The organism is Mesorhizobium sp. A623, assembly GCF_054489405.1.
Window position 1 is genome coordinate 169925 of the sequence record NZ_JBTMXB010000006.1, and the last position, 52204, is coordinate 222128.

Genomic DNA, 52204 nt, shown 5'->3' on the forward strand with positions numbered 1-52204 from the left:
ATCCAGCGCAATGGAGAGCCCGGCGAAGTCGCCGCGCTCGTGGCTTTCCTCTTGAGCGACGAAGCCAGCTACAACACAGGCGGCGTTTATACGGTCGACGGAGGGATCATCACGTGAGCGCGGAACAGTCCAAGGGACCGGCGGCACCGGCGACGACAACAGATTTCGCCGGCAAGCTCGCCGTCGTCACCGGCGCGGCGAATGGTATCGGCCGCGCCTCGGCGATCCATTTCGCCCGCAACGGCGCCGATGTCGTGGTCATCGACCTGCAGGAAGAGGCGCTCGGCGTCACGACTGAGGAGATCCGCCGGCTCGGCAAGCAGGCCCATCCGATAGTGGTGGACTGCTCCAAGCATGAGGCAATAGTCGATGTCTTCTCGCAGATAGAGAGGGATGTCGGCACGGTCGAGATCCTGCTCAACAACGTCGGCCAGAGCGCGCGCGAGCGGGCTTCCGAGTTCTGGTGCTCAGAGCCGGAGGTCTGGAACTTCATCATTAATCTCAACCTGATGTCGATGATGAGCTGTTGCCGCCAGGTGGTGCCCGGAATGCGCGAGCGCGGCCGCGGCAAGATCATCTCCATCGCCTCCGAAGCTGCTTATATGGGCTCCCAGGGCGTTGCCGACTATGCAGCCGCCAAGGCTGGTGTAATCGGCCTGACCCGTTCGCTGGCGCGCGAGCTCGCGCCGTTCCATGTGAATGTCAACGCGGTCTGCCCCGGCCCGATCCGCACCGCCGCGGCCGACAAACTCCCGATCTGGGAAACCTATCTCAAGGAAACGCCGATGGCCTTTGCGGGCGATCCGCAGGACATCGCGAATGCCGTGATCTTCTTTGCCAGCGATCAAAGCCGCTACGTCACCGGCCAATCGCTCATCGTCAATGGCGGGCGCTGGTGGAATTGAACCCTCAACAATTGTCGGAGGAGACAAAAAAGATGCGATCCATCACAAGACGTAGACTGCTCGGAGGCATTTCGGCGGGCGCCGCGCTCGCCGGCACTGGACTGAATTTCGGACCGGTCTTTGCGCAGGAAGGACCGATCCGGCTGGGCTTCCTTGGGCCGCTCTCTGGCGCTCAGGAAATTCTCGGCGCTCCGACGCTGCTTGGCGCGCAGATCGCGGCCGAGCAGATCAATGCGGTCGGCGGCATCAATGGCCGCATGATCGAGATCGTCGCGCGCGACGACAAGGCGACGGGCCAGGAGGCGGTGGCACAGGCGCAGTCGCTTTTCGGCGAGGGCATCAAGCTGATCTTCGGCTCGATCCAGACCGCCGTGGTTCTCGCGGTGGGGCCGCTGCTGCAGCAGAATGATGCGGTTCTGATCTCCTGCGCGGCCATCGCCGACAGCCTCACGCATGAGAGCTTCGTGCCAAATTATTTCCGCATCAGCGACAATTCCTACATGCGCTACCGGGGCTTGGCGCGGGTGATGGCGGAAAAGCATCCCGACATCACGAGCTGGACCGGCATCTTCCCAGACGCGGCTTATGGCCATCAGTCCTGGGATGGCTTCACCGATGGCCTGCGCGAGTTCTACCCGGCCATCGCGAAGAAGGACGTCGAAATCTCCGATCCGGTGCTCACCAAGTTCGGTGCGACCGACTTCAAGTCGCAGCTCTCGCCCTTGATGCGCTCCCCGGCCACCGGCCTCTTTAACAACACCAACGGCGCCGATGCCGTAACCCTGCTCGCCCAGGGCGCCAATCTCGGCATGAGCCGCAAGTTCAAGGCCATTGCCGACGGGGCCAACGAGTTCAACGTGCCGAAGGCGCTCGGCGCGCGCATGATACCGAACTTCTGGACCGCCATGCACTGGTATTTCGGCGGCTATCAGGACAACCCGATCGGCAAGCAGCTTTACGAGACCTATGTTGAGAAGACCGGCGACAAGTTCCCGCTCGGCTATCTGGAGCAGGGTCATGCCGCGGTGCTCGCCTATGCCAAGGCGATCGGGGCATCCGGTGGGACCGACGGTGCCGCGATCGTCAAGGCCATGGAAGGGATGGAGGTCGACACCGCCAAGGGCAAGCGCATCTTCCGCAAGGAAGATCACCAGGCCATTCTCGACGTCAACTACATCACCTTTGCGACCGGCGAGGGCGAGCAGAGCTGGAGCGTTTCCGACTTTGTCCGCTATCCGGGAGCGGAGATGATCGAGCCGCCGACCCCGGGTCAGGCGGTGGTGTTCAAGTTCAAGTAAGATCGGAGCTCGGCCGTGATGCGGCAGGACATTAGCGGATGGATGGTTCGCTGGGACGGGGAACGGGCGCAGCAGCTGAAGGCTGAAGGCGCCTGGGCCGACAAGACGATCGTGGACTATGCTCGCGAGATCCAGGCCAGCACCCCTGACAGGGTGCTGGTGGTCGACCGGGACCGCGCCTTCACCGTCACCGAGCTGCTCGGTGAGGCGGAGAAGCTTGCGGCCGCGCTGGTGAAGCGCGGCTACAAGCCGGGCGAGACCGTCTCCTTTCAGCTGCCGAACTGGTATGAAAGCGTGGTGGTAAGCCTTGCCGCGGTGATGGCCGGGCTCATCGTCAATCCGCTGGTGCCCATCTATCGCGACATGGAAATCGGTTTCATGCTGCGCGACTGCCGCAGCCGGCTGATCTTCATTCCGTCCAGCTTCCGCAAATTCGACTATGTCGAGATGATGCGGCGGGTGGTTTCCACGCTGGAGCGGCCGGTCGATGTCATCGTACTGCGCGGCGACGCCGGCGACTTCATCTCCTATGAAAGTCTGCTCTTGGAAGGGGAGGGTGGCGCGGCGTTGCCGCATGCCGATCCCGACGCGCTCAAGATGATCATGTACACGTCCGGCACGACGGGCCGCGCCAAGGGCGTCCTGCACAGCCATAACTCGATCCAGGCCGAGAACCGGATGCGGCTCACGCATCTCGACCTGAAACCTGGCGAGGTCATGTTCAATCCCTCGCCGGTAACCCATGTCACCGGCGCGCTCTATTCGCTGATGCTGCCTTTCACCTGCGGCATCACCACCGTGATGCTCGATGTGTGGGAGGCCGAGCTCGGCCTCGAAATGATGCGCAAGCGCAAGGTGAACGGCATCGTTGCCGCCACGATCTTTCTGCAGGGCCTCGTGGAGGAGGCGAAGAAGCGGGGGGTGTCCCTGCCTGACCTGCGCTTTTTCCTGTGCGGCGGCGCGCAGGTGCCGCCGGATCTGGTCCGCGAGGCCGCGCGCGTCTTTTCGAACTGCGTCCCCTCCCGCATCTACGGCTCGACGGAGGTACCCTGCATCACGGCCGGCGTAAACAGCCGCGCAGATCTCGAACTGGGTGCCTCGACAGACGGCCAGGTCTGGAAGGCGGATGCGAAGATCGTTGACGTGGCAACCGGCGCCGGTCTGTCGAAGGGCGAGGAAGGGGAGATCGTGGCCAAGGCGCCCCAGATGTTCCTGGGCTACGCCCATCCGGAGGACAATGACGATGCTTTCAATCCCGACGGATATTTCCGTATGGGCGATCTCGGCCGCATTGTAGACGACGACTTCATCTTGGTCACCGGCCGCAAGAAGGATCTGATCATCCGGGGCGGTGAGAATATCAGCCCGAAGGAGATCGAGGACATCCTGTTCAACCATCCTTTCATCGCCGACATCGCTATCGTCGCGATGCCCAATGCACGTACCGGCGAAGCGGCCTGCGCCTTCGTGATTCCGCGCGAGGGCCAGTCAATCGATCTAGCCGAGATCAAGCGCTACCTGATCGAGGTAGGCACGGCGATGCAGAAGATCCCTGAGCGGCTGGAAGTCGTCAGCGATCTGCCGCGCACTAGCGTTGGCAAGGTGCGCAAGGATATCCTGCGCCAGAAGGCCAAGGACCTCGTCGCTGCGGAGGTCGCGGCATGAGCGGCGGCAGGCTTCAGGGGCGCAGGATCGTCATCACGGGCGCTGCGGCCGGCATCGGACGTGCCACGGCGGAAATCTTCGCAGCGGAGGGCGCGCAACTCGCGCTGCTCGACCAGGATGCGCAGGCGCTGGCTGGCCTTGCCGGACAGGCGATTGCAGTCGATGTCAGCAGCGAGCCTTCGGTGGCAGAGGCCATCGAGCACGCGGCTTCGGCCATGGGCGGCATAGACGGGCTGGTCAATGTGGCCGGCGTCTTTCCGGTCGCCTCTCTCGAAGAGACGACGTTGGCCCTCTGGCAAAAGACGCTTGCCGTCAACCTGACCGGGCCCTTCCTTGTGGCCAAGGCTGCGCTGCCGCATCTCAAGGCGGCGGAAAAGGCGACGATCGTCAATCTCGCTTCCGCTTCGGCGATCGTGCCGTTCAAAGAGCTATCCGCCTATGGCGCCAGCAAGGGCGGCATCATCACTCTGTCCAAGGTCTGGGCGTCGGAGTTGGGACCGAAGATCAGGGTCAATGTCGTTTGTCCGGGCATGACGCGCACGCGCATGGTCTCGGACTGGCACCCCGACGAGGACCGGCTGACCGAGACCGCGACAGCGACCTATGCGCTGCAGCGGATTGCCGAGCCCGTCGAAGTGGCGAAGGCGATCCTGTTTCTCACTTCAGATGAGGCAAGCTTCACCACCGGCAGCACGATGATGGTCGACGGCGGCCGAACTTTCTACTAAGAATTCGAAAAAGAATCCGAATTCGAAAAATTGGCGGAAAACGAGATGGACCTGAAGTTCACGCAAGCGAATGAAGCCTTTCGCGAAGAGGTACGTGCTTTCCTGCGCGATGCCGTTCCTGCGGACATGGCGCGCCGGACCCGGCATGGTTCGCACACCCCTCGGGAAGACCTCCAGCGCTGGAACCGGATGCTCTACGAGAAGGGCTGGTCGGCGCCGCACTGGCCGAAGGAATATGGCGGCACCGGCTGGCCGCCGCTTCACATCTATCTTTTCGAGGAGGAATGCGCCGCAGCCGACGCGCCCTTTCTCAGCTATTTTGGCCTGCGCCTGATCGGGCCGCTCCTCTATACCTTCGGTACGGACGAGCAGAAGAAGCGCTATATCGACGATATCCTCAGCGGCGAGACCTTCTGGTGCCAGGGCTTCTCCGAGCCTTCGGCCGGGTCGGACCTCGCAGCCGTCAAGACGACCGCCGCCAAGGATGGCGAGGGCTATGTCATCAACGGCCAGAAGCTCTGGACCACCGATGCGCATTTCGCGGACAAGATGTTCTGCCTGGCCAAGACGGACCCGTCGGTGAAGCCGCAAAAGGGCGGGCTCACGATCTTCCTCTTTGACATGAACCAGCCGGGCGTCACCGTGCGCCCGATCTACACGCTGGACGAGGGGCACAGCGTCAACGAGGTCTTCATCGACAATGTGCGCGTCACTGAGGCGGACATCCTCGGCGGTGAGACCGGGCGCGGCTGGGACCAGGCGAAATTCCTGCTCGGCCATGAGCGCGTGACCAATGCGCAGGTGCCGCGCTCCAAGCGCGACCTCGCGCTGCTCAAACAGATTGCGCTGTCGGAGCAGGAAAACGGCGCACCTGTCTTCGATCAGCCCGACATCCGCCAGCGCATCGCGCAGCTGGAGATCGACGTACAAGGCCTTGAATGGTCCGTGCTGCGCGAACTCTCGCAAGGCCATGGCGCGAAATCCGCTCCGATCGCCTCCGGCCTCAAGATCATCGGCAGCGAGATCCAGCAGCGGATTTCCACGCTCGCGGTGGATCTTGTCGGCGCCAAGGGCCTCGCCTTCCACGCGGATGGTGAGCAGACCAACGACTTTCCGGCCGATGCGCCGAACTATGTGCCCGGCCTTTCCGCCCGCCAGCTCTTCATGCGCGCCGCCACGATCTACGCCGGCGCCAACGAAATCCAGCGCACGATCATCGCGAAGCAAGTCTTCGGGATGTGAACGCAAAGACCGATTGATCACGAGGTTTCGACTTGGACTTTTCCCTGACTGACGAGCAGCGCCTGCTCCGCGACAGCGTCGCGCGCTTCGTTGCTGATGACTGCGATTTTCAGACGATGCGCGCCCAGCCGGCCGAGAACGGGCTGCGCCCGGAGCATTGGCAGACCTTCGCCGAGCTTGGCTGGCTGGCGCTGATGGTGCCGGAGGAAGCGGGAGGTCTTGGCGGCAGCCTGGAAGATGCGGCGCTCGTGTTCGAGGAACTCGGTAGGGGGCTGGTGGACGCGCCGCTGCTCTCGACCGCCGTCCTCGCCGCCTATGTCGTTTCGCAAGGGACGGACTTCGCCGATCGGGGCGCGGTGCTGGAAGGCATCGCGGGCGGCGAGCGGCGCATCGCCCTTGCGCTGGAGGAATCCAGCTCGCGCTATGACCCGTCGGTGGTGGGCAGCGTCGTCGAACCCAACGGAGCCGGCGGCTATGGCCTGCGTGGCCGCAAGATCATGGCGCTCGACGGGGCGAGCGCGGACAGCTTCCTCGTATCGGCCCAGATGCCGTTGGCCGATGGCAGCACCGGCATTGCCATCCTGCTCGTTCCGGCCGATGCGGAAGGGCTGGATGTGCGGCGCTACCGGCTGATCGACCGTCGCCACGCCGCCGATCTCGGCCTCGACGGGGTGCATCTTGCGGCGGACTGCGTGGTGGTGCCGCCGGAACAGGGCCTGGCTGTCCTTCGCGAGACCGTCAACCGCGCCTCCGTCCTGCTCGCGGCAGAAGCGCTCGGCGCGATGGAGGCCGCGATGAACATGACGGCAGACTATATCCGCATGCGCCGGCAGTTCCGCCGCCCGCTTTCGGACTTCCAGGTGCTGACGCACCGCGTGGCGGACATGTTCGTCAAGGTCGAGAATGTCCGCTCGATGATCCTGCGCGGGCTTTCAGCCATGAATGGTCCCGTGGAAGAGCGCGACGCCGCCGTCTCCGCCACCATGATCACCGCTATCCAAGCGGGCGAATTCGTTACCGCCAATGCGGTTCAGCTGCATGGCGGTGCCGGAATGGCCGAGGAAAACGTCGTCGGACACTACTACAAGCGCCTGCGCGCCATCGCGAAAAGCCATGGCGACCTGCACTTCCACATGAAGCGCTATATGCGCGCGCTAAAGAACTGAAGTCGAGGAGTGAAAGATGAAGCTTAATGAATTCAATGCCTTGCAGGTTAGCGTGAAGGATCGCGTCGCGACGATCACGTTGAACCGGCCCGATACGCTCAACGCCGTGAATGGCGATCTGCACCGGGAGTTGAAGCATGTGTTCCGCGCCGTCGCCGATGATCCGGATTCGGACGTCGTCGTGCTGACCGGCGCTGGCCGCGCCTTCTGCTCGGGTGGCGATCTCGACTGGCTGCAATCCCTGATCGACAATGGCGGCAGCTTTAACGCGATCATCGAGGAGGCGAAATCGATCGTCTTCTCCATGTTGGAGATGCCGAAGCCGATGATCTGCCGCATGAATGGCGATGCGATCGGCCTCGGTGCTACGCTCGCGGTCTGTTCGGATATCGTGATCGCCGACGAGAATGCACGCTTCGGCGATCCGCATGTGCGCGCCGGACTTGTTGCGGGCGACGGCGCTGCCGTGATCCTGCCCTTCATCGTCGGCTATCTGCGCGCCAAGGAGATGCTCCTCACCGGCACGATCATGAGCGCGCGCGACGCGCATGCGATCGGCCTCATCAACCATGTCGTGCCGACAGAGGAACTCGATGAGCGTGTCGATCTCATCGCCGGGCGCATGCTGAATGGCGCCACGCAGGCGATCCGCTTCACCAAGATCGCGATCAACCGGACGCTTCGCAGCTTCGCGCAGGAGCAGATGGACACGCTGATGGCCTATGAAGCCCTATCTGCCCGCACGCGCGACCATGCCGAGGCGGTTGCCGCCTTCCGCGAAAAGCGCAAGCCGCAATTCACGGGGCAATAGGATGGGTGATCCGATCCGCCTGCGGCAGATCTGCCTGCTCGTGCCGGCGCTGGAACCGGTGATCGACCAGCTTATCGCGGTGATGGGGCTGCAGGTCTGCTATGGCAAGGCAGACCTCAGCAGATATGGCGTGCCCTATACGCCGCCTCCGACCCATCAGGCCGCCTTCTTCCAGAAGCACGGACTGGCAAGCGCGCTTCTTCCCATAGGCGACACGTTCCTGGAACTCGTCGCTCCGTTGCGAAACGACACGCCGGCGGCCCGTTTCCTCGATCGGCGTGGTCAGGGTGGCTACATGGTCATCACCGAAGTCGGCACGATAGAGCCGTTCCGCGCGCGGATCGACGCGCAGGGCGCGCGGCTCGCCGGCACCGTCGATTATCCGACATATAATGAGTTGCAGGTCGACCCGCGCGACGTGGGCGCCTCCATGTTCTCCTTCTCGCTGCAGAAGGAGGGAGAACCCTTTGACGGCGGATGGTTTCCCGCAGGCGCGAACTGGCAGGAAAAGGCAGCGCCCGGCTTCACCGCTATCCGGCGCGCGGAAATCTCGGCGCGCGATCCCGCGGCTGTTGCGGCCCGCTGGGCGACGCTGATCGGCCGGCCGGCGGAAGCTCAGGCCAACACATATGTCATCACGCTCGACGGGCGGTCCGAGATCCGCTTCGTGCCCTCCACCAATGGCCAAGACCGGCTGACGGCAATCGACGTGCAGATGGACGGCTTCGCAGAGGCTCTGTCGAAGGCACGCAGCGCGGAATTGTCGGCGGACGAGACCATGATCACTATTGGCGGCATCAATATCCGGGAGGAACGATCATGAACCTGGGCTTGATCGATGTTGCATTCGCGCTGATCAATGGCATGGCGACGGGCATGGCGATCTTCCTCGTCGCGGCCGGCCTGACGCTGATCTTCGGCATCCTGAAGATCCTGAACTTCGCGCATGGCGCCTTCTTCATGGTTGGTGCCTACCTGTCCTACACGATCATCGGCAGCAACCCGTCCTCCATCTGGGTTTTCATCCTGGCGGCGCTGGTCGGCGGCGTGATCGTTTCCGCACTTGGCTATGTCACCGACCTCGTGGTGCTGCGCCGGCTGCGCAATGTGGACGAGGCATTCATGCTGATCGCGACCTTCGCGGTCCTGATGGTCTGTACCGGCGTCGTTAAGCTGATTTGGGGCGTGAACTACGCTTCCATCAATCCGCCGCCCGGCCTTGATGGTGCGCTCATCATCGGGGATCTTTTCATCCCTTCCTACTCGATCTTCGTCATCGTGGCGGGCGGGCTGATCTATGTGCTGCTCGACTTCGCGATCCGTCGCACCTGGATCGGCAAGATGCTGCAGTCGATCGCCGTGGACAATTGGATGGCGGGGCTGCTCGGCATCAACGTCCCGCTCGCGCTGAGCGCGACGGTTATCGCCAGCTTTTTTCTTGCAGGGCTTGCGGGTGGACTGTTGCTGGCCAACCAGACCCTGTCTCCGATCCTGGGCGACAGCTATCTCCTGCTTGCCTTCATGGCGGTGATCATCGGCGGTCTGGGCGACGTGCGTGGCGCCTTCATCGCGGCGATCATGCTCGGTATCATCGAAAGCGGCAGTTCGCTGATAATGCCCGAGATGCCGGGCATGGCGACCTATCTCTTCGTGATCTTCTTTCTTCTCGCAAAGCCCCAAGGGCTATTTGGAGGGCAGAGCATATGACCGGCCTCAAGATACTCGCCGGCCTCGTCTGTGCGCTGGCCTTCGTCACGCTTCCCTATTGGGCGAACCAGGGCATCATGTTCCTTGCTGGCCTTGCGCTGATCGAGATCGTCTTCGCCCTGGCCTGGAACCTACTCTTCGGCTTCACCGGCCTTGCGAGCTTCGGTCATGCGGCCTTCTTCGCCATCGGGGCGTATCTGACCGGCTACATGCTGAAGGCGGCGCTCGGCGTGCCTTTCCTGCTGCTTCTGGTGGGTTCGGGTGTGCTCGGTGCTGTGGCGGCGGGGCTGATCGGCCTCGTCCTGTTACGCCGCACGACCGGCCTCCATCTCGCGATTTTTACGCTGGCTCTGGCCGAAGTGCTGCGCGTCTACATCGGCTACAGCACCACGCTTGGCCGCGAGGACGGTTTGGCATCGATCCCCCGACCAAAGCTCGCCCTCGGTTTCACGATAATCGATCTCACCTCGGGCAATGCCTATTACTGGTTCCTCTGCGTGGCGACGCTGATCCTCGGCGGCGTCATGTGGGTGATCTGCCGCGGGCCCTTCGGGCGCGCGCTGGTCAGTATCCGGCAGGATCCTGAACGCGCCGCCTTCATGGGCATCAATGTGCGCGGCTACCGGCTCGTCGCCTTCGTCATCTCCGGCGGCATGTCGGCCATCGCAGGCGGCCTTTATGCGCCCTGGGCCCAGATCGTCACGCCGGAAACCGGGCACTGGATTCACTCCACTCAGCCGATGCTCGCATCCTTGCTTGGCGGCGCGCACTCCTTCTGGGGACCGGTCATCGGAACGGTGATCTTCTCCGTGGTGAACTATTCCACCCGCAACCTTATCGGCCTCTCGGAAGTGGTGATCGGCGCCGTGCTCCTGTTCATAGTGCTGGCGGCACCGAACGGGGTGGTCGGCTTGCTCGGCCTAATCCGGCGCAAGTTCTTCCGGAGCAAGGCCTCGGCTGGCGCCGTCGAAGCGCGGAGCGCATCATGACCAATATCCTCGAAGTGAAGGACGTCCAGAAGAGCTATGGCGCACTCAAGGTGATCAAGGGCGTGACGCTGGATGTGGTGCAGGGCGAGACCTTCGCCATCATCGGACCGAACGGGGCCGGCAAGACCACGATGTTCAAGGTCATGACGGGCGAGGCCAAGTTCGAGGCGGGCAGCGTCCACTACAAGGGGGAGGACATCTCTACCAAGTCCGACTATGAACGGGTGCGCCTCGGCATCGGTCGTACCTTCCAGGTGGCGCGGATCTACCCGGACCTCACGGTACTGGACAATATCGTCGTCTCGATCGAGGCTCGCCGGCGCACGCGCGGCGAGCAGCCGCCGCGCTGGTTCCAGGTCCCTGCGCGCCGCGACATCGTCGCCGAGGCGATCGAGTACCTGTGTGAGCTCGGTCTTGCCGAAAAGCGCGAGATGGAGGCTCGCTTCCTTTCACATGGTGATAAGAAGCGTCTGGAGCTAGGCATCGCGCTCGCCGGCATGCCCGAAGTGCTGATGCTGGACGAACCGACAGCCGGCATGTCGCCGCAGGACCGCGTAGCCACCACTGAACTCATCATGCGCCTGCGTGACGAGAAGAAGATGACGGTTGTCATTACCGAACACGACATGGACGTGATCTTCGAACTGGCGACGCGGATCCTCGTGCTCAATCACGGCGAGGCGATCGCGGTCGGCACGATTGACGAGATTCGCGCAAATCCGATGGTGCAGGACGTTTACCTCGGCAAGGAGATGTATCGTGCTGAAGGTTGACAAGATTGACGCCTTTTACGGCGACAGCCAGATTCTGCATGCGGTTTCGCTTGCGGTCGAGGATGGCGGGCGCGTCGCGGTCGTCGGGCGAAACGGCGCGGGCAAGTCCACGCTTTTGAAGAGCATCATGAATGCCGGACCGGCCGTGAAGGGCAGGATTTCCTGGCAGGACGCGGAATTCGGCTCGATGCCGACCTTCAAGCGCGTGCGCCAGGGGTTAGCGCTCGTTCCAGAGGACCGCCGTATCTACAAGCATGTCACCGTACTGGAAAACATGGCGATGTCCTCCTACGGCGTGCGCCGAGGCGAGAAGCCGGTCGATCCGGATGTGCTGATCGAGCGCTTCCCCATGCTGCAGCCGATCCGCGACCGGCCGGGCGGCCAGCTATCCGGCGGCCAGCAGCAAATGGTGGCGATTGCGCGGGCGATTGCGGCACGGCCGCAACTCCTCATGCTGGACGAGCCGACGGAGGGCCTTGCGCCGGTGATCATCGAGCAGCTCGCCAAGGACATTGTCGGCATCTGCGCCGAGACCAAGGCCGGCCTCCTCCTTTGCGAGCAGAACCTTTGGTTCGCGCGCCAGTGCACCGACCGGCTCTATGTTATCGACACCGGCCAGATCGTCTTCGAAGGCGACTGGAAGGCGCTCGACGCAAAGCCTGAGCTCAAGAGCCGCTATCTCGCGGTCTGAACGGACGATCATGAAAAAAGACCTCAAGGATGCCGGTCGCTATGACTATGTCGTGATCGGCGCAGGCTCATCCGGCTGCGTCGTGGCCAACCGGCTTTCCACCGACCCCGCGCGGCGCGTGCTGGTGCTGGAAGCGGGCGGGTTGGACAACTGGATCTGGTTCCACATTCCTGTCGGCTATCTCTTTGCGATCGGCAATCCGCGCGCGGATTGGATGTTCGAAACGGAGGCCGAGGCGGGATTGAACGGCCGGACGCTGCCTTATCCGCGGGGCAAGGTGATCGGTGGTTCCTCCGCCATCAACGCCATGATCTATATGCGCGGGCAGGCTGCGGATTACGACAACTGGCGCCAGCTTGGTCTCGAAGGCTGGGGTTGGGACGACGTCCTGCCCTTCTTCCTCAAGCACGAGGATCACCTCGCGCCGCCCAACATGCTGCATCGAAGCGGGGGCGAACTGCGCGTCGAGCCGCCACGGGTGCGCTGGGAAATCCTGGACGCCGTACGCGAAGCAGCTGAGGCAGCAGGCATCCGCAAGATCCCCGACTTCAATGCCGGCGATAATGAGGGCTCCTCTTATTTCGACGTGAACCAGAAGCGCGGCCGGCGCTGGAGCGCGGCCAGTGCCTTCCTGAAGCCGGCTCTCAAGCGGCCGAACCTGCGTCTGGAAACGGCCGCCCATGTCGAGCGCGTCGTGATCCATGACGGCCGCGCAGTCGCGGTTATCTTCATCCAGAATGGTCAGGGGCACCTCGCGCATGTCGACGGCGAGGTGATCCTGTCCGCCGGGGCCGTCGCTTCCCCCACCATTCTTGAGCGCAGCGGTCTTGGTGCGGCCGCGCATCTGAGCGATCTCGGCATCGAGGTTCAGGTCGACCTCCCCGGTGTTGGCGAGAACCTGCAGGATCACCTGCAGATACGGCCGGTCTTCAAAGTCGACGGGGTGCGCACGCTCAACACCGACTATGCCAATCTCTTTACCCGCGCGATGATGGGTGTCGACTATGCCTTCCGCCGGCGAGGGGCGCTGACCATGGCCCCGTCCCAACTTGGGATATTCGCCCGCTCGTCGAAACGCTATGCGACGGCCAACCTCGAATTCCACATCCAGCCGCTGTCGCTCGACAAATGGGGCGACGGCCTGCACCGCTTCGGTGCTTTCACCGCGAGCGTCGCCAATCTGCGCCCGACCAGCCGAGGCAGCGTCCATATCCGGGGCGGCGGCGCCGACGACAAGCCGTCGATCCGGCCGAACTATCTGTCGACGCAGGAGGATCGCGACGTGGCGGTCGAAAGCATCAGGCTGACGCGCCGTATCGTCTCGCAGGCACCGCTTGCCCGCTTCCATCCGGAGGAGTTCAAGCCTGGCCGTGAATTGCAGAGCGACGCCAAGCTCGTGAAGGCGGTGGGTGATGTGGCGACCACGATCTTCCATCCGGTCGGAACGGCCAGAATGGGAACGGCGGACGATCGCCACGCCGTCGTCGATGCGCGGCTGCGCGTTCGCGGCGTGAGCGGGCTGCGGGTGATCGATGCCTCGATCATGCCGCAGATCACCTCCGGCAACACCAACGCGCCTTCGATGATGATCGGCGAAAAGGGCGCCTCGATGGTGCTGGAAGAAGCACGCTAGGCGTGCGGAGAGCAGGGGAGGATCGGCATGAGCGACTATCAGTATGTCCTTTACGAGCGGATCGGATCGGCGGCTCGCATCTCGCATAATCGGCCGGAGCGTCGGAACGCCGAAGGCCGGCAGATGCTGGAGGAGATGGGCGACGCCGTAGATCGCGCAGTGCGCGACGAAGCAGTGCGCGTCATCATCATCGCCGGTACCGGCGATCACTTCAGCGCGGGGCACGATCTCAAGGAAGGAGAGGTCGAGCGGCGCGACTTCACGGTGGAAGAACGCTACGCTTTCGAGGAGCGCTTTTATTTCGACTTCTGCATGAAGATCTGGGATGCACCCAAGCCCACGATCGCGCAGGTGCAGGGTGCCTGCATCGCGGCCGCCTTCATGCTCGCCAATGTCTGCGACCTCATCGTCGCTTCCGAAGATGCATATTTCGCCGACCCCGTGGTCAACTCGTTGGGCGCTGCGGCGGTCGAGGTGCTGGTCCATCCAACAGTGCTGGGGCTGCGGCTCGCCAAGGACCTGCTTTATACCGGGCGGCGCATGGAGGCACAGGAAGCCCTTTCATGCGGTATGGTCTCGCGCCTCGTTCCGAGGGATGAAATGGAGGATGCGACGCTCGCGCTGGCGGAACAGATTGCCAGGACGCCGCCTTTCGCACTGAAGCTCGTCAAGCGCTCGCTGCATCGGACGATGGACATAGGCGGCTTCCGCGCGGCGCTTGATGCGCATTTCGACACGCATCAGCTTTCCCATGCGTCGAGCGAGTTCGGCCGCTCCTGGCGGTCGGGCCTCAGCAGCGCGATCGATCGCGGCAAGGGCGCGACCTCGCGATAGCGCTCCCTCGCGAAGTCAGTCGCGACGAAGCCTGTTGCTGAGATGGTTGTGTTGCAAACGTTGCGGTAATTCGGATCTGGTATGACGAGGTCTCCCCTTGAGGAGACCGTTTGATGTTCAAAGGCCGTCATGTCGACCGATCAATGATCCTGCTGTGCGTTCGCTGGTACCTCGCCTATGGTCTGAGCTTATGCTCGCGACGATGGGTCCTGAGGGGACGCTGATCCGCTTGCGGTCGGTTATGCCTTCAGCGCAGCTTCGACAAACGCAGTTACCGTCCCGATGTATTGTTCAATCTTCACGCCACGCTTCCTGTATTTGCTGCGTTTGACGTACCAGTCTTGGAGAAGCGGCTTTATCAAAGATGCCGAGAGTTCAACGTCGGATACGGAAAATATCTGCTTCTGCGCCCCGTCCCGAAGCGCATCCGCGAAAACCGCCTCTGTCGCCAACTCGCTGTCAATCGCCTTACGGCGAGCAGGCGCGGGAAATGATTTGGCCTCCATATAGGCGAAAACGAACCACGGTTGCATAGCTTCCGTCAGCCGGATGTGGGTGTCTATTAGCCATCGTACCAACCCTATGGGATCTTCGCGCAACTCGGGGGGTGGGGAGTTGAGCGCTCCATTCACCGCTGCCGAAACTTCGCCCAGAATCATCGTCAGCAACGTGTCCTTGCCGTCTATGTAGGAGTAGAGGCCGCCCATGCTGAGGCCGGACTCCCGGGCAATCTCGCGCAACGTCGTGGCGTGGAAGCCCTGCCGGTTCGAAAGCTTCAGTGTCGCTTCGATGATGCGGCCGAGATTGGCGATTGCCAGATGTGGCTTCTGAACACTGACGGTGTCTCGGTGCCGTTCCAGGATTCGACCACATATGACTTCGGTCGAAAAGGGATATGGCCCCTGTCTGTTGGATTGGGAGTTCACGGCTTCTCCATCAGTGTCGATTCCACAATACCAATTCTATGCCAGTCATGCAGATTTGTCCGATTGCCGCGCAGAAAATCTTAGCTTGCAAGAGCGTAATATAGCTACTAATAAATCGAGCGCTCGTTTGAATTTTACGGATAGATGGTTTCATGGCCTTTGCAGAACTTGCCGGAAAGACAGCATTAATCACCGGGGCCTCGAGTGGTTTGGGCGTGCATTTTGCCAATGTTCTCGCGAGACATGGTGCATCTGTCGTCCTTGCTGCGCGGCGTCTGGGGGTACTGGAAGACGTTTGCGCTGCCATTCATAAGAATGGCGGCACAGCTCATGCCGTCCAAATGGATGTGACGGAGCGGAGTTCTGTCGAGGCGGCTTTGGCGGAGGTCGAGGGTAACATCGACATTCTTGTTAACAATGCCGGCATTACGGCCGACCGGCGCGCCAGCGATCTTGCCGAAGCTGAGTGGGACGGGGTGCTGGACACCAATCTGAAGGGTGCGTTCCTGGTCGCGCAGGCGACAGCGCAACGGATGAAGAGTGCAGGGGCCGGCGGCGCCGTCGTCAACGTCGCGTCCATCCTGGGTCTGCGGGTGGCTGGTAACGTCAGTGCCTATGCAGCGTCAAAAGCCGGCGTGATCCAGCTCACCAAGTCGCTGGCATTGGAATGGGCGCGCGACGGCATAAGGGTCAATGCATTGTGCCCCGGCTATATCGAGACTGATCTCAACCGAGATTTCTTTGCTTCCGATCCGGGGCTGGCCCTGATCAAGCGCATACCGCAGCGTCGGTTGGGGCAACCCGAGGATCTCGACGGCGCGTTGCTCCTGCTTTGCTCGGATGCAGGCCGTTACATCACCGGGATCGAGCTCGCGGTTGATGGCGGACATCTTGTTTCTTCGCTTTGAGGTGAACCATGAATTTTGAAATCGCTTCGCATGTCGAGAATTTCCGCAAACGCATTGCTGATTTTGTTGATCGGGAGATTATTCCGCTGGAGAGTGACCGGGCATCCTACGATGCCCATGGCAACATCACGCTGGAACGGCTCGGTGACTTGCGGGCCAAGGCGAAGGCCGAGGGTCTCTGGTGTCTGCAACTCAAGCCCGAGACCGGCGGAGCGGGGCTGAACAAAGTCGGCATGGCGGTATGCTACGAGGAGATGAACCGGTCGATCTTCGGACCCGTCGTGTTCAATTCTGCAGCACCCGACGACGGCAATATGATGGTGCTTGAGGCGCTCGGGACGGAGAAGCAGAAGCAAAAATGGCTGAAGCCCATTGTCGATGGGCAGATTCGGTCGGCATTCGCCATGACCGAGCCGCATCCGGGCGGCGGGTCCGATCCTTCGATGATCCAGACTAGGGCTGAAAAGCAGGGCGACAAATACGTGGTGAGTGGCCGCAAATGGTTCATCACCGGTGCGGAGGAAGCAAGCCATTTCATTCTCATGGCACGGACCTCCGACGATGCGCGCCACGGGCTGACGGCATTTCTGTTCCACGAGGACCAGCCGGGATGGAAAATCCTGCGCCGAATAGAGATCATGGGCCCCGAGGAGCATGGCGGCCATTGCGAACTCGAATTCGATCGACTCGAAATTCCAGCTGAGAACATCTTGCTAGGCGAGGGCAGGGGAATGAAGGTCACGCAGATCCGGCTCGGGCCGGCGCGGCTGACGCATTGCATGCGTTGGCTTGGCCTATCCAAGCGTTGCCTGGAAATCGCTCGCGCCTATGCCGCCGAGCGTCAGGGTTTTGGGCAAAGGCTGGCCGACCGTGAAAGCATTCAGCTGATGCTGGGCGATCTTGCCATGCGTATCGAAATCGGTCGGCTGCTGGTCATGAAGGCCGCCTGGGAACTCGACCGGGGCGGCTTCGCCCGCAAAGAGGTATCGATGGCCAAGATACACGTCGCCAACGTGCTGCATGCCGCCGCCGATACGGCAATTCAGATCAATGGCGCGCGCGGCTATTCGAAGGATACGGTGCTCGAGTGGATTTATCGCTATGCCCGACAGGCCAGGCTGGTCGACGGTGCGGACGAAGTTCACAAGATGGTGCTGAACAAGTTTCTCACTGAAGAAGGACGCGATTTCTGGCGCTGGGACGTCGCAGATGACGGGCTATCGGCGCAGGCCGGGGCACCCGTTGCAGTCGCGCAGCATGAAGCCTGACGCCGCTATCGTTACCGGAGCCGCCCGCGGTATCGGCGCAGCAATCGCCGAACGACTTTCCCGCAACGGCTGGCGCGTGGCGGGATTCGACCGCGCCTTCGGTGAAGAATCCCCTTCGTATCTTGCCGTCCAGCACGTGGTTAATGTTGCCGACTACGAGGCAGTACTTGCCGCGACGAGCCTTGTCGAAAAGACCATTGGCCCGGTCGGAGCACTGATCAACAACGCCGGCATCACGAGGGACGCGCTTTGTCACAAGATGGACCCCGCGGACTTCAAAGCCGTGCTGGACGTCAATCTATCAGGGCCGTTTCACCTGTGCCGCGCTCTGCTTGCCGGTATGCGCGGACGGGCATTCGGCCGCATCGTCAATATTTCTTCGATGAATGCACAACGCGGCCAGGTCGGGCAGGCTAATTACGCCGCAGCGAAGGCCGGGCTTATCGCGTTGACGAAGTCGATCGCGCTGGAGAATGCCGCGAAGGGAATAACCGCTAATTGCATCGCGCCCGGTTTCATTCAAACGGTCATGACCGATGCAATGCGGCGTGACGTCCGTGATGCCGAGGTCGCGTGCATCCCGGCAGGCCGCATCGGCATGCCGATGGATGTCGCTTCGTCCGTTCTGTTTCTGACGTCTGACGACGCAAGTTTCATCACTGGGCAAGTGCTCTCTGTGAATGGCGGACAACTCATGCCTTGATTGGGCGTCCATAAGGCAATCGGGAGGAACGGTATGCGTATTGAAAGCCATCTCGCGGCACGCGCGGCCAACCATCGTCCATTGACGCCGCTCGACTTTCTCGACCGAGCCGTGCTGGCATTTCCGGAGCGGCCGGCCGTCGCGTGGCGTGACAGCACATGGACCTACCGGGAATTTTTAGCGATCGTCACGAGGTTTGCATCTTTCCTCCAGCGTGAAGGTGTGAAGTCAGGCGAAGTTGTTTCCGTAATCGCGCAAAACCGCCCCGAAATGCTGGCCGCCCACTACGCAGTGCCGATGGTCGGCGCAGTGCTGAGCACGATCAATACCAGGTTGGACGCGGCCACCATCGGCTACATACTGGAGCATTCCGAAAGCCGGATAATCATCACCGATGAAGGTTGCTTGCCGGCTGCCCGCGAGGCGGCTCGGGCGGCGGCTGTGCCGCTTTTCGTCCTTGGCTCCCCTGGCGATACGGGCAACGGGTCGCTCGATTTTCTCGGGGACGGCGAGGTGCCTGCGACGCCCGATCGCGATGTGGCGCTTGCGGACGAATGGCAGCCTATCTGCCTCAACTACACGTCAGGAACCACCGGCAAGCCGAAGGGCGTCGTCTATCATCATCGAGGCGCCTACCTGAACGCGCTTGGCAATGTGCTGGCGCTCGGATTGAACCAGCATTCCGTCTATCTCTGGACGCTGCCAATGTTCCATTGCAACGGATGGTGCCACACATGGGCGGTGACGGCGGCTGGTGGCCTGCATGTCTGCCTCGATCGGGTCGATCCCGAGCTGATTTTCGAGGCAATCGGACGCTATGGCGTGACGCATTTGAGCTGTGCGCCGGTAGTGCTTTACATGATGATGAACCATCCGACCGCCGTGACCAGAAACGTATCCCAGAGGCTGACCGTGGTGACTGGCGGTGCCTCGCCGACTAGCACGCTGATTGCGCAATTGGATTCGCTAGGGTTCGATCTCATCCACCTTTACGGGTTAACCGAATCCTATGGGCCGGCGACGCTTTGCATACTTGATGACAAAGACGCGACCAAAGACGCACAAAGCAAGGCGCGGCTTCTCTCGCGCCAGGGTATTCGGCATCTAACGGCGAGCAGCGTTCGAGTGGTCGATGAACAGGGTGACGACGTCGCTTGCGACGGAACTGCGCTTGGAGAAATCGTGCTGCGGGGAAACACGCTGATGTCTGGCTATTATCGAGACGTGGCTGCCACCGAGGCGGCTTTTGCCGGCGGCGTGTTCCACACTGGCGATATTGCAGTGATGCATCCTGACGGATATGTGGAGATCAAGGATCGATCCAAGGACGTGATCATTTCGGGGGGAGAGAACATCTCGAGCCTCGAGATCGAGAGCGTGCTGCATCAGCATCCGGCGGTACTGCTGGCCGCGGTGGTTGCCGCACCTGATGACAAATGGGGCGAAATTCCTTGTGCCTTCATCGAGCTCAAGCGGGGTGCATCAGCGACCGCAGAGGAGCTTCTGCAATTTGCTCGCCAGCATCTAGCCGGCTTCAAGGTGCCGCGTCGCTTCGAGTTCCGGGAACTTCCGAAGACCGCAACCGGTAAGATCCAGAAATTTATTCTGCGCCGTGCGGTGCGACTTGATTCCCAAGCGTAGGGCGTCATCACCAGGAAGGACATGTTAGTGATAGATCATATCGATTCTCTGCCGGTTGCAGGTGCCGATTTCGACCCTCAGGACTTGCGGGCATTTCTTGCAAGTCATTTCGGCGAGACTGGCTCGTTCTCATTGGAGAAGATCGCCGGGGGACAGTCGAACCCGACCTATTTCGTCGACTATGGCAGCCACAGCATGGTGTTGCGCAAGCAACCGGCAGGGCCAATTTTGCGTGGCGCGCACGCCATTGATAGGGAATTTCGAGTGCTTGAAGGGCTGTCCCGGACAAACGTCCCGGTTCCAAGAGTGATCCTCTATCATGACGATCCCAAACTGCTCGGTACACCGTTCTACCTGATGGAGCGCCTGCGCGGTCGCGTGTTCCACGATTGTTCGCTGCCCGAACTTTCTGCTCCTGAAAGGCGGGGGATTTATCTCGGCATGGCCGAGGCGCTGGCGAGGCTCCATGCTATCAGGCCTGAGGAGATCGGCCTTGGCGATTTCGGTCGGCCGGGAAACTATTTCGAACGCCAGATCGCGCGCTGGACGAAGCAGTATCGCGAATCTTCTGGCGAACCAATATCGGCGCTAGATGCGGTTGCCGAATGGCTGTCAGAAAATCGGCCCGAGCATGATGGGCAGGTTTCTATCGCTCATGGTGATTTCAGGCTTGGGAACATGCTGTTCCACCCAACAGAACCCAAGGTGATAGGTATCCTTGACTGGGAGCTTTCTACTCTCGGACATCCGCTGGCTGATCTCGGATTTTGCTGCATGCCATGGCATACCTCGCCCGACGAGTATGGCGGCATCTTAGGTCTTGATTACCATGCGTTGGGGATTCCCTCAGAGGTCGAGTTTACTAAGCATTATTTTGCTCAGGCAATACCGACGGCACAGTTCAGGTCGTTCCATATTGTCTTCGCGCTGTTCCGCTTTGCCATCATCTTCGTTGGGATTGCTGATCGAGCCCGCGCAGGCAACGCGGCCGCCGCCAATGCCGAGAACGTCGCGCCGCTCGCCGGCCAATTCGCCCAACGGGCCAAGGAAATCATAGACGGGTCTCACCGGTTCTGAAGTGTTACCTTGGGCTCTGTTGACGGCTGGCAATTCAATCCTTTCGGTTTCCGCTGGGCCCGAGTCTTGTCGAGGAAATGCTGCTGGAGTGCGGCATTGGCCTACGTGTGAATCGACACCGAAGGCTGACCCTCTTGCCAGAGCGCCAGGTCTTGATCTCTCTCTTCATTGCGGGCGAGGGTAGGGGCGCGATCGGCGTAGATCTTGACCCCGCGGAAACGTAAGATTTTACCAGTGCAGTCAAGCACTTAATACCAATCACCGAGGGTCAATCTTCGGCACTTTATCATAGACCAAAGAAGTGTTTTCAGGTTTGGTGTTCTTTATCAGCCCACTTTAATGACCAAGGCGATACCTTGCCCGCCACCGATGCACATCGTGATCAGGCCGTAGCCGCCACCGAGGCGCTGCAATTCATGAATAGCTTTTACGGTCAAGATCGCGCCCGTTGCGCCTATCGGATGGCCGAGCGCAATGGCACCACCATTGGGATTAGTGATCTCGGAGGGAAATCCTAATTCCTTCGACACTGCGCAGGCTTGGGCGGCGAAAGCCTCGTTCGACTCGATCACTTTGAGGTCTGCGACGGAAATCCCGGCACGCGACAACGCCTTGCGCGTGGCTTCGACTGGGCCAAGTCCCATAATCGCTGGGTCGATACCGGAATGGGAATAGGCGACAATCCTGCCGAGGATCGGTCGCCTTTCGAGGCAGGCCGCACCCTCCTCCATCATAACCAACGCAGCAGCGCCGTCGTTCATCCCCGACGCGTTGCCGGCCGTGACACTGCCTTCCTTCATAAAAGCAGGGCGCAAAGCGGACAGGTGCTCCACAGTGACATCCGGCCGTATATGCTCGTCTTTGTCGAAAACGACCCTGCTTTTTCTGCTCGTAAGTTCCACGGGCACGATCTGAGACTTAAACCGCCCTTCCGCAGTCGCCTTTGCAGCGCGCCGATGGCTCTCGACGGCATAGGTATCCTGTTCAACCCGGGAGATATTGCTTAACTTCGCTACGTTCTCGGCGGTAATTCCCATGTGGCCAGCTCCGAACGGATCGGACAGCACACCCGCCACCATGTCGATTACCGTGCTGTCGCCCAGACGCTGCCCCTCGCGAAGCGCCGGCAACAAATAGCCACCTCGGCTCATGCTTTCAGCACCGCCGGCGATCACGCAATCTGTGTCACCCAGCATGATCGATTGCGTACCCGTTATGATAGCCTGAAGGCCGGAACCACAAAGTCGATTGAGCGTCAGGCAAGGAACGGAGGCGTCGAGTCCGCCTTCGATAGCCGCAACCCGGGACAGGTAGGCGTCACGTGGCTCACCGTGGATGACATTGCCAAAAACCACGTGGCCGACACGCTCAGGGTCAATGCCGGCGCGCTCGACCGCAGCTTGGAGCACTATCGTCGCTAGGCGTGTGGCGGATACATCCTTTAACGAGCGACCAAACGAGCCGATTGGCGTACGCGCAGCGGAAACGAAGACGACCTGATTTGTCATTTACTTACCTCTCGAATTTATTCATTGCGGCTGCAGGCAACCTGCCCAGCCCTCTGATTACTTGTTGCGGCGCTTGCCTTCCATGAGATCGAGCACGGCGCGGCCGGCTTCGAGCACGTTGGTGCCGGGGCCGAACACGGCCGCCACGCCCTGATCCAGCAGGAACTGATAGTCCTGGCGCGGCACGACGCCGCCACAGACGACAATGATGTCGTGCCCACCCTGCACTTTCAGTTCCTCGATCAGTTGCGGTAGCAGGGTCTTGTGGCCGGCGGCCAGCGAAGACACGCCCAGCACGCGGACCTTTGCGTCGATGGCCATTTCGGCGGCTTCCGCCGGCGTCTGGAACAGCGGACCGGCCAGGACGTCGAAGCCGATATCGCCGAAGGCCGAGGCGATCATCTTGGCGCCTCGGTCATGGCCGTCCTGGCCGAGCTTGGCGACCATGATCCTCGGCTTATGCCCAAGCGTCCTGGACACCGCATCGAGCCGTGCCGCGAGCGTCTGGAATTCCGGCTCACCCTCATAGGCCTTGCCATAGATCTGTCCGACGACCTCGGGCGTTGCCGTGTGATCGCCAAAGACACGGCGCATGGCATCGGAAATCTCGCCGACGGTAGCGCGGGCGCGGGCGGCTTCGACGGCGGCTTCGAGAATGTTGCCCGGACCACCTGCGGCGACTGCCTCCAGCGCAGCCAGGGTCGCTGCGACGCGCGCGCCATCGCGCGAGCGCCTGATCTGCTCCAAGCGGCTGACCTGCGCCAGGCGCACCGCCTTGTTGTCGATGTCGCGGCTATCGATCTGGTCTTCGCTTTCAAGCCTGTAGCGGTTGACGCCGACGATCACTTCCTCGCCCATGTCGACCGCCGCCTGACGACGCGTCGCCGCCTCTTCGATCATGCGCTTGGGCAGGCCGGTGGCGACGGCCTTGGTCATGCCGCCCATCACTTCCACTTCCTTGATCAGCGCCCAGGCCTTTTCGGCAAGCTCGTTGGTGAGGCTCTCGACATAGTAGGAGCCAGCCAGCGGATCGACGACCTTGGTGACGCCGGTCTCGTGCTGGAGGATCAGCTGCGTGTTGCGGGCGATGCGCGCCGAAAACTCCGTCGGCAGCGCAATCGCCTCATCGAAGGAATTGGTGTGCAGCGACTGCGTGCCGCCAAGAGCGGCGGCCAACGCCTCATAGGCGGTGCGCACGATGTTGTTGTAGGGGTCCTGTTCCTGCAGCGACACGCCCGATGTCTGGCAATGGGTGCGCAGCATCAGCGAGGTCGGCTTCTTCGGCTCGAACTCGGCCATGATGCGCGACCATAAAAGCCGTGCTGCCCGCAGCTTTGCCGCCTCCATGAAGAAATTCATGCCGATGGCAAAGAAGAAGGAAAGACGACCGGCGAAGGCGTCCACGTCGAGCCCCTTGGCCAGGGCGGCGCGCACATATTCGCGCCCGTCGGCCAGCGTGAAGGCCAGTTCCTGCACCAGCGTCGCGCCGGCTTCCTGCATGTGGTAGCCGGAGATCGAGATCGAGTTGAATTTCGGCATCTCGCGCGCCGTATAATCGATGATGTCGGCAACGATCCGCATCGAGGGTTCGGGCGGGTGGATGTAGGTGTTGCGGACCATGAATTCTTTCAGGATATCGTTCTGGATCGTTCCTGAAAGCTTTGCACGCGAAACGCCCTGTTCTTCGCCGGCGACGATGAAATTGGCAAGGATCGGGATCACGGCGCCATTCATGGTCATGGAGACGGACATTTCGTCCAGCGGAATGCCGTCGAACAGGATTTTCATGTCCTCGACCGAATCGATGGCGACGCCGGCCTTGCCGACATCGCCCTCGACGCGGGGATGGTCGCTGTCATAGCCGCGATGGGTGGCAAGGTCGAACGCCACCGACAGGCCTTTCTGGCCGGCCGCCAGCGCCTTGCGGTAGAAGATGTTGCTTTCCTTCGCCGTCGAGAAACCGGCATATTGCCGGATGGTCCATGGCCGGCCGGCATACATGGTGGCGCGCGGACCACGCAGGAACGGCTCTATCCCCGGCAGCGTGCCGAGATGACCGACGCCTTCAAGATCAGCTTGGGTATAGAGCGGTTTTACGTCGATGCCTTCCGGCGTATGCCAGACGAGATCGTCCGGAGAGGCCTTTAGCTCGCGTTCGGCAAGCTTGTGCCACGCGTCATGGCTTGTGCGCTCGGCCATCGATTCGTTCCTACTCGAATTCCATGATGAGTTCATCGACGGCAAGGCTGAGGCCCGCTTGCGCCGCGATGCGCTTCACCGTTGCGCGGCGCTCGGCCCGCAACACGTTCTCCATCTTCATCGCCTCGACGGTGGCCAGCGCCTGCCCCGCCTCGACCTGATCTCCGACATTGACGGCAATGCTGGTGATGACGCCCGGCATCGGGCACAAAAGCATGTTCGAAGTGTCCGGCGGCAATTTCACCGGCATCAGCAAGGCAAGCTCGGCGGCGCGCGGCGTGCGCACATGCGCGACCACATCCATGCCGCGCCAGCGCAGCCGCATGCCGGTGCCGGTCGCCTCCATCTTGATCCCCGCAGGCTCGCCATCAATGACGAAGCGCGCATGAACCCGGCCCGGCAGCCAATCGCTGACGACGCTGACCGAAGGCCCGTCTTCGAACGCGACGGTCGCGCCATCGGCCTGCCCGCCGACGGTGAGCCGGAAGCGGAAGCCGCCCAGCGTCACCGCCCAATCCGAGCCGACCTTGCGCCGGTGGTTGTCCATTCCGCCTGAAATCTGCACCGCGCGCTGTTCGGAGCGCAGGTTCATCAGGGCGGCGGCTGCGGCCAGTTTCTGCGCATCCGCCTCGTCGGGCGCGACGCCGACAAAGCCGTCTGGAAATTCCTCGGCAATGAAGGCAGTGGTTATCCGGCCTTCGCGAAAGCGCGGATGATCCATCACCGCCGACAGGAACGGCAGGTTGTGGCCGATGCCGTCGACCTCGAAATCGTCGAGCGCCTGCGACATGGCGTCGATCGCGGCCAGCCGGTCCGGCGCCCAGGTGCACAGCTTGGCGATCATCGGGTCGTAGTACATCGAGATTTCGCCGCCCTCGAAGACGCCGGTGTCGTTGCGCACGACCGTGCCGTCGTCGCGCGTGCCCTCGACCGGCGGCCGGTAGCGCGACAGGCGCCCGATGGAAGGCAGGAAGCTGCGATACGGGTCTTCCGCATAGAGCCGGCTTTCCACCGCCCAGCCGTTCAGTTTTACGTCCGCCTGGCCAAAGCGCAGCCTTTCGCCAGCAGCGATGCGGATCATTTCCTCGACCAGGTCGATGCCGGTGATCAGTTCCGTCACCGGATGCTCGACCTGAAGCCTTGTGTTCATTTCGAGGAAGTAGAATTTGCGGTCACCATCGACGATGAACTCGACCGTGCCGGCCGAGAAATAGCCGACCGCCTTGCAAAGGGCGACAGCCTGCTCGCCCATCGCCTTGCGCGTCGCGGCGTCCAGGAACGGCGACGGCGCCTCCTCGATGACCTTCTGGTTGCGGCGCTGGATCGAGCATTCGCGCTCGCCCAGATAGACCAGATTGCCGTGCTGGTCGCCCAGCACCTGAATCTCGATGTGACGCGGCCGGGTGACAAATTTCTCGATGAAGATGCGGTCGTCGCCGAAGGAGGCCTTCGCCTCGTTCTTCGACGACTGGAAGCCTTCGCGCGCCTCGGCGTCGTTCCAGGCAATGCGCATGCCCTTGCCACCGCCGCCGGCCGATGCCTTGATCATCACCGGGTATCCGACCGAACCCGCGATTTTGACGGCGTCGTTCGCATCCGCGATCAGGCCCATATGGCCCGGCACGGTCGAGACGCCGGCGGCGGCGGCGATCTTCTTCGAGGTGATCTTGTCGCCCATGGCTTCGATGGCCACCGGCGGCGGCCCGATGAAGGCTACGCCTTCCGCCTTGAGCGCTTCGGCGAAATTGGCGTTTTCCGACAGGAAGCCATAGCCCGGATGCACCGAATCCGCGCCGGTTGCGCGCACCGCGTCCAAAATCTTGCCTATAACGATGTAGGACTGGTTCGACGGCGCGGGGCCGATATGCACCGCTTCGTCGGCCATCTTCACATGCAGCGCCTCGCGGTCGGCATCCGAATAGACGGCGACCGTGGCGATGCCCAGTTTCTTTGCCGTCTTGATGACCCGGCAAGCGATTTCGCCGCGATTGGCGATGAGGATTTTCTTGAACATGTTTCCGGTCCTCAAAGCGGCATCGTGTCGTGCTTTTTCCACCGCGTATCGACGCTCTTGCCGCGCAGGGCGGCGAAGGCGCGCGCGATGCGCTTGCGCGACGAATGCGGCATGATCACCTCGTCGATGAAGCCGCGCTCTGCCGCCACGAACGAATTGGCGAAGCGTTCTTCATATTCCTTGGTCCGGGCAGCGATCTTTTCGGGATTGCCAAGCTCGGAGCGGTATAAAATCTCGGTCGCGCCCTTGGCGCCCATCACCGCGATCTCGGCGGTCGGCCAGGCGTAGTTGACGTCGGCGCCGATATGCTTCGAGGCCATGACGTCATAGGCGCCGCCATAAGCCTTGCGCGTGATCAACGTCACCATCGGCACTGTCGCCTGAGAATAGGCGAATAGCAGCTTGGCTCCGTGCTTGATGACGCCGCCATACTCCTGCGCTGTGCCGGGCAGGAAGCCGGGCACATCGACCAGCGTCAGGATCGGGATCGAAAATGCGTCGCAGAAACGCACGAAGCGCGCCGCCTTGCGCGAGGAATCGATGTCGAGACACCCGGCCAGAACCATTGGCTGGTTGGCGACAACGCCGACCGTCTGGCCTTCGATGCGCATGAAACCGTTGATGATGTTCTTGGCAAATGCCGCCTGGATTTCGAAGAAATCGCCTTCATCGGCGATCGCCAGGATCAGTTCGCGCATGTCGTAGGGTTTTGCGGCGCTGTCAGGCACCAGCGTGTCGAGCCGCATTTCCAGCCGTGACGGGTCGTCGTGGAAGGGCCGTACCGGCGGCTTTTCCCGGTTGTTCAGTGGCAGGAAGTCGAACAGCGCGCGCACCTGCTCCAGCGTCTCGATGTCGTTTTCATAGGCGCCGTCAGCGACCGACGACTTGGTCGTATGCGTGCGCGCGCCACCCAGTTCCTCGGCGGTGACGATCTCGTTGGTGACGGTCTTCACCACGTCCGGGCCGGTGACGAACATGTAGGAGCTATCGCGCACCATGAAGATGAAGTCGGTCATGGCCGGCGAATAGACCGCACCGCCGGCGCAAGGGCCCATGATCACCGAAATCTGCGGCACCACGCCAGACGCATCGGCATTGCGCTTGAACACGTCGGCATAGCCGGCGAGCGAGGCGACACCTTCCTGGATGCGCGCGCCGCCGCTGTCGTTGAGCCCGATGACCGGCGCGCCGTTGCGCACCGCCATGTCCATGATCTTGCAGATTTTCTGTGCATGGGTTTCCGACAGCGAGCCGCCTAGCACGGTGAAATCCTGCGAAAACACATAGACCAGCCGGCCGTTGATCGTGCCCCAGCCGGTGACCACGCCATCGCCTGGCACCTTCTGGCTCGCCATGCCGAAATCGGTGGCGCGGTGGGTGACATACATGTCGTATTCCTCGAACGATCCCTCGTCGAGGAGCACGTCGAGCCGTTCGCGCGCCGTCAGCTTGCCCTTTGCATGCTGGGCGTCGATGCGCTTCTGTCCGCCGCCAAGGCGGGCCTCGGCGCGGCGGGATTCGAGCTGGTCGAGCACGGGGCGCATCAGTTCACTCCCTTTGCCGACAGCCACTTCCAGGCCGCCGGAAAGGCCACCGCCGCGAGCATGGCCTTGGCGATGTCGCCGGGAACGAAAGGGTAGAGGCCGAGGGCCAGCACCGGCTTGTCCCAGCCGATGACGATGCCCAGCCAGAGAAGGCCCGGCACATAGATCACCGAGCCTGCAAGAAGCGCCGCCACCATCGCTGTCACCGGGTTGCGGTCAAAGCCGTGTTTGGCGAGCCACCCCGCCACCAAGGCCACCAGCACAAAGCCAGCCAGGAAACCGCCGGTTGGCCCCATCATATAAGCGAGCCCGATGCCTTGCTCCGGCGTGCCGGCAAAAACAGGCAGGCCTGCCGCGCCTTGCGCCAGATAAAGCATGACCGCGACGGCACCGCGCGTCGGCCCCAGCGCCAGGCCGAGACCGATGGCGAAGAATGTCTGCATCGACATCGGGACCGGGAAGAACGGCACCTGGAATTTCGCGGAAAGCGCCAAAAGGATGGAGCCGGTGAGCACAACGGCAACATCCATCGCGGAGCCGTGTCGGCCAAGGGTGGAGTAAAGGGTCATCAATTCGCATCCGGAAACAGGTTGGGAAGTCTGAGCCTGACCAATAGGGGGATGCGTGCCGCACGGAAACGATTGAAGGGTACGATTGTGTAATGTATCATCTTGCAAATTGGATTTTGCAAACTTGTGAAAACGTCCGCTAGAAAACTCTATATCGGTCGGAAAATCCGCGAAATCCGCGACTCCCATAAGGCGACGCAATCTGCTTTCGCGGAGCGCCTTGGCATTTCCGCCAGCTATCTCAACCAGATCGAGAACAACCAGCGCCCGGTTTCTGCGGCGGTACTGCTAGCGCTCGCGGAAAACTTTCAGATCGACATCGGCGCCATGGCGCTTGGCGACGACGACCGCCTGCTTTCGGCCGTGGCGGAAACACTGACCGACCCGGTCTTCGACAATTACAAACCCAATTTGCAAGAACTGAAGCTGATCACCCAAAATGCGCCGGGTCTGGCCCACGCTCTGATCGCCTGCCATCAGGCTTTTCGGAGAAACAGCGAGCAACTGGCCAGTTTCGATGACGCGCTTGGCAAGAGTTCCTCGCTCACCGAACCCTCATCCTATGAAGAAGTTCGCGATTTCTTCCACTTCGTCGACAATTACATTCACGATCTCGATCTTGCCGCGGAGAAGCTTGCCGGCGAACTGGGCATTTCAGACCGCGATACCAGCGCCATCCTGCCAGCCTATATCGAGCAGGCGCACAAAATTCGCGTCGTCCGGGCTGAACCGGGCGACGACATCATCCGGCGTTTCGATCCAGTGGCGCGGATATTGTACGTCAATCCCTATTCACCGCCCTCGACCCGTAACTTCCAGGTCGCCTTCCAGATTGCCGAACTCGAGATGGAAGAGGTCGTCTCAGGGATCGCCCAACGTGCCAGGTTTCGCACGTCCGAAGCGTTGGAAATCTGCAAGATAGGCCTGCGGAACTATTTCGCCGGTGCACTGACATTACCCTACCAGTCGTTCCTGGCAGCCGCGAAAGAACTGCGCCACGATCTCGAACTGCTGGCCGCGCGCTTCAGTGCCAGCATCGAGCAGGTGGCGCATCGGCTGAGCACATTGCAGCGGCCAGGCCTCAAGGGCGTGCCGATCTTCTTTGCCCGCATCGACCGTGCCGGCAACATCACCAAGCGCCACAGCGCTGCCAAGCTGCAGTTCGCGCGCTTCGGCGCGGCCTGCCCCTTATGGAACGTGCACCAGGCCTTCGAGAGGCCGGGCAGTATCATTCGCCAGCTTGCCGAGACGCCGGACGGCGTGCGCTATCTGTGCGTGGCCACCGACCTCACCAAAGGTGGCGGCGGCTTCAACGCGCCGCAGCGCCGCTATGCCATCGCGCTCGGCTGCGAGGTCACTTATGCCGGCGATTTCGTCTATGCTGACAAGCTCGGCCATGGCAATCGCGCCGCCTTCGATCCGATCGGCATCTCCTGCCGCATCTGCGAACGCACTAACTGCCACCAACGCGCGGTCCCGCCGTTAAACCGAAAACTAGTTGTGGACCACAATCTGAGAGGGACATTGCCCTATCGGATCGATTGAAGGCACGCAGCATATCGAACCCCCTTCCAACTAGGTCGCTCTTAATGCGGAAATATTGACTTGGTAGGACGTCCACAGATGCACCAACGCCCATTGTTCTCAATCTTGGCATGCGGTATCTTCGCTCACCCACCCCGAACCGCCTGTTCGGATTTGGCATCTGTGCCAAAAACAGCCTGCGTTTTTAGAGCGGTCTATTTCGTCCTGATCTCTTGATGGTTACAGGAAGAAAGACATTCTTGCTTTTGGTTATGAACTAACAGGGTTCCTCGGGGCATCCACAACAATGAATGCGCCGATGAAGTTGATCTATCTGACCAGAAGATTAAACGGCACACCATCGTCCCACGAGAAATGGCCGTCCGGTTGTCTTATCAGTTCAGGGAAGTGGCCGGGAACGATGCGGTCGGCGCAAGCGAGAATTCGTCGGATGCTTGCGGTCCCCGTCTCGATTGTGTCGAATGCCATGTCGCAGCGCCCGAGTATGACTTCCTTGATGTATTTGATCGCGTCTCCCGCGATCACGACATGGCCTTTGTCATCCGTGTCAAATTCAAGAGCGTGACATCCTGGCGTATGGCCCGGCGCCGAAAAATGGAAGAGACCGTCCTCCAGCTCGCCTTCGCCTTCGATCAACTCCACGTTTCCTTTGGTGAGATGGTCGAGAACCCCCCATGGCATAAGCAGATCGTCGGGATGAGGATTTTGCGCATACTCCCATTCACGGCGGCTGAGAATGAAGCGGGCTTTTGGAAACAGGTCGATGTTATGCGCGTGATCGAAATGCAGGTGCGAAAGGAAAACTGTCTTGATGTCGGACGGAGCCAGACCGCGTTCGCCGAGTCGCTTTATCAGGCCTAGCCGCGAGATATATCCGCCGGTGTCAAACAACAGCGGTCCCGATTTAGCGTGAATGAGCGTAATGCTCGAAATCCCCAGGAAATCGTCCGCCAAGCGAAGGTTGTTGCCCGGTACGATGACTTCGTAGGTCAGGTTCAAGATGCCTGCCTCTCGTCGATCCAGTCAAGGTCGGACGGCGCGCCGGTCCATCCTCCGTGCGCCCGCTTGTAGGCTTCGAGCGAGGGCTGCATGTGATCGGTCGAGAGCTTGATGAACCCTTCGCGGTCGCCGGTCTTCAGCATTTCGATCATTCGCCCGTGTTCGGACCGGGCGAGTTTCAAAAGGGTGGCGTCGCCGATGCCGTAGCATCGGATGCCCAGTGTCTCTATCCAGATTCGGTCGATTAGGCCGCTCAAGCAGGCGTTTCCGCAGGCGGCCCAGATCGTTCGGTGGAAGCGGTTGTTCAGCGAGCAGACCTTCTGCAATTCGTCGTTGTCATGAGCCAGGCAGTAGTCACGATGGATCGCCTCGAGTTCATCGATCAATTCCTTCGGCGCAGGCATGGGGATCCGACGCCCAGCTTCTGACTGCAAGAGCGCTCGGATGTCGTAGATCTGGTCGATCTCTTCGACGGAGAAATCCCGCACGGTGACGCCCTTGTTCGGGCGCCTCGTCACCAGCCCGAGTTGCTCGAGCTCCATCATTGCGGCACGGACCACGTGGCGGGAAACATCGAACTGTGCGGTGATGTCTTCCTCGATCAGCCGTTCGCGAGGACGCAGGCGCCCGAAAATGATTTTCTGCTTAATGAAGTCGACGATCTGAGCCGCGTTCTGGCTGTTCTTATTCGGGGTCATTTTCTAACTCCAACCAAGTTTTTTGGCTGCGTGATCGGCAAGCGCGAGCGATGCGGTTAATCCGGGTGATTCGATGCCGAAGAAGTTCACAAGACCTTCAATACCATGATCCGTCGGCCCTTCGACCAGGAAGTCGGCGTCTCCGCTGCCGGGGCCGCTGACTTTGGGTCTTATGCCGCTGTAGGTGCAACTGAGTTCTCTGTCCATTATTCCCGGCCAAAACGGTGTGACGGCGGCGTAAAAATTGTCCCTGAGGCTTGCGTCGGGAGTATAATCGACTTTGTCCACCCAATGAAGGTCCGGGCCTAGCCGCATCCGGGCGGACAGGTCAAGGGTCACATGGACGCCGAGACCGCCCTCGACGGGCAGAGGGTAGACTAGGTGCGAAAAAGGCGTTTTGCCCGAGACCGAGAAATAATTGCCTTTGGCCAGGAAGCGCGGCGGAATGCGATTGGGGGGATAGCCTTCGGTGTTACGGGCAATTTCCTGTGCGCCGAGGCCGGCGCAGTTGATCACGCTTCTGCACTCAAGCACCATATCTTCGCTGCCTGATGTCCTAACCCCAAAACCTGCCTTGCGGCACGCAATGCCGGTGACACAGGTGCGCAAGACACATTGTGCGCCATGGGCTTCGGCATCGCCCTGGAGGGCCAGCATCAGGGTGTGGCTATCGACAATGCCGGAAGATGGCGAATAAAGCGCCGCGAAACACTCCACTTCCGGTTCCATGCGACGCGCATCTGCCCTGTCCAGAAAGATGACATCGCCGACGCCATTTGCTGTGGCTCGTTTTTGCAATGCCTCCAGCATAGGAATCTGGGTCTCCGAAACGGCCACGATCAATTTACCGATGGCCTTGGCTGGAACATTGCGCTGTTCGCAATAGGCATAGAGCGCCTCACGTCCTGAAACGCAAAGCCGAGCCTTCAGACTGCCAGGAACGTAATAAAGCCCTGCATGGACCACTTCCGAATTCCGCGAGGATGTGTGCGTGCCGATCGCATCGGATTCCTCGATGAGCAAGACCTCTTTTCCCAGCATCGCCAATCGTCGGGCAACAGCCAGTCCGACGATCCCGGCACCGATGACTATTGTTTCGACGTCCATGTGTTCTCCCATGCTGATGAGTAATTGGCCATATGTCGGCAAAAGACGCAACAAAATTGTTGACAAGATTGTTAGCATGAAATCAGATGGCGAGAAGCACGTTATAGCGACGGCGCTTTCGACGAGGGAGGCCAGGTTTGAAGCGACTGCGGGTCAACGGTATTTTTGTCCAAGTGGACGAAAAGGGGTCACCGGATTCGCCTGTGGTGGTTCTGGCCAATAGCCTCGCCGCAGACATGACGATGTGGGCAAAGCAGGCCGAAGTGCTGGCTGAAAACTACCGCGTCGTGCGCTTCGATGCCCGCGGCCATGGCCAGACTGAGGCGACCGCCGGAGACTACACGCTCGATCTTCTGGCGGACGACGCTCTTCGGCTCCTGGACGTCCTCGATATAGAGCGGATGAATTTTGTCGGACTTTCGCTGGGCGGGATGATCGGGCAGGTCCTGGCGGCTCGCGCTCCCGACCGTGTCGAAAGCCTCGTCTTGTGCGCGACATTTGCTTCCGCACCATCCGACCTCTGGAACGAGCGCGTGTTGGCTGCACGATCGACGGGCATCGGCCCGATGGTGGAGGCGACCGTCGACCGATGGCTGACGCTGGGCTTCCGGGCGGCCCATCCCGATGTGACCGACGCGGTGCGCCAGATGGTGGGCAGGACCTCGCCGCAGGGCTATGCAGGGTGTGCAGCGGCCATCCGCGACATGAACCTGGAGGGGGTCGCCGAAATGATTTCGGTGCCGACCCTTCTTATCGCGGCGGCGCAGGATATTTCGGCCACGCCGGAATCGATGCAGGCTTTGGGAGAGCGCATAGACGGCGCGCGCTTCGCCCTTCTGGAGGATGCCGCACACCTTTTCACGATGGAGCAGCCTGACCGCGCGACACGGCTCATCGCCGAGTTTCTCGATGAGTTAGGCGGCCTGGAATTGGAGACAGGCGGATCGGAGCAAACCGTCCGCTAAAAGAGGCCCGACAGGGTGTCAATGGAGGAAGCAATGTCTGAAGATAATAAGAATGAGACGGCTGTTACAGGGGTGAGCCGCCGTCGCTTTTTGACGGCAACCGGAGGAACGCTGGCTGCCGCTAGCTTGCTGAGTTCCACGCTGGCCAAGCCGGCTTTTGCCCAGTCGGGCAAGAAGGTGCGCGTGGGCCTTGGCCTGAACTATGGTCCCTTCAACCAGCCTTGGCGTCGCGGCTGCTATACGCTGATCAAGAAGGTGGTCGAAGCGGGCGGTGAGGTCGTGACCGTGCGCGGTACGCCGAGCAAGCAGAGTGAGCAGGATTCGGCCCGCACCCTTCTGGACCGCGAAATCGACGTTCTGGTTCTGGGCATCTACTCGCTCGAATCCGAAACCGCCTATCTGGTGGATGAAGCCCAGAAGCGCGGCATCAAGACGGTCGGCTTCGCCGTTCCCGTCAAGGATTCGGCCTTCGTAACCGAGGACACCTACGCAACCGGCTCGACGCTCGCCTATCACGTGCAGAACGTCACGGGCCGCCAGGGAACCTTTGTCCAGACGGCGGAAAGCAAGGGCTTTTATACGCCCTTCGATCAGGAAGCCGATCAGTTCTCCCTCATGGCGACCTACGAGCCGCGGATGAAAATCCTGCCATTCATGTCCGGCAGCGTCTCGACGCAGGACCAGATTTCGAAAGGCCGTGATAACGTCCTGTCGCTGCTCCAGGCCAACCCGGAGCCAGGTTCGCTCACCGGTATCATTTCCTGGTGGTGGCCTTTGTCGATCGGGGCCGCGCAGGCGCTTAAGCAGATGAACCGTACGGACGTGCGCATCTTCAACCATTACTGCTCGAACCAGTTGCTGGAAGAGATGGTGCGACCCGAATCGCCGATCGAGTATTCGACCGACGTGCCTTGGCACCTGATGGGCGAGCAGGTAGCCGACATCGCGATCAAGCTTGGCCAGGGCGAGACAGTGCCTCCTTACCAGAGCCGCGTTCCCGTCACCGTGATCCCCAAAGACCAGGCGAGCAAGGCTCTGGCTGAGATCCAGAAGATGGACGAAGAGGCTATTGCCTTCCTGAAGCCATACGGGGGCTAAGCCCTTTGCGAAAAGGGCCGGGCAATTGTTGCCCGGTCCTTCCAATCGGAATCGAATAAGAACCATACATGGAGGGCATCAATTGCCTGTGGTACAAGTAAACATCAAGGATGGGCGAACCATTGACCAGAAGCGCGAGATCGTGCGGCGCATGACGGAAGTTCTCGTCGATGTCTGCGGATCGGCCGAAGAGCGCGTACATGTGATCATCAATGAAGTCGATGAAGACAGTTGGGGCCGCGGCGGCCAACTTCTGTCCGATATGAAATAGCAGAGCCACGGCTGGAGACCTCGATCATGACCGGACGTCTTGCGGGAAAACGCATCATCATCACCGGAGCGGTTAGCAATATCGGCAAGGAGGCTGTCAAAAGCTTCGTGGCCGAGGGCGCTCGCGTCGTCATCGGCGACCGCGACGACGCCGGCGCCGAGACGGCGCGCGAGTTCGGCGCATCGGTCCACTTCATCAAGGTCGATGTCACCTCCGAAGACAGCGTGCGCAACCTGATCGATCAAGGTGTTGCCTGGCTGGGCGGGCTGGACGTGCTGTGCCAGAATGCCGGCCTTCAGCATTCCGGCGCCGTTACCGGGTTCGATGCGGCCAAATGGGATGCGCTGTTCGCGGTCAATTCGCGCGCTCATTTCTTTGGAGCGAAGTATGCGATCCCGCACCTCAAGAAGAACGGCAAGGGCTCGATCATCAACACCTCGTCGCTGGCCGGCAAGCGCGGCGGTTCGGGCTTGACGGCCTATTCCGCATCGAAAGGCGCGGTCATTGCCTTCACCACGGCCCTCGCCATGGAATTGGCCGCCGACAATATCCGCGTCAACGCAATCTGCCCCGGTTGGGTGGATACGGCGTTCAACCAGCCCGCGATCAATTTCATGGGTGGTGCCGACGAGCAGGCAAAGGTGGTTTCCGCCGTCGTGCCGCTGGGCCGGCAGGCCGTCTCGAGTGAGATCGCCCCGCTTTTCGTCTACCTGGCATCGGACGAATCTTCCTACATGACAGCGCAGTCGATCACGATCGACGGCGGCGTCTACAATTAATTCCAGAATGCGTGTTGAATGAGCCCGCATCGCGGCTCGGAGGTCGATATGGCAGAGTCAGCCCTGGAAGCAAGCCCTGTGAAAGCTCAGGCGCAGGGGAGTTCGAATGATCGGAAAACCCCGTTTATTGTCAGTTTCCTGCGCCGCTGGGGAACCATCGCCGTTATCGTGGCCACGGGGATCGGCTTCGCGCTGGCATCGCCCTATTTCCTGACGTTGTCGAACTTCAACAACATTCTGTTTTCAATGATCATCAGCTGTCTGGTTTCGGTTGGACTGACCTTTGTGGTCGTCGGCGGCAGCTTCGATCTTTCGGTCGGGCTCACCGTCACCACCAGTTCCATCGTCACGGCTTTTCTCATACCGGTGGTCGGGCCATGGGCGGCAATCGTCGGTGCGCTTTGCGTCGGCGCGCTTATCGGCCTGACAAATGGCTTCCTGGTCACCTACGGACGGCTGTCGGGGATCGTGGTGACACTCGGCATGATGTTCGTACTCGGGGGCATCAACATATTCCTGACCGACGGATATCAGATCGCGGTCGATTACGGCGAAACCGCCTTCCGCTTCATTGGCCAGGGCAAGATCGGCTTCGTCGCCTTCCCGGTCCTGATTTTGCTGGGGGTCGTGGCCATCATGCATATCGTGGCGACCCGCACCAAACCTGGTCATTACATCATCGCCGTCGGCGACAACCCGATGGCAGCATATTACTCCGGCGTCAAAGTCTATAGCTGGCTGATCCTGGCGTTTGTGTTCGCGGGCCTTATGTCGGCGATCGGCGGTGTCATCCTAACTTCGGTTTCGACGTCCGCGCAGCCCGTGGGCGGCGAAGGATACTTGCTGGAGGCTTTCGCCGCCGTCTTCCTTGGCGCGACCGTTCTCGGCAAGGGCAAGCCGCATGTGTTTGGCACGCTGCTCGGTGTCTTCTTCATCTACATGGTCAATTCCGGGATGAATATGGTCGGCTTTCCCTTTGCCGCGCGCCAGCTCTTTTCGGGCCTCATCCTCATCCTTGCCGTTGGCGCGAATGCGATGCTGAACCGCGAAGAAATCCACCTCAAGTTCATCTGAGCCATCGGAGGCCGAAATGTCGGAATGGCTGCTTGAGGTTCGCAACCTCGTCAAGGACTTCAGCGGGACCACGGTTCTCAAGGGCATAGACCTCGGATTTCGCCGCGGTGAGGTACACGGCCTGCTGGGCGAGAACGGCGCGGGCAAGTCGACGCTGATCAAGATACTGACCGGCGTCTATGGGGCGAGCAGCGGGGAGATCCTGCTTGACGGTCAAGCCGTACGCATTGCCAGCCCGCTGGATGCGCACCGGTTGGGCTTGGGCGCGGTGTATCAGGATGCGGAGCTTATCGGCGGCTTCACGGTTGGGCAAAATGTCCTGCTCGGCAACGAACCCGGCAAAGGCCTGATGAATGACCGCGAAATTCACAGACAGGCCAAGGCCATCTTCGACGAAATCGGCATCGATATCGACGTGCATTGGCAGGCGAAGTCGCTGTCGGCGGCCGAGATGCAGCTTGTTATGCTCGGCACGCTTTTCCACCGTAAATACAAGGTTATCGTCCTCGACGAACCGACGTCGCGCCTGTCAGCGTCCGAAGTGGAGCTTCTGTTCAAGATCATCCAGAATTTCCTCTCGCAGGGCATTACGATTATCTACATTTCGCACCGCCTGGCGGAGATCAAGCGTATCTGTGACCGCGTGACCATTCTGCGTGGCGGCATGGTTTCGGCAACCCTGGACCGGGACGAGATCAGCGAGGAACGGGTCACCGAATTGATGGTGGACCGAAGCCGGAGCGAGCTTGAGACCTACAATACCGGCCATTCCAAGCCCGAAGTGGTGCTTGAATTGGATGGGCTTCAGACAGACAAGCTGCAGCCGCTTTCACTCAAGGTACATGCCGGCGAAGTCTTGGGTATAACCGGCCCGGTAGGCGGCGGAATGGAACAAATAGAGCTGGCGCTTGGCGGAATCCTGCGCAGTTCGGGCGTCATCCGGATAGATGGCAAGGCTGCGGAGATCGCAAACCCGCCGGCTGCACGCGCGGCGGGTGTGGCGATCATCCCCGAAGACCGGCGCAAGCAAGCACTGTTTCCCAATCTAACGATGGCCGACAACATCTGCCTGCCGGTCCTGTCGAGCCTGTCGAGGCTTGGGCTCGTGCTTGGACGGCAAAAGGCGGCCTATGGCACCGAGGTGATGAACCAGTTGAACGTCAACCCTCGCCAGCCCAACACGGCGGTAAAGTTCTTTTCCGGAGGCAATCAGCAGAAGGCGGTCATCGGCAAATGGCTGAAGGCCAGTGCTCGCGTCTATGTCTTCGTCGAGCCGACCTCCGGGGTGGATGTGGGGGCGATCAAAGAAATCTACGACATCATCCTGCGCATGGCCGAAAGCGGCGCGGCGGTGATCGTCATCTCGTCCTCGACCAAGGAAATCCTGTCGCTTGCAGAGCGGGTCCTGGTGATCCGTAACGGCGCGGTGGTTCACGACGCGCCGAAGACGGCCTGCAATTACGACCAGCTACTCGCGATCTCCATGGGGGGACGCGGAACTGAAATCGCAGCTTAACATCAAGGAGAATGATATGACGATTACTACCGATCAGGTACTCGCCGGGCTTCAGGCCGCATTGAAGAAGGCGCGCGAATTGAATTCGCCGTCGAGCATCAGCATTGTCGATGATGGGCGCAACCTTCTGGGTTTCGTGCGTATGGATGGCGCGCTTTTGGCGAGCATCGAAATTTCGCAGGGCAAAGCCTACACCGCGCGTTCGATGAACATGAAGACCGGCGACGTGATGGCTCTGGTTCAGCCGGGGGCGCCGCTCTATGGCATGGAGAATTCACATCGCCAGCCGCTGGTCGTCTTCGCTGGGGGGGTGCCGATTACCCGCAAGGATCAGGTGATCGGGGCTGTCGGCGTTGCCGGCGGCATGCCGCCGGATGACGAGGCGATCGCCAGCGCCGCCGCCGCCGCCATCGCCGGCTGATGACATCAGGCAGGGCTGACGTGGACAGTGTCCGCGTCGGCCCTGCCTTTTTTTTATTATCCGCGAACGACGATGACCGCGCCTGCGACCACCAGGCATGCTCCCAACAGGCGAAACAGGGTCAGCGGATGGCCGACCGCGCCGAGCAGACCGAAGCGGTCGACAATAAGTGCCGCCGCGATCTGCCCTACGATGATCAGGCAAATGGCCGAGGTGGTGCCGATAGCGCCCACGCTAACAATCGAACCGACGATATAGACGGCACCCAGCGCCCCCCCCGACCCAGGCCCAGAGCGGGATGGCCGAAACCTGCCCGAGCGAGGGCAAAGGATGGTTCATGCCCAGTTGAATCAGCGCAAGCACGAGGGCTGAAACGACAAAGGAAATGTTCCCGGCCAGGAAAGCGCCGCCGACGCCCGCCGACAAGCGTCCGTTGATCAACGCCTGGATGGGCAGCACCGCACCGGCCGCCAATGCCATCAGGATGTATTTGTGCATCGGCTTTAGCCTTCGTGAGCGGTATGGGTGGGCATGACCGACTCAAATCCATAAAGTCGCTCTGCGTTCGTAACGAAAAGCTTCTGACGGATATCCGGATCGGAAACCCAGCCGAGCGCCATGTCGGTCAGATCGCCATCATTCGGCATCGGAACCGCGATCGAAGGATGCGGCCAATCGCTTGCCCACAGGATGCGTTCTGGATTTGCGGAGACAAGGGCTTCGGCAAAGGGTGCGACATCGCTATAGGGCGGCGGTGTATGCTGCGCCGTGATGCGGTAAGCCCCCGAAAGCTTGACCCACGCACGCCCCTCGCGGACAAGCTCGAGTAGGGCCTGAAACCCGGAATTCCCGGTTCCCTTGTGCGTGGGTATATGGCCCAGATGATCGAACACCACTGGTATGTCGAGCGCTTCGATATTGCCTGCGAGATCGTCGATCTGGGATATGTCGGCCAGGAATTGCAGATGCCAACCGAGATGCCTAACCCGGTCTGCCAGAGGTTTGGCGATGGAAAAACCGGCCTTGGCCGTGAACACCGGATTGATGCGCACGCCGCGTATGCCCTGTTCATGCAGACGAACAAGTTGGCTTTCCGGCAATCCGGGATCGATGACGGTAATGCCGCGCATGGGCATTGTCGCTTCGCGCATGGCGGCCAGGATTCGGCTGTTGTCGAAGCCGTAGACGCTAGGCTGCACCGCAACGGCGCGGGAAAAGCCGAGCAGACCTGCCAGATGTTCGTATTGAGCTAAGCTCGCGTCGGGCGGGGTGTACCCACGGGCCGAATCGAAGGGATAGTCCTCGATCGGGCCGAAGACATGGAAATGCGTGTCGATTGTGCCGATCGGCAGCTTCGTGCGCGGTGCGCGCGGCCGAGGATCGGCGGGTTCGCAGCGAGGTATTGTCACCCATGGACCTTCATGAAAAGGGTCGCGCGACACAGGCCGCGCGACCGGTAAAGGTTCAAGTCGCAGGGGTCGGGCGGTAGAACGAACCTCGGCGGGCAACGCGTTCCAGCATATGGTCGGTCAGATAATCAGCGACTTCGCGCGGATCGTAGGTCAAGGATTCCTGACCCGGATAACCAAGCACTGTGCGTACATCCGGCGCCATATAGTAGCCTCCGGACGCGGCCAAGCTTATGGCGTTAAAAGCGTCGGAGTCGTCTCGGTAAAGCGTATTGACGCTTTTCGAAAGCGAGTTCGCATCGATCCTGGCAAGGCCGCGCAGGAATGCCTCGACCAGGTCGGGCCTGAACCCCAGCACATCGTCGAGCAGTTTCTGGTGCACGCCGACAGTGGTTGCTGCAGGAAATTTTTTGTAAGCCGGTATCAGCATATCGGCGACCTGACCGAAGAGGGTACGCATTTCCGGCGTGAGTTTTGCGGCGGACATCATGCGGCCTCCTGGTTGCGACGTTCGGCGATCATGCGCCGGGTCTGGCGCAGTGCGACGGTCATGATGGTGGCCGTCGGGTTAAGCCCTCCAGAAGTCGGGAATGTGCTTCCGTCGAACACGAACAGGTTCGGGACGTCGTGTGTCTGACCCCACTCGTTGACCACTGATGTTTCGCGATCCTTGCCCATTACACAGGTTCCAAGCAGATGCCATCCCGTGTCGGGCATCTGGTGCACGACCGAAGTCTCGATTGCGCCTCCGGCGTTACAAGCTTCGACGCAGCGCTCTTCGTGGAATTTCAGCATATTCTCCGAATTCTGCGAAACCTTGTAGATGAGCTTTGGCGCGGGAATTCCGTCCGTGTCGGTCAGGTCAGGGTCCAGAAGCACCTGGTTCGATTCTTCGGGCAGATCCTCGCCGATGATCCCCCAGACCATGGTGTGGCCGAAGCGGCGCGTCACAAGATCATGCAGGTTGGTGCCCCACATATCCTCGACCTGCGCATTTGGGTCGGTGAAAACCTTGGAGCCGACAAAACTAGTCGCCCCCAACGGGCCGCCGCCGGGCATAGCGCCCCACTTTGCACCGCGCACAAAACCCCGGCTTTCATCGGTCTCGTAGAATTCATATGACGATACGTTCTGCCCGAACGGCCCGCGCCAGGACTCCAGATCCTCTTCGAAGGTTGCCTGCACCGCCGAGAAGGGGTGCATCATGAGCCGTTTGCCGACAAGGCCGCTGGAATTCGCCAGCCCGTCCGGGAAGCGCGCCGATTTCGACAGTTGCAGGAGGCGCGGCGTGCCGATGCCGTTTGCACACAGGATCACGGTGTGGGCCTTCTGGTGCCGCTCGCGACCGTTTTCATCGATATAGATGGCGCCGGTAGCAAGACCCCGGTCATCGACGGTGATTTCGCGCACGCGCGCGCCGGTGACCAGCCTTGCCCCGGCCTTGAGAGCGTGCGGCCAATGCGTGATGTCGGTGGTGGATTTGGCGCCTTCGGGGCAGCCGCTCATGCAGGTGCCACGCCGCACGCAGGCATTGAGGCCGTTATAGGCAACCGAGGGGATGGCGTTGGTACCGGGCCACCAATGCCAGCCCATCTTGTCCATGCATTCGGCAGCCTTGCTGCCGACCTTGCCGATCGGCAGCGCCGGCGTCGGATAGGCCAGCTTCGGCGGGTAGGCCGGATTGCCGCCAAGGCCCGATACGCCGACCTCGTGCTCGATGACTTCCAGATAGGGCAGGAGGTCCTCGTAGGAAAACGGCCAGTCGTCGGCCACGCCGTCGAGCGTTTTCACCTTGAAATCCGAAGGCATGAACGGCGTCCAGTGGCCCGCGTACAGCGTGGCGCTGCCGCCGACGCCGCAGAACATTAGCGGATTGACGTCGGATTCAGAGGTGTTGATCGGATAGTCGCGCGGCATGTCGCGGAAGTTGGGGTTAGGGTGCCACTGTTTCTGTGTCACCAGTTCCCATTCTGGTCGTCGGCCGGGATAGCGATTGGCGTCGGGCATATGTCCCTGTTCCAAGGCGACCACCTTGAACCCGGCCTGTGCCAGATGCTTTGCGGTTACCGAGCCGGATGGTCCGGCCCCTATGATCAAGACATCTGCGATTTCGTCCCGACCGGCCCGAGCGCCGGACAGTGGTGTGGTAGCCATAACTTCCTCCCTGGAATGCGGTTGATTATTTCGGTGTCGGCCGGAAAATGGGACCCCGGTCGATCACTTGTTGCAGCATGCCGTTTTTCACGTAAGGCGGGACGGCGTCGGGATCGCTTTCGGGACGGCTTTGCTGTCCCGGATATCCGATCAGTTCACGAACCGGGGGCATCATGTAGTAGCCGGCGGAGGCAACCAGCCCGATGGCCGAAAGGGCGGCAGCATCGGTCTGGTTCAAGTCGTTCGCGGCCTCGGATGCATCGCGACCCGCCGCCTTTTTCAGGCCGCGCATGAAATTCTCGCGCAAATCCGGTCGTAGCCCCAGAATGTGGTCGAGCATGTCGCCCTGCACATTCATCTCGCTGGCGGAAGGCATGCCCTCCGCATTCGGAATCAGCACGTCGGCGATGGCCGCGAACGTATCGCGCAGGGATTGGTCGAACTGGCTCATGCTGCCACCTTTTGGTTGCGACGATTGGCGATGAGATTTTTAACGCAGCGTAAGGCGACAGCCATGATCGTGCCGGTCGGATTGAATCCAGACGAGGTAACAAAGACGCTGCCGTCGTAGATGTAGAGGTTGGGCACGTCGTGGGATTGCCCGTACTGGTTGACCACCGACCGCTCCGGATCGGTGCCCATCCTGGCTGTGCCCATCAAATGCCAGCCGCAATCGCGCATCAGCGGGGTCGTGGAAATGTCGGTGGCGCCGGCGGCAAGCATTGCCTCCTTGGCCCGCTCCAGATGGAAATCGATCATCTTCCTGGTGTTGTCGGAGTTCTTGTAGATAATCTTGGGTGCCGGAATTCCGTCGCTGTCCTTCAAGACAGGATCGAGAACGACGGCGTTTGCTTCATCGGGAAGGTCTTCGGCGATGATTCCCCATTCGAATGCACGGCCGAACACCTTGCGGGTATTGCGGTGCAGGTTTGCGCCCCAGGCCTCCTCCAACGGCTTGCCGCCATAGGCTGCTCGCATGCCCAGCGGGCCGCCGGAGGGCATGACCTGCCACTTGGCGCCGCGCACGAAGCCGCGCGCCTTGTCCGTCTCATAGAATTGCATCGACTGGATGGTCTGGCCGGCCGGCCCGAGCCAGCTTTCCAGGGGGTCGTCGAAATAGCCGGTGACAGCCGCATAGGGGTGCATCATCAGGTTCTTGCCGACTAGCCCCGAGGAATTGGCGAGGCCTTTGGGGAAGCGGTCAGACTTCGACAGTTGCAGCAGGCGCGGCGTGCCGATGCCGTTGGCGCAGACGATCACGATCTGCGCCTTCTGGTGCCGCTCGCGTCCCTGGCGATCGATATAGGTTGCGCCATTGGCGAGCCCTTCGCTATCGACCGTGATTTCGCGCACGCGCGCGCCAGTGATCAAAATCGCACCATTCTTGACAGCGTCTGGCCAATGGGTGTGGTCTACCGACGCCTTTGCCCGTTCCGGGCAGCCCGTCAGGCAGGTACCCCACCGCACGCACTGGTTGCGGCCGCCGTAGGGCTTGGAGGGAATAGAGTTGGGGGCGGGCCACCAATGCCAGCCGAGCTTGTTCATGCCTTCGGCGGCCTTCATCCCGATCTTGCCGATCGGCAGCGGTGGCAGCGGCGCGGCTTTTCCCGGGGGATAGGCCGGATCGCCGTTAAGGGCGGAAGTGCCCATTTCCACGTCCATCTGTTCGTAGAACGGCTCAAGTTCTTCATAGGTGAAGGGCCAATCGTCGGCGACGCCATCCAGCGTCTTTACTCGGAAATCCGAAGGCATAAACCGCTGCCAGTGGGCCGCATAAAGGATCGTGCTGCCGCCAACCGCGCTATACATCAGCGGATTCACGTCCGATTCCGACGTGTCCACTGGATAGTCCTGCTCCAGGTCGCGGACATTGGGATTGGGATGCCAGCGCTTCTGCGACATCAGTTCCCATTCCGGCTTGTTGCCCCAGAATTCCGAATTATCGACGCGGCCACCTTGTTCGAGGCAGACAACCTGGATGCCGTTTTCCGCAAGATGTTTGGCCGCCACGGCGCCGGATGCCCCCGCGCCTATGATCAGCACATCGGCTATCTTGGGTGGCTTGTTGACCGTCGTTGTCATTCGGCTTCCTCCTGTGATTTGTGTAGGCGCGGCGCGGTGCTGTCGCTCTCCCGACACGCACCTTTGCACAGCAAATCAATCATGACAATAATGTTGACATTATCGTTGACATTTTTGATAGGGGGCTCTTCTATGCTCCGGCGGTCCGATGACGGCACCGTTTACGGGGCGGTCGAACATGCGTGCGCAGCGCTATCCTGTGCGATTTTAGGGAAGAGGTCGAATGCATATTGCGGTTATATTGCGTATCGTACCGGATCTGGCCGAAGAGCTGGAGATCGCCGAGAACGGGACCGAAATTGACCGGGAATGGGTCGGGCTGAAGCTGAACGAATTCGATGACCATGCGCTCGAAGAAGCCGTCCTGATCAAAGAACAGGCCGGTGCCCGGGTTACCGCGATTGCGATGGCGGGTGACGGTGCCGAGCGACAGTTGCAGACGGCAATCGCGCGTGGCGCCGACGACGCTATCCTGGTGCAGCACGACCTGGAAGGGGTGGTCGGATCGCGCACCGTCGCGCACCTGCTTGTTTCGGTTCTGAAGAATCTAGGCGCGGACGTTGTCATGACCGGCGTGCAGACGCCGGAGGACGTGTTCGGCCAGTTGGCTCCCTTTGTGGCGGGCGCGTTGGGGTGGCCGACATTGAACGCCGTCAACGGAATAAGCCTCGCAGAGGGAACCATGACCGTCAATCAGGAATACAGCGGCGGTCATTCGGCGCGCTTCGCCGTGACGCCCCCTGTGGTTCTCGGCATCCAGACCGCATCGAAGCCGCCGCGCTATGTTTCGGGCAGCAAGCTGCGCCAGGCTGCGTCGGCAACCATCGAGACCGTGACCTCCGCCGTTCCCGACGGTTTCGACGCCCAGTCCGTGTCGCGCCTGAGTGTACCGGAGCGTGGGACGCGGGCCCAGATGATCGACGGAAAGGCGGAGCAAGTTGCTGAAAAGCTTGTAGACTTGCTCGCGGAACGCGGATTGGTGGGAGCCTGACATGAAGATTCTCGTTTATGTCGATCTTGAAAACGGCGCGCCTACCTCTTTTTCGCGCGAACTGGCCAATGGCGCACGCGGCCTTGCGGGTGTCGACGGGACTGTGGATCTGGCGCTGTTCGGTGCCGGCCCTGAAGCAGCCGGCGACATGGATGCCGACCGTATCCTGCACGGGGCGGCATCGCCGAATTACGATCCGTCCGAGCACGGCGCGTGGCTGGACCGGGCGATTGAAGAGTGCAAACCCGACTTGATCCTGTTCGGCTACACCACCTCGGGCCTCGATCTTGGCCCGGTCGTCGCCATGCGCCGGGACTTGCCCTTGTTGAGCTACTGCACGGCCGTTCGCCTTGCGGGCGGCAAGGTGGAAGTCGACAGCCACATCTATGGCGGCAAGCTCGTGTCGACGGCATCGGCCGCCCTGCCAGCGGTTCTTCTGGTCAATGCCGGTGCGTTCCGGGAGGCAGAAGCCGGAAAGGGTCGCACTGCCAAGACGGTTGAACTTGCAGCGCCCACGGGCACCGCACCAAAATCGCTGACATTCGTTTCGTCGAGCGAGCCCGATCCCAACGCCATCGACATCACCAAGGCCAGCCGGCTTCTATGCGTCGGCCGCGGAATTGGCGACGAAGACGCCATCGAGGAAGCGCGTGAAACCGCGGAATTGATGGGCGCTGAACTGGTCGGAAGCCGTCCGATTGTCGATGCCGGCTGGCTACCCAAGGAGCGCCAAGTGGGCAAGTCCGGCCGCAAGGTGAAACCCAAGCTTTATCTTTCCCTCGGTGTTTCAGGCGCGCCCGAACACATCGAAGGAATGGGCAGCGCCGAGTTGATCGTCGCCATCAACACCGATGCCAACGCACCTATCTTTGACCATGCTCATATAGGGGCTACCGTCGATGTCGCCGACTTCCTGCCTGCGTTCAAGGAAGCCCTGAGCAAGAAGGCAGGCTGACGTGCTTTCCACGCAGATCGCGGTTCTTGTCCTGCTCGCCGCAACGCTGGCTGCCTCCGGCTATCGTTTTTACAAGGTTCTGGCGCCTGTTTTCCGGGCACCGGCGGTAAGCCGTGTCGACCATCCCGAGCAAAGGGCGGCGGGCGTCGTCGCCGACATCGGCCTGCATCGGCGCCTGCTCAAAAAGCGTTATTCCGGCACGCTCCACGCGATGCTCTTTTTCGGTTTCCTGTTTCTGTTCACCGCGATCATCCAGAGCTTCGGTTCCGGTCTTTTCCCCGGGTTTTCGCTGGCCCGGATAGGTGGCGAGAGCTGGATCGCGCTCGGCCAGGAATTCTTCGCCGCCCTGATCCTGATCGCGCTATTGATGGCGGCCTATCAACGCGCGGTGCTGAAGCCGGCCCGGTTCAAGGGCTCGAACGCGACGGACGCCTGGATCATCTATGTCCTTGTGGCCTGCGTCGTTCTCACCATGCTGCTTGAAAACGCCTTTCACATCGCGGCAATCGGTCAGGATTCCGGGTGGAGGCCGATCAGCAGCGGCATCGCGGCTCTGCTCGGCAAGCTCGGGGTCTCGCAAAGTGCTGCGGCACAGGGCACGAACATATTCTACTGGGCGCATATCGCGGCCGTTTTGGGCTTCTTGATCTATATTCCGGGATCGAAGCACCGCCACATGTTCCTAGCGGCCTTCAATATTTATTTCCGCGACCTCCGGCCAAAGGGCATGCTTGCGCCTGTCGGCGACGCGGAGGCCGGGGCCGGCATTTCCGATATCGATCAGTTCGACTGGAAGCACAAATTCGACCTAGTTTCCTGCACCGAATGCGGCCGCTGCCAGGAAGCCTGCCCGGCCCACGCAGCCGGCCTGCCACTCAGCCCCAAGAAAGTGATCATGGATTTGCGTGATCACATGTTCGAGCGCGAGCAGGGCAATTGCTCCAAGTTCCCTTTGATAGGAGGCGTGATCAAGGAAGAGACGCTGTGGGCCTGCACCACCTGCCGCGCCTGCATGGATGTCTGTCCAGTTCACATAGAGCCGATGACCAAGATCATCGAGATGCGCCGCGCTCTGGTCGAAGAGGGAAATGTCGAACCGCTGTTGCAGGATTCGCTTGCCAGCCTTCAGCGCAATGGAAATTCGATGGGCAAGCCCGCCCGCCAGCGCGCAAAATGGACCAGGGATCTCGACTTCAAGATCAAAGATGCGCGCGAGGAGGCGGTCGACATTCTGTGGTTCGTCGGCGATTTCGCTTCCTATGACCCGCGTATCCAGCGCATCACACTCAAGGTCGCCCAGACCTTGCAGGAGTGCGGCGTGGATTTCGGCATCCTCTATGATGGCGAACAAAACAGCGGCAACGACGTACGGCGCGTCGGTGAAGAGGGTGTGTTCGAGATGCTCGCCAAGCAGAACATCGAGACGATCGATGCCTGCACCTTCAACCGCATCATGACCACCGACCCTCACAGCCTGAATGCGTTGCGCCAGGAGTATCGGCTATTCGGCCGCGACTACGAGGTCGTCCACTACACCCAGTTGTTGCTGGAGCTTCTCGAGCAGGGCAAACTGGTGCCGTCGCCGGCGGACGGAAGCGTCGTGACTTATCATGATCCCTGCTACCTTGGGCGCTACAATGGCGGCTTCGATGCTCCGCGCGAAATCATTCGCCGTGCGGGCTATCGGCTGCACGAGATGGGCCGATGCCGGGAAAACAGTTTCTGCTGCGGTGCCGGTGGAGGTCGGATCTGGATGGATGACAGCGCTTCGGTCGAGCGTCCCAGCGAGAACCGAATTAAGGAAGCTCTCGCTCTCGGCGACGTCGACGCTTTCGTGGTTGCGTGTCCAAAGGACACGGTAATGTACAGCGCTGCCGTTCAGGCGCTTGGCGTGGAAGACCGTATCGTGGTGCGGGACATGATCGATCTGGTTCGCACTTCTTCGACCGCCACATAGGGCTACTGCAGCACGTCGAAATGGATGTTCGGTAGCGCTCCTCTTCGTCGTTCTCGTCCAGCATGATGCTGCGTAAGGGTTTGCTGGATTTCTCGGCCGAAGTCGGGTTTCCGCGCCGCGACGTCAGTATCAAATCGAACAACTATGACCAGCGACTAATGGGTTCCCTCACCGCCCGTTACGGCCTCGCAGACTGGCTGACGCTTGAAGGCCACCTTGAGGGGGGCGTAGACTTGATAAACGGTGGTGGCGGAGTCGCATTCCCGCTCGGCCCCTACGGTGCCGCCTGCGTTCGGCTACTACAACGGGGAACTCGACGGCATATTCAGTCCGGAAATGAGAGCATCTTTGACGAAGCTTCAGACGGACTATAGCTTGAAGGTAACAGGTGCGATCTCGCCAGAGACGCTGGATGCGTTGATTTCCGCGCGATAAGCCCGTGTACCGGAGGATCGAGGGGGGGGCGAGGGCCGATCAGGCATATGAGCAAGAGGTAGCGTATCGGCCAAGCTATCTCAGACGTCGCCAATGACGCGGTGGCGACCTGATAGAGCAGCGGCTGAAACAGATGGTGGTTTCGCTGGTCAATCAGCGTAATGCTGATAGGCGCCCCCCGCGAGCCGGTGGACCGTCTCCAGCCCGCCGAAGCCGGTGCCGACTATGACGACATGATGACAACCTGCTGCTGGGCTAATCTCGTCGATTTGTCGTCGTTTCTGCATTTGGCCATCGCTAGATTTCATCGAGAGCAGGGCTTGCACACATCCTGCTGGAAAACTACTTCCTGCCCCGCGATCTCGAGGCCCAGATTGGAGCTTTCGTCGAACATTACAACGATCAGCGCTACCATGAGAGCCTCGACAACGTGACCCCAGCCGCTTACTTCGGCAGGGCCGTAGCCATCATCAAACAGCGCGAAAGGATCAAATGGCAAACCATCCAACATCGACGTTTGCAACACCGCAACATGCCGCATAACATCAATCCCCAAGACGAGGCTGCCATCAGCGCAGAGCTTAAGGATGGTCGGACCTGTCAATCACGACTGATTTTTTCGGACGATATCCCGGCAAAGTGTTCTTTTTAATGATTCATCACCGTGATTTCCACCTCTAATGTGGCTCAAGGAGGGATCGCTCCGGTGAGCACTGCACCGTTTAATGCTGTGAGGCTCATCGAGCTGAGACTGGGTATATCGACCCAGTAAATGATGCTTCACCGACTGGAGGTGGGCTAGCATCGAATTTCGTGCGCCCTTATGTGGTCCTTCTTACGGCGGCATGGTGGTGACGGGCGTTGCAGACGCCGTGCCTGAGAAATCGCCATCCTGGTCTACCTCGATGCCTACGTACCGAAAGAGGCGAGTCGATCTGGGATTACCTGAGCGAGGAACGGCACCAGGTCTTTCTCCGTGATGCCCAGCCGTTCGATGGCCGTGCAGTTGCCGCGCCAGCCCCCGCCCATTTCGGGGTCGCCTACGCGGTCACCCTGCACAAATCGCTGAGCAAGTTAGACGGCTTGAATAAGTCTACCGGTTGAGGACGAGTTTGCGGTTATATGTGCCCGGCTCGGGAAATGCCGGCGGAGTCGAACGTTAGCTTGATAAAGGTGCTGTAAAAGCGCTGTTCCCGACCAGGAGAATCTGCGCCGCTTCAAGCATCACTGTCGAACCGAGGAAACGGTCCACCAATCTCAGCCCAAGGTTGGTCCAGGACATCAATCCGCCCGCAGTGATGATGTCGCCATCATCGATGATCAGCCGATCGGTATCGAGCGTGACTTGTGGAAAGCGGCTGCTGGACGCCTCGGCAAGGGTCCAGTGGGTGGTTGCCGTGCGCCTGTCCAGAAGTCCGGTTTCGGCCAGAAGGAATGCGCCTGCGCAAACCGAAGCGACGACACTTCCTGCCGCGTGACAATCGCGCAGCCAACCCACAACAGGGCGTGCTACTTCGGGCGTGATTGGCGCACCAAGCGCCGGCGGCAGGATCAGCACATCCACCTTGCTATCGGGTCACGGGCGATCATACGCTGTACGCTGCTTCTCTCGAATTTCAGCGGATGGCTGGGTCAGCTTGACGCCGACACGGGCCAGTTTGGTGGCGAGTTCGAAGCCTTCTTGCGGCGTTGCGGCTTGCAGCGAGGAAAGCCAGGTTTCAGACATAAGGCGCCTTCTTCAAGAATGGTCGATCTGCCGGGGATAATATAGGAACGCCGCAGCCGGCAATCCAGCGACTACAAGAGATCGAGAAACTCCGCCAGTTCGCGCGCCGCGGCAGCACCAGCCCGGTTGGCGCCAATCGTTGAAGCAGAAGGACCGTAGCCGACGAGATGGATGCGGGCATCCCTGGCCGCCTGCGTCGTCAACCGGCCGGTCATCATAATGCCCCCGTTCTCGCCTTGCAATTGAAGCGGCGCTAGATGGTCGAGCGAACTGCGAAAGCCCGTGCACCACAAAATAACGTCGGCGTGTTGTTCGGAGCCGTCCGGCCAGCGCACACCGTTTTCGGTAATCTGAGAAAACATCGGCAAGCGCTTCAGGACACCGCGCTCGCGCATGGCCTTGATCTTCGGCGTGAGGGGCAAGCCGGTCACCGAGACGACTGATATGGGAGGAAGTCCCTTGCGGACGCGGTCCTCGACCAGAGCAACGGCCGCGCGCGCGGCTTCCGGCGTGAACTCGGCATCGCGAAACTCCGGTTCCCGACGGGTTGTCCATGTGGTGGAGGTCACCTGCGATATCTCGTCAAGGAGCTGGATCGCGGAAATGCCGGCCCCGACAATGATGACGTGTTGTCCGGCAAACTCATCAGCCGTCCGGTAGTCACGCGTGTGAAGCTGCTTGCCCTTGAAGACATTTTTTCCGGGATAGTCGGGGATATAGGGCGAGGTCCACGTGCCTGTCGCGTTGATGATCCCGCGAGCGGAGTACATGCCGGCACGGTCGGTCTCGACGCGTAGCCGCTCACCCCGATCGCAAACGACCTTCACGGCAACCGGACGCACCACCTTGAGGCCGAAGGCTTGTTCATAGGCGGTGTAATACTGGGGGACGGCCTCTGACGCTTTCAATTGGTCGGCCGAAGTGTCGACGGCCTCCTCGAACCGCATGCCGGGCAGATCGTGGATACGGTTGACGGTTGTAAGGGTTAGGGATGGCCAGCGGAACTGCCAGGCGCCACCCGGGCGCGGCGACTGGTCGAAGATGAGGAAGTCGGCGCCGGGAACGAGACCGAGCCGTTGCAGATGATAGGCCGAGGAGAGGCCCGCCTGTCCCGCGCCGATGATGGCGATATCTACCTTGAGTGCCACATTCACGAGGCCGGATTTATTCCCGATACGCGTGGATTGTCTTTCATTCACTCGCATTTTCCTGCGGCGTCAGCG

51 protein-coding genes and 3 pseudogenes (1 of these 54 only partly in view) are annotated in these 52204 nt (G+C 60.9%); 34 read left to right on the plus strand and 20 right to left on the minus strand.

Going from position 1 to position 52204, the window contains the following annotated elements; translation table 11 throughout:
- From ACX3P1_RS08765 to ACX3P1_RS08840, 16 genes and pseudogenes are all read left to right on the plus strand, one after another.
- A protein-coding gene (locus tag ACX3P1_RS08765; protein WP_459079183.1) for an SDR family NAD(P)-dependent oxidoreductase crosses the window boundary here: on the plus strand, nucleotides 1–117 show its 3' portion. 639 nt of this gene lie to the left of the window's left edge; the window shows 117 of its 756 coding nt (coding positions 640–756); the start codon falls outside the window, past its left edge; its stop codon occupies nucleotides 115–117.
- The gene (locus ACX3P1_RS08770; protein ID WP_459079184.1) at nucleotides 114–905 is read left to right on the plus strand and encodes an SDR family NAD(P)-dependent oxidoreductase; all 792 of its coding nucleotides are present in this window, start codon (nucleotides 114–116) and stop codon (nucleotides 903–905) included. Before ACX3P1_RS08765 ends, ACX3P1_RS08770 begins: the two co-directional genes overlap by 4 nt.
- A gap of 32 nt (nucleotides 906–937) precedes the next feature.
- Nucleotides 938–2203 carry an ABC transporter substrate-binding protein gene (locus tag ACX3P1_RS08775; RefSeq protein ID WP_459079185.1) on the plus strand — a complete coding sequence of 422 codons (1266 nt, stop codon included), beginning with the start codon at nucleotides 938–940 and terminating at the stop codon, nucleotides 2201–2203.
- 18 nt (nucleotides 2204–2221) lie between these two features.
- Complete coding sequence (locus ACX3P1_RS08780; protein WP_459079186.1) at nucleotides 2222–3868, plus strand: AMP-binding protein; 1647 nt, start codon at nucleotides 2222–2224, stop codon at nucleotides 3866–3868.
- A complete protein-coding gene (locus tag ACX3P1_RS08785; RefSeq protein ID WP_459079187.1) occupies nucleotides 3865–4596 on the plus strand; it encodes an SDR family NAD(P)-dependent oxidoreductase in 732 nt (243 codons plus the stop codon). The genes ACX3P1_RS08780 and ACX3P1_RS08785 overlap by 4 nt, the downstream gene beginning before the upstream one ends.
- A gap of 45 nt (nucleotides 4597–4641) precedes the next feature.
- Nucleotides 4642–5838: an acyl-CoA dehydrogenase family protein gene (locus tag ACX3P1_RS08790; RefSeq protein ID WP_459079188.1), complete on the plus strand. Its 1197-nt coding sequence runs from the start codon at nucleotides 4642–4644 to the stop codon at nucleotides 5836–5838.
- A gap of 32 nt (nucleotides 5839–5870) precedes the next feature.
- Nucleotides 5871–7004: an acyl-CoA dehydrogenase family protein gene (locus ACX3P1_RS08795; protein WP_459079189.1), complete on the plus strand. Its 1134-nt coding sequence runs from the start codon at nucleotides 5871–5873 to the stop codon at nucleotides 7002–7004.
- Nucleotides 7005–7020: 16 nt separating this feature from the next.
- Complete coding sequence (locus tag ACX3P1_RS08800; RefSeq protein ID WP_459079190.1) at nucleotides 7021–7815, plus strand: enoyl-CoA hydratase/isomerase family protein; 795 nt, start codon at nucleotides 7021–7023, stop codon at nucleotides 7813–7815.
- Nucleotide 7816: 1 nt separating this feature from the next.
- On the plus strand, nucleotides 7817–8638 hold the full coding sequence (locus tag ACX3P1_RS08805) for a VOC family protein (protein WP_459079191.1): 822 nt from the start codon (nucleotides 7817–7819) through the stop codon (nucleotides 8636–8638).
- Nucleotides 8635–9522: a branched-chain amino acid ABC transporter permease gene (locus tag ACX3P1_RS08810; protein ID WP_459079192.1), complete on the plus strand. Its 888-nt coding sequence runs from the start codon at nucleotides 8635–8637 to the stop codon at nucleotides 9520–9522. Before ACX3P1_RS08805 ends, ACX3P1_RS08810 begins: the two co-directional genes overlap by 4 nt.
- Nucleotides 9519–10511: a branched-chain amino acid ABC transporter permease gene (locus tag ACX3P1_RS08815; RefSeq protein WP_459079193.1), complete on the plus strand. Its 993-nt coding sequence runs from the start codon at nucleotides 9519–9521 to the stop codon at nucleotides 10509–10511. The genes ACX3P1_RS08810 and ACX3P1_RS08815 overlap by 4 nt, the downstream gene beginning before the upstream one ends.
- Nucleotides 10508–11284, plus strand: a complete 777-nt coding sequence (locus ACX3P1_RS08820; protein ID WP_459079194.1) for an ABC transporter ATP-binding protein — start codon at nucleotides 10508–10510, stop codon at nucleotides 11282–11284. The genes ACX3P1_RS08815 and ACX3P1_RS08820 overlap by 4 nt, the downstream gene beginning before the upstream one ends.
- Entirely contained in the window at nucleotides 11271–11975 is a 705-nt protein-coding gene (locus tag ACX3P1_RS08825) for an ABC transporter ATP-binding protein (RefSeq protein ID WP_459079195.1), read from the plus strand. The genes ACX3P1_RS08820 and ACX3P1_RS08825 overlap by 14 nt, the downstream gene beginning before the upstream one ends.
- Nucleotides 11976–11985: 10 nt before the next feature.
- On the plus strand, nucleotides 11986–13608 hold the full coding sequence (locus tag ACX3P1_RS08830) for a GMC family oxidoreductase (RefSeq protein ID WP_459079196.1): 1623 nt from the start codon (nucleotides 11986–11988) through the stop codon (nucleotides 13606–13608).
- A 27-nt stretch (nucleotides 13609–13635) separates the two neighbouring features.
- A complete protein-coding gene (locus ACX3P1_RS08835; protein WP_459079197.1) occupies nucleotides 13636–14442 on the plus strand; it encodes an enoyl-CoA hydratase in 807 nt (268 codons plus the stop codon).
- Between the two features lie 113 nt (nucleotides 14443–14555).
- A pseudogene (locus ACX3P1_RS08840) lies at nucleotides 14556–14633 on the plus strand (IS6 family transposase); the annotation flags it as partial.
- 48 nt (nucleotides 14634–14681) lie between these two features.
- Here ACX3P1_RS08840 and ACX3P1_RS08845 read toward each other — a convergent pair.
- Entirely contained in the window at nucleotides 14682–15368 is a 687-nt protein-coding gene (locus ACX3P1_RS08845) for a TetR/AcrR family transcriptional regulator (protein ID WP_459079198.1), read from the minus strand.
- A 152-nt stretch (nucleotides 15369–15520) separates the two neighbouring features.
- Here ACX3P1_RS08845 and ACX3P1_RS08850 point away from each other — a divergent pair, with 152 nt between their 5' ends.
- From ACX3P1_RS08850 to ACX3P1_RS08870, 5 genes are read left to right on the plus strand one after another with little or no spacing between them, the layout of a single operon-like run.
- Nucleotides 15521–16276, plus strand: coding sequence for an SDR family NAD(P)-dependent oxidoreductase (locus ACX3P1_RS08850; protein WP_459079199.1), 756 nt, complete (start codon nucleotides 15521–15523; stop codon nucleotides 16274–16276).
- An 8-nt stretch (nucleotides 16277–16284) separates the two neighbouring features.
- Complete coding sequence (locus tag ACX3P1_RS08855; RefSeq protein ID WP_459079200.1) at nucleotides 16285–17544, plus strand: acyl-CoA dehydrogenase family protein; 1260 nt, start codon at nucleotides 16285–16287, stop codon at nucleotides 17542–17544.
- Nucleotides 17534–18247, plus strand: a complete 714-nt coding sequence (locus tag ACX3P1_RS08860) for an SDR family oxidoreductase (protein ID WP_459079201.1) — start codon at nucleotides 17534–17536, stop codon at nucleotides 18245–18247. The genes ACX3P1_RS08855 and ACX3P1_RS08860 overlap by 11 nt, the downstream gene beginning before the upstream one ends.
- A 33-nt stretch (nucleotides 18248–18280) precedes the next feature.
- The gene (locus tag ACX3P1_RS08865; protein ID WP_459079202.1) at nucleotides 18281–19888 is read left to right on the plus strand and encodes an AMP-binding protein; all 1608 of its coding nucleotides are present in this window, start codon (nucleotides 18281–18283) and stop codon (nucleotides 19886–19888) included.
- A gap of 27 nt (nucleotides 19889–19915) precedes the next feature.
- Nucleotides 19916–20965, plus strand: coding sequence for a phosphotransferase family protein (locus ACX3P1_RS08870; protein WP_459079203.1), 1050 nt, complete (start codon nucleotides 19916–19918; stop codon nucleotides 20963–20965).
- 326 nt (nucleotides 20966–21291) lie between these two features.
- On the opposite strand, the gene bktB is transcribed toward ACX3P1_RS08870, so the two are convergent.
- The 5 genes from bktB to ACX3P1_RS08895 are packed head-to-tail and all read right to left on the minus strand — an operon-like array spanning nucleotide 21292 to nucleotide 28799.
- Nucleotides 21292–22473 carry a beta-ketothiolase BktB gene (gene bktB, locus ACX3P1_RS08875; protein ID WP_459079204.1) on the minus strand — a complete coding sequence of 394 codons (1182 nt, stop codon included), beginning with the start codon at nucleotides 22471–22473 and terminating at the stop codon, nucleotides 21292–21294.
- Between the two features lie 57 nt (nucleotides 22474–22530).
- Nucleotides 22531–24672 carry a methylmalonyl-CoA mutase gene (gene scpA, locus ACX3P1_RS08880; protein ID WP_459079205.1) on the minus strand — a complete coding sequence of 714 codons (2142 nt, stop codon included), beginning with the start codon at nucleotides 24670–24672 and terminating at the stop codon, nucleotides 22531–22533.
- A gap of 10 nt (nucleotides 24673–24682) precedes the next feature.
- A complete protein-coding gene (locus ACX3P1_RS08885) occupies nucleotides 24683–26686 on the minus strand; it encodes an acetyl-CoA carboxylase biotin carboxylase subunit (RefSeq protein WP_459079206.1) in 2004 nt (667 codons plus the stop codon).
- 11 nt (nucleotides 26687–26697) lie between these two features.
- Nucleotides 26698–28230, minus strand: coding sequence for an acyl-CoA carboxylase subunit beta (locus ACX3P1_RS08890; protein ID WP_459079207.1), 1533 nt, complete (start codon nucleotides 28228–28230; stop codon nucleotides 26698–26700).
- Complete coding sequence (locus ACX3P1_RS08895; protein WP_459079208.1) at nucleotides 28230–28799, minus strand: biotin transporter BioY; 570 nt, start codon at nucleotides 28797–28799, stop codon at nucleotides 28230–28232. Before ACX3P1_RS08895 ends, ACX3P1_RS08890 begins: the two co-directional genes overlap by 1 nt.
- 126 nt (nucleotides 28800–28925) lie before the next feature.
- Between ACX3P1_RS08895 and ACX3P1_RS08900 the strand changes: the two genes are divergently transcribed.
- On the plus strand, nucleotides 28926–30344 hold the full coding sequence (locus ACX3P1_RS08900) for a helix-turn-helix domain-containing protein (protein ID WP_459079209.1): 1419 nt from the start codon (nucleotides 28926–28928) through the stop codon (nucleotides 30342–30344).
- 309 nt (nucleotides 30345–30653) lie between these two features.
- Here the strand turns inward: ACX3P1_RS08900 and ACX3P1_RS08905 are convergent, their stop codons facing one another.
- From ACX3P1_RS08905 to ACX3P1_RS08915, 3 genes are read right to left on the minus strand one after another with little or no spacing between them, the layout of a single operon-like run.
- Nucleotides 30654–31343 carry an MBL fold metallo-hydrolase gene (locus ACX3P1_RS08905; RefSeq protein ID WP_459079210.1) on the minus strand — a complete coding sequence of 230 codons (690 nt, stop codon included), beginning with the start codon at nucleotides 31341–31343 and terminating at the stop codon, nucleotides 30654–30656.
- Nucleotides 31340–32041, minus strand: a complete 702-nt coding sequence (locus tag ACX3P1_RS08910; protein ID WP_459079211.1) for a GntR family transcriptional regulator — start codon at nucleotides 32039–32041, stop codon at nucleotides 31340–31342. The genes ACX3P1_RS08905 and ACX3P1_RS08910 overlap by 4 nt, the downstream gene beginning before the upstream one ends.
- A gap of 3 nt (nucleotides 32042–32044) precedes the next feature.
- Nucleotides 32045–33148, minus strand: coding sequence for an NAD(P)/FAD-dependent oxidoreductase (locus ACX3P1_RS08915; RefSeq protein ID WP_459079212.1), 1104 nt, complete (start codon nucleotides 33146–33148; stop codon nucleotides 32045–32047).
- 137 nt (nucleotides 33149–33285) lie between these two features.
- Here ACX3P1_RS08915 and pcaD point away from each other — a divergent pair, with 137 nt between their 5' ends.
- The 7 genes from pcaD (at nucleotide 33286) to ACX3P1_RS08950 (ending at nucleotide 39272) form a co-directional block, all read left to right on the plus strand.
- Nucleotides 33286–34113, plus strand: a complete 828-nt coding sequence (gene pcaD, locus ACX3P1_RS08920) for a 3-oxoadipate enol-lactonase (RefSeq protein WP_459079213.1) — start codon at nucleotides 33286–33288, stop codon at nucleotides 34111–34113.
- A 33-nt stretch (nucleotides 34114–34146) separates the two neighbouring features.
- The gene (locus ACX3P1_RS08925) at nucleotides 34147–35211 is read left to right on the plus strand and encodes a sugar ABC transporter substrate-binding protein (RefSeq protein ID WP_459079214.1); all 1065 of its coding nucleotides are present in this window, start codon (nucleotides 34147–34149) and stop codon (nucleotides 35209–35211) included.
- Nucleotides 35212–35293: 82 nt separating this feature from the next.
- The gene (locus ACX3P1_RS08930; RefSeq protein ID WP_459079215.1) at nucleotides 35294–35482 is read left to right on the plus strand and encodes a 2-hydroxymuconate tautomerase; all 189 of its coding nucleotides are present in this window, start codon (nucleotides 35294–35296) and stop codon (nucleotides 35480–35482) included.
- A 26-nt stretch (nucleotides 35483–35508) separates the two neighbouring features.
- Nucleotides 35509–36261 carry an SDR family NAD(P)-dependent oxidoreductase gene (locus ACX3P1_RS08935; protein ID WP_459079216.1) on the plus strand — a complete coding sequence of 251 codons (753 nt, stop codon included), beginning with the start codon at nucleotides 35509–35511 and terminating at the stop codon, nucleotides 36259–36261.
- 48 nt (nucleotides 36262–36309) lie between these two features.
- Nucleotides 36310–37335 (plus strand): ABC transporter permease, encoded by a 1026-nt coding sequence (locus tag ACX3P1_RS08940; RefSeq protein WP_459079217.1) that lies wholly within the window; start codon nucleotides 36310–36312, stop codon nucleotides 37333–37335.
- Between the two features lie 16 nt (nucleotides 37336–37351).
- Entirely contained in the window at nucleotides 37352–38851 is a 1500-nt protein-coding gene (locus ACX3P1_RS08945; RefSeq protein WP_459079218.1) for a sugar ABC transporter ATP-binding protein, read from the plus strand.
- A 16-nt stretch (nucleotides 38852–38867) separates the two neighbouring features.
- On the plus strand, nucleotides 38868–39272 hold the full coding sequence (locus ACX3P1_RS08950) for a GlcG/HbpS family heme-binding protein (RefSeq protein WP_459079219.1): 405 nt from the start codon (nucleotides 38868–38870) through the stop codon (nucleotides 39270–39272).
- A gap of 56 nt (nucleotides 39273–39328) precedes the next feature.
- On the opposite strand, the gene ACX3P1_RS08955 is transcribed toward ACX3P1_RS08950, so the two are convergent.
- The 7 genes from ACX3P1_RS08955 to ACX3P1_RS08985 are packed head-to-tail and all read right to left on the minus strand — an operon-like array spanning nucleotide 39329 to nucleotide 44917.
- Nucleotides 39329–39505: a DMT family transporter gene (locus ACX3P1_RS08955; RefSeq protein WP_459079220.1), complete on the minus strand. Its 177-nt coding sequence runs from the start codon at nucleotides 39503–39505 to the stop codon at nucleotides 39329–39331.
- A gap of 1 nt (nucleotide 39506) precedes the next feature.
- Complete coding sequence (locus tag ACX3P1_RS08960) at nucleotides 39507–39770, minus strand: DMT family transporter (RefSeq protein ID WP_459079221.1); 264 nt, start codon at nucleotides 39768–39770, stop codon at nucleotides 39507–39509.
- A gap of 5 nt (nucleotides 39771–39775) precedes the next feature.
- Nucleotides 39776–40681, minus strand: a complete 906-nt coding sequence (locus tag ACX3P1_RS08965; RefSeq protein WP_459079222.1) for an amidohydrolase family protein — start codon at nucleotides 40679–40681, stop codon at nucleotides 39776–39778.
- A 55-nt stretch (nucleotides 40682–40736) separates the two neighbouring features.
- Entirely contained in the window at nucleotides 40737–41171 is a 435-nt protein-coding gene (locus ACX3P1_RS08970; protein WP_459079223.1) for a gluconate 2-dehydrogenase subunit 3 family protein, read from the minus strand.
- On the minus strand, nucleotides 41168–42835 hold the full coding sequence (locus ACX3P1_RS08975; protein ID WP_459079224.1) for a GMC family oxidoreductase: 1668 nt from the start codon (nucleotides 42833–42835) through the stop codon (nucleotides 41168–41170). Before ACX3P1_RS08975 ends, ACX3P1_RS08970 begins: the two co-directional genes overlap by 4 nt.
- A 25-nt stretch (nucleotides 42836–42860) precedes the next feature.
- Complete coding sequence (locus ACX3P1_RS08980) at nucleotides 42861–43286, minus strand: hypothetical protein (protein ID WP_459079225.1); 426 nt, start codon at nucleotides 43284–43286, stop codon at nucleotides 42861–42863.
- The gene (locus ACX3P1_RS08985; RefSeq protein WP_459079226.1) at nucleotides 43283–44917 is read right to left on the minus strand and encodes a GMC family oxidoreductase; all 1635 of its coding nucleotides are present in this window, start codon (nucleotides 44915–44917) and stop codon (nucleotides 43283–43285) included. Before ACX3P1_RS08985 ends, ACX3P1_RS08980 begins: the two co-directional genes overlap by 4 nt.
- 223 nt (nucleotides 44918–45140) lie before the next feature.
- Between ACX3P1_RS08985 and ACX3P1_RS08990 the strand changes: the two genes are divergently transcribed.
- From ACX3P1_RS08990 to ACX3P1_RS09005, 4 genes are all read left to right on the plus strand, one after another.
- On the plus strand, nucleotides 45141–45908 hold the full coding sequence (locus ACX3P1_RS08990; RefSeq protein ID WP_459079227.1) for an electron transfer flavoprotein subunit beta/FixA family protein: 768 nt from the start codon (nucleotides 45141–45143) through the stop codon (nucleotides 45906–45908).
- 1 nt (nucleotide 45909) lies between these two features.
- Entirely contained in the window at nucleotides 45910–46863 is a 954-nt protein-coding gene (locus tag ACX3P1_RS08995) for an electron transfer flavoprotein subunit alpha/FixB family protein (protein ID WP_459079228.1), read from the plus strand.
- 1 nt (nucleotide 46864) lies between these two features.
- Nucleotides 46865–48820, plus strand: a complete 1956-nt coding sequence (locus ACX3P1_RS09000) for a heterodisulfide reductase-related iron-sulfur binding cluster (RefSeq protein ID WP_459079229.1) — start codon at nucleotides 46865–46867, stop codon at nucleotides 48818–48820.
- Between the two features lie 336 nt (nucleotides 48821–49156).
- The gene (locus tag ACX3P1_RS09005) at nucleotides 49157–49255 is read left to right on the plus strand and encodes a peptidoglycan binding domain-containing protein (protein WP_459079244.1); all 99 of its coding nucleotides are present in this window, start codon (nucleotides 49157–49159) and stop codon (nucleotides 49253–49255) included.
- A 52-nt stretch (nucleotides 49256–49307) separates the two neighbouring features.
- Here ACX3P1_RS09005 and ACX3P1_RS09010 read toward each other — a convergent pair.
- A pseudogene (locus ACX3P1_RS09010) lies at nucleotides 49308–49542 on the minus strand (FAD-dependent oxidoreductase); the annotation flags it as partial.
- A 41-nt stretch (nucleotides 49543–49583) separates the two neighbouring features.
- Here ACX3P1_RS09010 and ACX3P1_RS09015 point away from each other — a divergent pair.
- Nucleotides 49584–49790, plus strand: a pseudogene (locus ACX3P1_RS09015) (integrase core domain-containing protein); the annotation flags it as partial.
- A 624-nt stretch (nucleotides 49791–50414) separates the two neighbouring features.
- Here ACX3P1_RS09015 and ACX3P1_RS09020 read toward each other — a convergent pair.
- From ACX3P1_RS09020 to ACX3P1_RS09030, 3 genes are all read right to left on the minus strand, one after another.
- Nucleotides 50415–50819 carry a DJ-1/PfpI family protein gene (locus ACX3P1_RS09020; RefSeq protein WP_459079230.1) on the minus strand — a complete coding sequence of 135 codons (405 nt, stop codon included), beginning with the start codon at nucleotides 50817–50819 and terminating at the stop codon, nucleotides 50415–50417.
- A 12-nt stretch (nucleotides 50820–50831) separates the two neighbouring features.
- Nucleotides 50832–50981, minus strand: coding sequence for a hexameric tyrosine-coordinated heme protein (locus ACX3P1_RS09025; RefSeq protein WP_459079231.1), 150 nt, complete (start codon nucleotides 50979–50981; stop codon nucleotides 50832–50834).
- A gap of 71 nt (nucleotides 50982–51052) precedes the next feature.
- The gene (locus ACX3P1_RS09030; protein ID WP_459079232.1) at nucleotides 51053–52180 is read right to left on the minus strand and encodes an NAD(P)-binding domain-containing protein; all 1128 of its coding nucleotides are present in this window, start codon (nucleotides 52178–52180) and stop codon (nucleotides 51053–51055) included.
- Nucleotides 52181–52204: the final 24 nt, after the last annotated feature.

Bases quoted from the DNA above. Each gene is read 5' to 3' on its own strand.
- ACX3P1_RS08775 (WP_459079185.1), top strand. From the start codon at position 938: ATGCGATCCATCACAAGACGTAGACTGCTCGGAGGCATTTCGGCGGGC.
- ACX3P1_RS08780 (WP_459079186.1), top strand. From the start codon at position 2,222: ATGCGGCAGGACATTAGCGGATGGATGGTTCGCTGGGACGGGGAACGG.
- ACX3P1_RS08785 (WP_459079187.1), top strand. From the start codon at position 3,865: ATGAGCGGCGGCAGGCTTCAGGGGCGCAGGATCGTCATCACGGGCGCT.
- ACX3P1_RS08790 (WP_459079188.1), top strand. From the start codon at position 4,642: ATGGACCTGAAGTTCACGCAAGCGAATGAAGCCTTTCGCGAAGAGGTA.
- ACX3P1_RS08800 (WP_459079190.1), top strand. From the start codon at position 7,021: ATGAAGCTTAATGAATTCAATGCCTTGCAGGTTAGCGTGAAGGATCGC.
- ACX3P1_RS08805 (WP_459079191.1), top strand. From the start codon at position 7,817: ATGGGTGATCCGATCCGCCTGCGGCAGATCTGCCTGCTCGTGCCGGCG.
- ACX3P1_RS08810 (WP_459079192.1), top strand. From the start codon at position 8,635: ATGAACCTGGGCTTGATCGATGTTGCATTCGCGCTGATCAATGGCATG.
- ACX3P1_RS08815 (WP_459079193.1), top strand. From the start codon at position 9,519: ATGACCGGCCTCAAGATACTCGCCGGCCTCGTCTGTGCGCTGGCCTTC.
- ACX3P1_RS08820 (WP_459079194.1), top strand. From the start codon at position 10,508: ATGACCAATATCCTCGAAGTGAAGGACGTCCAGAAGAGCTATGGCGCA.
- ACX3P1_RS08830 (WP_459079196.1), top strand. From the start codon at position 11,986: ATGAAAAAAGACCTCAAGGATGCCGGTCGCTATGACTATGTCGTGATC.
- ACX3P1_RS08835 (WP_459079197.1), top strand. From the start codon at position 13,636: ATGAGCGACTATCAGTATGTCCTTTACGAGCGGATCGGATCGGCGGCT.
- ACX3P1_RS08850 (WP_459079199.1), top strand. From the start codon at position 15,521: ATGGCCTTTGCAGAACTTGCCGGAAAGACAGCATTAATCACCGGGGCC.
- ACX3P1_RS08855 (WP_459079200.1), top strand. From the start codon at position 16,285: ATGAATTTTGAAATCGCTTCGCATGTCGAGAATTTCCGCAAACGCATT.
- ACX3P1_RS08860 (WP_459079201.1), top strand. From the start codon at position 17,534: ATGAAGCCTGACGCCGCTATCGTTACCGGAGCCGCCCGCGGTATCGGC.
- ACX3P1_RS08865 (WP_459079202.1), top strand. From the start codon at position 18,281: ATGCGTATTGAAAGCCATCTCGCGGCACGCGCGGCCAACCATCGTCCA.
- bktB (WP_459079204.1), bottom strand. From the start codon at position 22,473: ATGACAAATCAGGTCGTCTTCGTTTCCGCTGCGCGTACGCCAATCGGC.
- scpA (WP_459079205.1), bottom strand. From the start codon at position 24,672: ATGGCCGAGCGCACAAGCCATGACGCGTGGCACAAGCTTGCCGAACGC.
- ACX3P1_RS08885 (WP_459079206.1), bottom strand. From the start codon at position 26,686: ATGTTCAAGAAAATCCTCATCGCCAATCGCGGCGAAATCGCTTGCCGG.
- ACX3P1_RS08890 (WP_459079207.1), bottom strand. From the start codon at position 28,230: ATGCGCCCCGTGCTCGACCAGCTCGAATCCCGCCGCGCCGAGGCCCGC.
- ACX3P1_RS08895 (WP_459079208.1), bottom strand. From the start codon at position 28,799: ATGACCCTTTACTCCACCCTTGGCCGACACGGCTCCGCGATGGATGTT.
- ACX3P1_RS08910 (WP_459079211.1), bottom strand. From the start codon at position 32,041: ATGACCCCGAATAAGAACAGCCAGAACGCGGCTCAGATCGTCGACTTC.
- ACX3P1_RS08915 (WP_459079212.1), bottom strand. From the start codon at position 33,148: ATGGACGTCGAAACAATAGTCATCGGTGCCGGGATCGTCGGACTGGCT.
- ACX3P1_RS08925 (WP_459079214.1), top strand. From the start codon at position 34,147: ATGTCTGAAGATAATAAGAATGAGACGGCTGTTACAGGGGTGAGCCGC.
- ACX3P1_RS08935 (WP_459079216.1), top strand. From the start codon at position 35,509: ATGACCGGACGTCTTGCGGGAAAACGCATCATCATCACCGGAGCGGTT.
- ACX3P1_RS08940 (WP_459079217.1), top strand. From the start codon at position 36,310: ATGGCAGAGTCAGCCCTGGAAGCAAGCCCTGTGAAAGCTCAGGCGCAG.
- ACX3P1_RS08945 (WP_459079218.1), top strand. From the start codon at position 37,352: ATGTCGGAATGGCTGCTTGAGGTTCGCAACCTCGTCAAGGACTTCAGC.
- ACX3P1_RS08950 (WP_459079219.1), top strand. From the start codon at position 38,868: ATGACGATTACTACCGATCAGGTACTCGCCGGGCTTCAGGCCGCATTG.
- ACX3P1_RS08960 (WP_459079221.1), bottom strand. From the start codon at position 39,770: ATGCACAAATACATCCTGATGGCATTGGCGGCCGGTGCGGTGCTGCCC.
- ACX3P1_RS08970 (WP_459079223.1), bottom strand. From the start codon at position 41,171: ATGATGTCCGCCGCAAAACTCACGCCGGAAATGCGTACCCTCTTCGGT.
- ACX3P1_RS08975 (WP_459079224.1), bottom strand. From the start codon at position 42,835: ATGGCTACCACACCACTGTCCGGCGCTCGGGCCGGTCGGGACGAAATC.
- ACX3P1_RS08980 (WP_459079225.1), bottom strand. From the start codon at position 43,286: ATGAGCCAGTTCGACCAATCCCTGCGCGATACGTTCGCGGCCATCGCC.
- ACX3P1_RS08985 (WP_459079226.1), bottom strand. From the start codon at position 44,917: ATGACAACGACGGTCAACAAGCCACCCAAGATAGCCGATGTGCTGATC.
- ACX3P1_RS08990 (WP_459079227.1), top strand. From the start codon at position 45,141: ATGCATATTGCGGTTATATTGCGTATCGTACCGGATCTGGCCGAAGAG.
- ACX3P1_RS08995 (WP_459079228.1), top strand. From the start codon at position 45,910: ATGAAGATTCTCGTTTATGTCGATCTTGAAAACGGCGCGCCTACCTCT.
- ACX3P1_RS09005 (WP_459079244.1), top strand. From the start codon at position 49,157: ATGAGAGCATCTTTGACGAAGCTTCAGACGGACTATAGCTTGAAGGTA.
- ACX3P1_RS09025 (WP_459079231.1), bottom strand. From the start codon at position 50,981: ATGTCTGAAACCTGGCTTTCCTCGCTGCAAGCCGCAACGCCGCAAGAA.